Annotated in this window: 48 protein-coding genes, 4 tRNA genes and 1 riboswitch (2 of these 53 cut by a window edge); of the genes, 22 read left to right on the top strand and 30 right to left on the bottom strand. The window is 59.4% G+C overall.

Annotation, left to right across the window (positions count from 1 at the left end; genetic code table 11):
* Positions 1-19, top strand: the final stretch of a protein-coding gene (locus BN1118_RS17905; protein ID WP_043557346.1) for a multidrug effflux MFS transporter. Its footprint begins 1,109 nt before the window's first position; the window shows 19 of its 1,128 coding nt (coding positions 1,110-1,128); the start codon falls outside the window, past its left edge; it ends in the stop codon at positions 17-19.
* A 96-nt stretch (positions 20-115) separates the two neighbouring features.
* Here the strand turns inward: BN1118_RS17905 and BN1118_RS17910 are convergent, their stop codons facing one another.
* The 10 genes from BN1118_RS17910 to BN1118_RS17955 form a co-directional block, all read right to left on the bottom strand.
* Positions 116-799 (bottom strand): response regulator, encoded by a 684-nt coding sequence (locus BN1118_RS17910; protein ID WP_043557347.1) that lies wholly within the window; start codon positions 797-799, stop codon positions 116-118.
* Between the two features lie 83 nt (positions 800-882).
* A complete protein-coding gene (locus BN1118_RS17915; RefSeq protein ID WP_043557349.1) occupies positions 883-3,471 on the bottom strand; it encodes a sensor histidine kinase in 2,589 nt (862 codons plus the stop codon).
* Positions 3,472-3,648: 177 nt separating this feature from the next.
* Positions 3,649-4,170 (bottom strand): potassium-transporting ATPase subunit C, encoded by a 522-nt coding sequence (locus tag BN1118_RS17920; RefSeq protein WP_043557350.1) that lies wholly within the window; start codon positions 4,168-4,170, stop codon positions 3,649-3,651.
* A 161-nt stretch (positions 4,171-4,331) separates the two neighbouring features.
* Entirely contained in the window at positions 4,332-6,389 is a 2,058-nt protein-coding gene (kdpB, locus tag BN1118_RS17925; RefSeq protein WP_043557351.1) for a potassium-transporting ATPase subunit KdpB, read from the bottom strand.
* Entirely contained in the window at positions 6,389-8,071 is a 1,683-nt protein-coding gene (kdpA, locus tag BN1118_RS17930) for a potassium-transporting ATPase subunit KdpA (protein WP_043557352.1), read from the bottom strand. Before kdpA ends, kdpB begins: the two co-directional genes overlap by 1 nt.
* A gap of 443 nt (positions 8,072-8,514) precedes the next feature.
* Positions 8,515-9,864 carry a glutathione-disulfide reductase gene (gorA, locus tag BN1118_RS17935; RefSeq protein ID WP_043141665.1) on the bottom strand — a complete coding sequence of 450 codons (1,350 nt, stop codon included), beginning with the start codon at positions 9,862-9,864 and terminating at the stop codon, positions 8,515-8,517.
* Between the two features lie 76 nt (positions 9,865-9,940).
* Entirely contained in the window at positions 9,941-11,908 is a 1,968-nt protein-coding gene (locus BN1118_RS17940) for an ATP-binding protein (protein WP_205619636.1), read from the bottom strand.
* Positions 11,909-12,029: 121 nt separating this feature from the next.
* Positions 12,030-15,110: a multidrug efflux RND transporter permease subunit gene (locus tag BN1118_RS17945; RefSeq protein WP_043557354.1), complete on the bottom strand. Its 3,081-nt coding sequence runs from the start codon at positions 15,108-15,110 to the stop codon at positions 12,030-12,032.
* Between the two features lie 15 nt (positions 15,111-15,125).
* Positions 15,126-16,232: an efflux RND transporter periplasmic adaptor subunit gene (locus BN1118_RS17950; RefSeq protein WP_043141672.1), complete on the bottom strand. Its 1,107-nt coding sequence runs from the start codon at positions 16,230-16,232 to the stop codon at positions 15,126-15,128.
* Positions 16,229-16,819 carry a TetR/AcrR family transcriptional regulator gene (locus BN1118_RS17955; protein ID WP_043141674.1) on the bottom strand — a complete coding sequence of 197 codons (591 nt, stop codon included), beginning with the start codon at positions 16,817-16,819 and terminating at the stop codon, positions 16,229-16,231. The genes BN1118_RS17950 and BN1118_RS17955 overlap by 4 nt, the downstream gene beginning before the upstream one ends.
* A gap of 257 nt (positions 16,820-17,076) precedes the next feature.
* Between BN1118_RS17955 and BN1118_RS17960 the strand changes: the two genes are divergently transcribed.
* The 5 genes from BN1118_RS17960 to BN1118_RS17980 all read left to right on the top strand — a co-directional run bounded on the left by BN1118_RS17960 (position 17,077) and on the right by BN1118_RS17980 (position 18,236).
* A tRNA-Arg gene (locus BN1118_RS17960) sits at positions 17,077-17,153 on the top strand.
* Positions 17,154-17,204: 51 nt separating this feature from the next.
* Positions 17,205-17,280: transfer RNA gene (locus BN1118_RS17965), tRNA-His, on the top strand.
* Between the two features lie 20 nt (positions 17,281-17,300).
* Positions 17,301-17,386 (top strand) — tRNA-Leu (locus tag BN1118_RS17970).
* 74 nt (positions 17,387-17,460) lie between these two features.
* Positions 17,461-17,537, top strand: a tRNA-Pro gene (locus BN1118_RS17975).
* Positions 17,538-17,723: 186 nt separating this feature from the next.
* On the top strand, positions 17,724-18,236 hold the full coding sequence (locus tag BN1118_RS17980) for an RICIN domain-containing protein (protein ID WP_043557356.1): 513 nt from the start codon (positions 17,724-17,726) through the stop codon (positions 18,234-18,236).
* 119 nt (positions 18,237-18,355) lie between these two features.
* Here the strand turns inward: BN1118_RS17980 and BN1118_RS17985 are convergent, their stop codons facing one another.
* The 7 genes from BN1118_RS17985 to BN1118_RS18015 all read right to left on the bottom strand — a co-directional run bounded on the left by BN1118_RS17985 (position 18,356) and on the right by BN1118_RS18015 (position 25,780).
* Positions 18,356-19,168, bottom strand: coding sequence for a Cof-type HAD-IIB family hydrolase (locus tag BN1118_RS17985; protein WP_043140359.1), 813 nt, complete (start codon positions 19,166-19,168; stop codon positions 18,356-18,358).
* A gap of 90 nt (positions 19,169-19,258) precedes the next feature.
* Positions 19,259-20,299: an alpha/beta fold hydrolase gene (locus BN1118_RS17990; protein ID WP_043557357.1), complete on the bottom strand. Its 1,041-nt coding sequence runs from the start codon at positions 20,297-20,299 to the stop codon at positions 19,259-19,261.
* Positions 20,289-21,032: a tRNA (guanosine(18)-2'-O)-methyltransferase TrmH gene (gene trmH, locus BN1118_RS17995; RefSeq protein ID WP_043557358.1), complete on the bottom strand. Its 744-nt coding sequence runs from the start codon at positions 21,030-21,032 to the stop codon at positions 20,289-20,291. Before trmH ends, BN1118_RS17990 begins: the two co-directional genes overlap by 11 nt.
* 147 nt (positions 21,033-21,179) lie before the next feature.
* A complete protein-coding gene (gene spoT, locus BN1118_RS18000; protein WP_043557359.1) occupies positions 21,180-23,297 on the bottom strand; it encodes a bifunctional GTP diphosphokinase/guanosine-3',5'-bis pyrophosphate 3'-pyrophosphohydrolase in 2,118 nt (705 codons plus the stop codon).
* Between the two features lie 134 nt (positions 23,298-23,431).
* Positions 23,432-23,707: a DNA-directed RNA polymerase subunit omega gene (gene rpoZ / locus BN1118_RS18005; protein ID WP_005307060.1), complete on the bottom strand. Its 276-nt coding sequence runs from the start codon at positions 23,705-23,707 to the stop codon at positions 23,432-23,434.
* A gap of 79 nt (positions 23,708-23,786) precedes the next feature.
* Positions 23,787-24,413 (bottom strand): guanylate kinase, encoded by a 627-nt coding sequence (gene gmk, locus BN1118_RS18010; protein WP_043557360.1) that lies wholly within the window; start codon positions 24,411-24,413, stop codon positions 23,787-23,789.
* Positions 24,414-24,712: 299 nt separating this feature from the next.
* Positions 24,713-25,780, bottom strand: coding sequence for a glycosyltransferase family 9 protein (locus BN1118_RS18015; protein ID WP_209428889.1), 1,068 nt, complete (start codon positions 25,778-25,780; stop codon positions 24,713-24,715).
* A gap of 173 nt (positions 25,781-25,953) precedes the next feature.
* On the opposite strand from BN1118_RS18015, the gene BN1118_RS18020 reads away from it, so the two are divergent.
* The gene (locus BN1118_RS18020; protein WP_043557361.1) at positions 25,954-26,667 is read left to right on the top strand and encodes a 3-deoxy-D-manno-octulosonic acid kinase; all 714 of its coding nucleotides are present in this window, start codon (positions 25,954-25,956) and stop codon (positions 26,665-26,667) included.
* A 70-nt stretch (positions 26,668-26,737) separates the two neighbouring features.
* The gene (locus BN1118_RS18025; protein WP_043557363.1) at positions 26,738-27,601 is read left to right on the top strand and encodes a GGDEF domain-containing protein; all 864 of its coding nucleotides are present in this window, start codon (positions 26,738-26,740) and stop codon (positions 27,599-27,601) included.
* Here the strand turns inward: BN1118_RS18025 and BN1118_RS18030 are convergent.
* The gene (locus tag BN1118_RS18030; protein ID WP_043557364.1) at positions 27,598-28,452 is read right to left on the bottom strand and encodes a carboxylate/amino acid/amine transporter; all 855 of its coding nucleotides are present in this window, start codon (positions 28,450-28,452) and stop codon (positions 27,598-27,600) included. The two genes, BN1118_RS18025 and BN1118_RS18030, sit on opposite strands and share 4 nt — an antisense overlap.
* Before the next feature lie 42 nt (positions 28,453-28,494).
* Here BN1118_RS18030 and BN1118_RS18035 point away from each other — a divergent pair, with 42 nt between their 5' ends.
* Positions 28,495-28,953 carry a DUF6314 family protein gene (locus tag BN1118_RS18035; RefSeq protein ID WP_043557388.1) on the top strand — a complete coding sequence of 153 codons (459 nt, stop codon included), beginning with the start codon at positions 28,495-28,497 and terminating at the stop codon, positions 28,951-28,953.
* Positions 28,954-29,107: 154 nt separating this feature from the next.
* Here the strand turns inward: BN1118_RS18035 and BN1118_RS21915 are convergent, their stop codons facing one another.
* Both BN1118_RS21915 and BN1118_RS18040 read right to left on the bottom strand, forming a co-directional pair.
* Entirely contained in the window at positions 29,108-29,269 is a 162-nt protein-coding gene (locus tag BN1118_RS21915; protein WP_098981153.1) for a hypothetical protein, read from the bottom strand.
* On the bottom strand, positions 29,254-30,153 hold the full coding sequence (locus BN1118_RS18040) for a DMT family transporter (protein WP_043140296.1): 900 nt from the start codon (positions 30,151-30,153) through the stop codon (positions 29,254-29,256). The genes BN1118_RS21915 and BN1118_RS18040 overlap by 16 nt, the downstream gene beginning before the upstream one ends.
* Positions 30,154-30,244: 91 nt before the next feature.
* Between BN1118_RS18040 and BN1118_RS18045 the strand changes: the two genes are divergently transcribed.
* Positions 30,245-31,219, top strand: coding sequence for a LysR family transcriptional regulator (locus BN1118_RS18045; protein WP_043557365.1), 975 nt, complete (start codon positions 30,245-30,247; stop codon positions 31,217-31,219).
* Here BN1118_RS18045 and trpS read toward each other — a convergent pair.
* Positions 31,198-32,211, bottom strand: a complete 1,014-nt coding sequence (gene trpS / locus BN1118_RS18050; protein WP_043557366.1) for a tryptophan--tRNA ligase — start codon at positions 32,209-32,211, stop codon at positions 31,198-31,200. The genes BN1118_RS18045 and trpS overlap by 22 nt on opposite strands.
* 192 nt (positions 32,212-32,403) lie before the next feature.
* Complete coding sequence (locus BN1118_RS18055; protein WP_042873586.1) at positions 32,404-32,838, bottom strand: universal stress protein; 435 nt, start codon at positions 32,836-32,838, stop codon at positions 32,404-32,406.
* A gap of 377 nt (positions 32,839-33,215) precedes the next feature.
* On the opposite strand from BN1118_RS18055, the gene fabV reads away from it, so the two are divergent.
* Positions 33,216-34,403, top strand: coding sequence for an enoyl-ACP reductase FabV (fabV, locus tag BN1118_RS18060; protein ID WP_043557367.1), 1,188 nt, complete (start codon positions 33,216-33,218; stop codon positions 34,401-34,403).
* A 61-nt stretch (positions 34,404-34,464) separates the two neighbouring features.
* Here fabV and BN1118_RS18065 read toward each other — a convergent pair whose 3' ends face one another.
* Positions 34,465-36,246 carry a diguanylate cyclase domain-containing protein gene (locus BN1118_RS18065; RefSeq protein ID WP_043557369.1) on the bottom strand — a complete coding sequence of 594 codons (1,782 nt, stop codon included), beginning with the start codon at positions 36,244-36,246 and terminating at the stop codon, positions 34,465-34,467.
* A gap of 209 nt (positions 36,247-36,455) precedes the next feature.
* Between BN1118_RS18065 and ftnA the strand changes: the two genes are divergently transcribed.
* Positions 36,456-36,980, top strand: a complete 525-nt coding sequence (gene ftnA, locus BN1118_RS18070; protein WP_043140307.1) for a non-heme ferritin — start codon at positions 36,456-36,458, stop codon at positions 36,978-36,980.
* A 161-nt stretch (positions 36,981-37,141) separates the two neighbouring features.
* On the top strand, positions 37,142-38,326 hold the full coding sequence (locus tag BN1118_RS18075) for a BaiN/RdsA family NAD(P)/FAD-dependent oxidoreductase (protein ID WP_084214194.1): 1,185 nt from the start codon (positions 37,142-37,144) through the stop codon (positions 38,324-38,326).
* A gap of 79 nt (positions 38,327-38,405) precedes the next feature.
* Here the strand turns inward: BN1118_RS18075 and BN1118_RS18080 are convergent, their stop codons facing one another.
* Positions 38,406-39,626, bottom strand: coding sequence for an MFS transporter (locus tag BN1118_RS18080; protein ID WP_043557372.1), 1,221 nt, complete (start codon positions 39,624-39,626; stop codon positions 38,406-38,408).
* Between the two features lie 289 nt (positions 39,627-39,915).
* Between BN1118_RS18080 and leuE the strand changes: the two genes are divergently transcribed.
* On the top strand, positions 39,916-40,554 hold the full coding sequence (gene leuE, locus BN1118_RS18085; protein ID WP_043557373.1) for a leucine efflux protein LeuE: 639 nt from the start codon (positions 39,916-39,918) through the stop codon (positions 40,552-40,554).
* Between the two features lie 127 nt (positions 40,555-40,681).
* Positions 40,682-41,290: a LysM peptidoglycan-binding domain-containing protein gene (locus BN1118_RS18090; RefSeq protein WP_043557374.1), complete on the top strand. Its 609-nt coding sequence runs from the start codon at positions 40,682-40,684 to the stop codon at positions 41,288-41,290.
* 51 nt (positions 41,291-41,341) lie between these two features.
* On the opposite strand, the gene BN1118_RS18095 is transcribed toward BN1118_RS18090, so the two are convergent.
* From BN1118_RS18095 to BN1118_RS18105, 3 genes are read right to left on the bottom strand one after another with little or no spacing between them, the layout of a single operon-like run.
* Positions 41,342-42,016, bottom strand: coding sequence for a fimbria/pilus periplasmic chaperone (locus tag BN1118_RS18095; RefSeq protein ID WP_043557375.1), 675 nt, complete (start codon positions 42,014-42,016; stop codon positions 41,342-41,344).
* Between the two features lie 15 nt (positions 42,017-42,031).
* Positions 42,032-43,630, bottom strand: coding sequence for a hypothetical protein (locus BN1118_RS18100; RefSeq protein ID WP_156995107.1), 1,599 nt, complete (start codon positions 43,628-43,630; stop codon positions 42,032-42,034).
* A 23-nt stretch (positions 43,631-43,653) separates the two neighbouring features.
* A complete protein-coding gene (locus BN1118_RS18105; RefSeq protein WP_339373203.1) occupies positions 43,654-46,062 on the bottom strand; it encodes a fimbrial biogenesis outer membrane usher protein in 2,409 nt (802 codons plus the stop codon).
* Between BN1118_RS18105 and BN1118_RS22330 the strand changes: the two genes are divergently transcribed.
* Positions 45,971-46,210, top strand: coding sequence for a hypothetical protein (locus BN1118_RS22330; protein WP_244463642.1), 240 nt, complete (start codon positions 45,971-45,973; stop codon positions 46,208-46,210). The genes BN1118_RS18105 and BN1118_RS22330 overlap by 92 nt on opposite strands.
* Here BN1118_RS22330 and BN1118_RS18110 read toward each other — a convergent pair.
* Together BN1118_RS18110 and ecpA are read right to left on the bottom strand one after the other, a co-directional pair.
* Entirely contained in the window at positions 46,186-46,848 is a 663-nt protein-coding gene (locus BN1118_RS18110; protein ID WP_043140329.1) for an EcpB family pilus assembly chaperone, read from the bottom strand. The two genes, BN1118_RS22330 and BN1118_RS18110, sit on opposite strands and share 25 nt — an antisense overlap.
* Before the next feature lie 59 nt (positions 46,849-46,907).
* Positions 46,908-47,471, bottom strand: coding sequence for a common pilus major fimbrillin subunit EcpA (ecpA, locus tag BN1118_RS18115; protein WP_043140333.1), 564 nt, complete (start codon positions 47,469-47,471; stop codon positions 46,908-46,910).
* A gap of 581 nt (positions 47,472-48,052) precedes the next feature.
* Between ecpA and BN1118_RS18120 the strand changes: the two genes are divergently transcribed.
* Both BN1118_RS18120 and BN1118_RS18125 read left to right on the top strand, forming a co-directional pair.
* Positions 48,053-48,676, top strand: coding sequence for a response regulator transcription factor (locus BN1118_RS18120; RefSeq protein WP_043140336.1), 624 nt, complete (start codon positions 48,053-48,055; stop codon positions 48,674-48,676).
* 5 nt (positions 48,677-48,681) lie between these two features.
* Entirely contained in the window at positions 48,682-52,263 is a 3,582-nt protein-coding gene (locus tag BN1118_RS18125) for an ATP-binding protein (RefSeq protein WP_043557380.1), read from the top strand.
* Between the two features lie 35 nt (positions 52,264-52,298).
* Here the strand turns inward: BN1118_RS18125 and BN1118_RS18130 are convergent, their stop codons facing one another.
* Positions 52,299-52,739, bottom strand: a complete 441-nt coding sequence (locus BN1118_RS18130; RefSeq protein ID WP_043557381.1) for a hypothetical protein — start codon at positions 52,737-52,739, stop codon at positions 52,299-52,301.
* A 173-nt stretch (positions 52,740-52,912) separates the two neighbouring features.
* Here BN1118_RS18130 and BN1118_RS18135 point away from each other — a divergent pair, with 173 nt between their 5' ends.
* The 4 genes from BN1118_RS18135 to BN1118_RS18150 all read left to right on the top strand — a co-directional run.
* On the top strand, positions 52,913-54,586 hold the full coding sequence (locus BN1118_RS18135; RefSeq protein ID WP_043557382.1) for a sensor histidine kinase: 1,674 nt from the start codon (positions 52,913-52,915) through the stop codon (positions 54,584-54,586).
* A gap of 76 nt (positions 54,587-54,662) precedes the next feature.
* The gene (locus BN1118_RS18140) at positions 54,663-55,406 is read left to right on the top strand and encodes a LytR/AlgR family response regulator transcription factor (protein WP_043557383.1); all 744 of its coding nucleotides are present in this window, start codon (positions 54,663-54,665) and stop codon (positions 55,404-55,406) included.
* Positions 55,407-55,515: 109 nt separating this feature from the next.
* Entirely contained in the window at positions 55,516-56,706 is a 1,191-nt protein-coding gene (locus BN1118_RS18145) for an L-lactate MFS transporter (RefSeq protein WP_043557384.1), read from the top strand.
* A gap of 112 nt (positions 56,707-56,818) precedes the next feature.
* Positions 56,819-56,996: riboswitch (cobalamin riboswitch) on the top strand.
* Positions 56,997-57,048: 52 nt separating this feature from the next.
* On the top strand, positions 57,049-57,671 hold the 5' portion of the coding sequence (locus tag BN1118_RS18150) for a TonB-dependent receptor domain-containing protein (protein ID WP_043557385.1). The gene runs 1,213 nt beyond the window's last position; only the first 623 of its 1,836 coding nucleotides appear in the window; the start codon lies at positions 57,049-57,051; the stop codon falls past the right edge of the window.

A 57,671-nucleotide genomic window follows, 5' to 3' on the forward strand; every position in this document is an offset into this window, starting at 1 on the left:
CGGCCGGCGTTCCACGTGAAACATCAGCTGTCGATAAAACGGTAGCCGATGCCGGATTCGGTTCCGATCAGGCTGGGTTGCTGGGAATGTTGCCGCCCAGCTTCTTGCTGCAACATCAGCTGCCGATAAAACGGTAGCCGATGCCAGATTCGGTTTCGATCAGACTGGGTTGCTGGGGGTTATCTCCCAACTTCTTGCGCAGGCTGGCGATGACGATGCGCAGGTAGTGGGTATCTTCCTTGTGGCTCGGTCCCCAGATGTCGTTGAGCAGCTGGGTCTGCATCACCAGCTTGCCGGGGTGGCACACCAGGGCCTGCAGCAGGGCGAACTCCTTGCGAGACAGGGGGATCTCTTCCTCCTTCATGGTCACCTTGTGGCTGCTGGCGTCCAGAGTCAGGCCGCATTGCGGAAAGTGGCGGCATTCGCCGCTGCTGACCCCGGCTCGCTGGCGCAGCAAGACGCGGATGCGGGCCATCATCTCCCCAATGCCGAACGGCTTGCTCATGTAGTCGTTGGCGCCCGCGTCCAGCAACCGCACCTTCTCCTGCTCCGAATCCCGCGCCGACAGCACCAGTACCGGATGTTGATGGTGCTCACGAATCGTCTGCAGTATCTGGATGCCGTCTCCGTCCGGCAGGCCGAGATCCAGGATCACCAGATCGGGATTGAGGTGGCGATACTGCTCCAATCCCTCATTGACGCCCACCGCCTCGCTGACCTGATGGCCCTCGGCGATCAGGCTGATCCGCAGAAAGCGGCGGATCGCCGCTTCATCATCAATGACCAGGATATGAGCCATCTAGCCTCCAGCGGCGAATGTTGGGGAGGGAACTGGCGATGGCAGCATGCACTCTCTGCCGCCATGACAAAGGATGGGATCCATCATACCTCCGGTGAGTTGAGGGTGAGCGGCAGTGAGATGCGCATGCAGGTGCCGTTGCCGTTGGGGCCGGAAAATGCCCAGATGCGGCCGCCATGGGCCTCTATCATAGCGCGGGAAATGGCGAGGCCAAGCCCGGTGCCGCGACTGCCGCAATCACCGACCGGCTGGGTGTAGAACAGATTGAAGATCTTGTCCCGATCCGACTCGGCGATGCCGACCCCGATGTCGATGATGTCGATGATGAGATCCGGATCCGCCAGCATCACCTTGAACTCTATGGGGGTGCCGGCCGGCGAGTAGCGGGAGGCGTTGTCGAGGATATTGACCAGCACCTGCTCGATCAGGGCGCCGTGCACGTAGAGCTGGGGGATCTGCTGATCGAAGTGCACCAGCAGCTTGTGCTGGCGCCAGGAGGACTCCAGCCGCTTGCGGGCGCTCTCCACCAGATCCGCCAGGTCGACCCAGTCCCGTTTCAACTGGAAGTCCGGTGAACCTATGCGAGTCATGTCCAGCAGGTTCTGCACGTAGCTGTGCAGGCGGCGCGCCTCGTCCTGCACCGAATGTAGCAGTTCGTTGCGATCCTCTGCACTTATCCGATCACCGTATTCCAGCAAGGTGCTGCCGGCCCCCATTATGGTCGCCAGCGGCGTCTTCAGATCGTGGGAAACCGACGAGAGCAGGGCGGCGCGCATCCGATCCGTCTCCGCCTGCAGCTGGCTGTCGGCCAGCCGCTCGTTGAGATCGATCCGGGCCAGGGCGGCGCGTATGTCGGTGAGCAGGGCCTGCAGCTGATGTTCGGCCGAGGAGGCGAGCGGGTTGGACAATCGAATGCCGAGCACCAGATCATCGGTGAGATGGTGATATTGCGCCTCGGCGGCATTGAGGGTGGCCGTGTGGGCGCCGGCGCTCTGCTTCTGGGCCAGGCACCAGTCGATGGCCGCCTTGTCGGTCTGCCCGGGTCTGTGCTGAGCCGATCCCGCCCTGTGCTGATAATCCTGATCGAGGGCAAAGACGGGCTGGGTCAGGGCCAGCGAGATGGCCTGGGTGCCTTGCCTGAGCACCTCTTCCGGGCTGCTGGCGGTGGCCAGCCCCTGGCTCAGCGACAGCAGGGCATTGCCGAGCTGCTGGGTCTCGCGCAGGCCGATCAGCTGTTGCCGCTGGCGGGAGGCGAGTCGTCCCGCCGTCATGCCGACGATGAGCAGCACGAACAGGGTGAGCAGGTCGCTGTGGCTGGCCACGTTCAGGGAGAAGTAGGGAGCGGTGAACAGCAGATTGTGAGCGACGAAGCCCAGCACGGCTGCCAGTATGGCGGGCACCAGACTGGTGGTGAGCGCCGTGGCCAGCACCCCCAGCACGAACAGCAGTGGCAGGGAGGCGGGCGGCAGCCAGTGGGAGAGTCCCCAGGCGGTCGCCGAGGTCACCGCCATTATGGTGATGGCCAGCAGGCTCTGGCGAATATCCTTGGGGTGGAGTGGTTGCAGCCCCAGGCCTGGCTTGCGTTTCTCCGTGTCCACCAGCGTGATTTCGAGCCCCTGTGCCTGCTTGAGCAGGTGCTGCACCAGGGAGCGGCGCCAGGGGGCCTTGTGGGGTTTGCCGAGCAGCAGCTGGGAGACCTGTTGCTGTTCGGCGGTTTCCAGCAAGGTGCTGGCCACCGCCGGGCTGGAGAGGGTCAGCACCTTGGCACCTAGGTGAGAGGCCAGCGCCAGCGCCTGCTCCAGCTCGGCGGAGCGTTGCCCCTTGCTGTCGATGTGCACCACCAGCCAGGGCAGCTGGCGGCGCTGGGCGAAGCGGTGGCCATAGCGCACCAGCGCCGAGCCGTGCTGATCGCCGAGGCAGACCATCAGCTTGCCCCGCAGCGGCAGCGTGGCCTTGCCCGCAGCCTGCCACTGCAGTTGCAGATCCCCCTCCACGTGGCTGGCGGCGGTCTGCATCGCCAGCTCGCGCAGGGCGGTCAGGTTGTTGAGGGAGAAGAAGGATTGCAGGGCGGCCTTGGCCTGATGGGGCACATAGACCTTGCCCTCCTTGAGCCGGCCGAGCAGCTCCTTGGGGGGCAGGTCTATCAGTATGATGCTGTCCGCTTCCAGCAGCACCTGATCCGGCAGTGTCTCCTTGACCCTGACCCCGGTAAGTTGCCACACCAGATCGTTGAGGCTCTCTAGGTGCTGTACGTTGAGGGTGGAGTAGACGTCGATGCCGGCACCGAGCAGCTCCTCCACATCCTGCCAGCGCTTCTCGTGACGGCTGCCCGGGGCGTTGCTGTGGGCCAGCTCATCCACCACCACTATGGCGGGTTTGCGTTCGAGCAGCGCATCCAGATCCATCTCCTCCAGCCGTTGCTGGCGGTGGAGATGGATCTGGCGCGGCTGGATGGCGAGCTTGTCGAGCAGGGCCAGGGTCTCCTGACGGCCATGGGTTTCCACCACGCCGATCAGGATGTCGATCCCTTCCCGTGCCTGTTCCCGCACAGCTTGCAGCATGGCGTAGGTCTTGCCTACGCCGGGGGCGGCGCCGAGAAAGACCTTCAGCTTGCCCTTGTGTTCCTGCTCCAGGCTCGCCAACAAGGCATCGGCCCGCACCTCATCACGCATTCCCGTACTCCTGCTCCAAGCTTGCCAGCAAGGTGCCAGCCGTTACCTCATCACGCATTCCCGTACTCCTGCTTCAGGCTTGCCAGCAAGGCGCCAGCCGTTACCTCGTCACGCATTGTTATCCTTATCGAGCAACCGCTGGCTCAGTTCGAAAATGTGGGATACCGGTCCTCTCTATCAAGCGCCCTTGTCGAGCTGCAGGTTCAGCTGGAGTATGTTGACCACTTGCGGGCCAAGGATACCAGCTTGTGCACTGGACTTGACCTGCTCCGTCAGCAAGGCGGGATCCAGCCCTCGCTGTTTGGCCACTCTTTCCACCTGAGCCAGCACGGCATCCACCGGCAGATGGGGGTCCAGGCCGGAGGCGGATCGGGTCAGCATGGCGGGTGATGCGTCACCGGTTGGCGCCTGGGCCTCGGTGTTGGCAAACTGGGCCCGCAGCGGTGAGCTCATGCCCAGATTGGATGCACCACCGCCTATGGTGGCGAAGTCGCTGGCGGAGGGGCGGGAGTGGAAGTACTCGGCCCGCTCGAATTTCTGCGCCAGCAGGGCACTGCCGATCAGCTGCTGTTTGCCGTTGGTTAGCTGGCTGCCGTTGGCCTGCCAGGGGAACATCAGCTGGGCCAGCCCGGTCACCGCCAGCGGGTAGCCGACACCCAGCAGCAGGGTCAGGGTCAGCAGGGTTCTGATTGCTATCATGATTCTCTTGCTCCAAACAGATTGATGGGGTGCAGGCCAGGCTTGCACCCCGCTATGTCGTCGTTACACCAGACCCAGGCCTGTGATGACCAGATCGATCAGCTTGATGCCCATGTATGGGGGCACGATCTGGCCGTGGATACCATCGTGCGGCGTTTTCATCACACCAACCCCAGGCCGGTGATGACCAGGTCGATCAGCTTGATTCCAATGAAGGGCACTATCAGGCCACCGACGCCGTAGATCAGCAGGTTGCGGCGCAGCAGGCTGGCGGCGGATCCCTTCAGGCTGACACCGCGCAGGGCCAGCGGTACCAGCGCCACTATGATGAGGGCGTTGAAGATGATGGCCGACAGAATGGCGCTCTGCGGGCTGCCCAGTTGCATCAGGTTCAGTGCCCCCAGCTGCGGATAGGCGGCGATGAACAGGGCCGGCAGTATGGCGAAGTACTTGGCCACGTCATTGGCGATGGAGAAGGTGGTCAGGGCGCCGCGGGTCACCAGCAGCTGTTTGCCGACCAGCACCACGTCCAGCAGCTTGGTGGGATTGGAATCCAGATCCACCAGATTGCCCGCCTCCTTGGCGGCCTGAGTGCCTTCGTTCATGGCCAGACCCACGTCGGCCTGGGCCAGCGCCGGGGCGTCGTTGGCACCGTCACCGCACATGGCGACCAGGCGGCCATCGGCCTGCTCCTGGCGGATATAGGCCAGTTTCTTCTCGGGGGTGGCTTCGGCGATGAAGTCATCCACCCCGGCTTCGGCGGCGATGGCGGCGGCGGTCAGCGGGTTGTCCCCTGTGATCATCACTGTCCGTATCCCCATGTGACGCAGGATCTGGAAGCGGGCCTTGATGCCGGGCTTGATGATGTCCTTGAGGAACACTACCCCCAGCAACTTCTCGTGGGTACAGACCAGCAGCGGGGTGCCGCCCTGGCGGGCTATGTTGTCGACCGACTTGAGGATCAGCTCGGGCACCGCCTTGCGCTCGAGGGAGAGGTAGTTGAGCACAGCATCCACAGCCCCCTTGCGATATTGATGACCGTTGCGATCCAGTCCGCTCAACCGGGTCTCGGCGCTGAACGGGATCAGCTTGTCACTCTCCAGCTGGCTCGGCTTGGCCATGCTCTTGCCTGCCAGAGTCAGGATGGACTTGCCTTCCGGCGTATTGTCGCCGAGGGAGGCCAGCATGGCTGCCTGGGCCAGCAGGGAGGGATCCACGCCGGGGGCCGGGATCAGCTCGTCGGCCATGCGGTTGCCGAAGGTGATGGTGCCCGTCTTGTCCAGCAGCAGGGTGCGCACGTCACCGGCGGCCTCCACGGCGCGGCCCGACTTGGCAATCACGTTCAGCTTCACCAGCCGATCCATGCCGGCGATGCCGATGGCGGAGAGCAGGCCGCCTATGGTGGTCGGGATCAGGGTGATGAAGAGGGCGAGCAGGTAGAGCCTGGGCACCTGGGTGCCGTTGTAGTTGAGGAACCAGGGCAGGGTAGCCACCACCAGCAGGAAGATCAGGGTCAGACCCACCAGCAGGGCATCGAGTGCCATCTCGTTCGGGGTCTTCTGGCGCTTGGCTCCTTCCACCAGCGAGATCATCCGGTCCAGCGTGCTCTCACCCGGATTGTTGCTGACCCGTACCCAGATCTCGTCCGAAACCACAGTGGTGTTGCCGGTCACGCCGCTGCGGTCGGTGCCGGATTCGCGGATGACGGGGGCGGATTCACCCGTGATGGCCGCCTCGTTGACCGAGGCGATGCCGGCCACCACTTCACCATCGGCCGGGATCATCTCGCCGCTGCGCACCAGCACCAGATCGCCTTTCAGCAGGCTGGTGGCGGGCACCCATTCACCCTGTCCATCCTTGGCATCCGTGACCCGGCGCGCCTTGAGCTGGCTCATGCCGGCCTTCAGGCTGTCGGCTCTCGCCTTGCCGCGTCCTTCGGCCAGGGTCTCGGCGAAGTTGGCAAACCAGAGGGTCAGCCAGAGCCAGGCGGTGAGCTGCCAGGCCAGGCTGGGAGCCACGCCCGACAAGGGTTGGCCCAGCAGGGATTCCACTGTCGCCATCACGGCGGCCAGCCAGAGGGTGAACAGTATGGGGCTGCCAAACAGTGCCTTGGGGTTGAAGCGATAGAGGGCTTCGACCATGGCTTGCACAATTTGCGAGCTCTGTTTCTTGGCCTTCACCTTCTCGGTGCGGGCCGTCATTGAGATGGACTTGCTCATTAGAAAGCTCCCTGTATCAGGCTCAGATGTTCGGCCACGGGTCCCAGTGCCAGCAGTGGCAGGAAGGAGAGGCCGCCAATCAGCAGTACTGTGATGATCAGCAAGGTAATAAACAGTGGCCCCCGGATCGGGAAGTCACCTTCACCCGTCTCCTGGCGCGGAGCGCGGGCGAGCTGGCCGGCAATGGCCAGCACGGGGATGATGTAACCGAAGCGGCCGAGCAGCATGGCCAGCGCGATGGCGATGCACTGCCAGCTATCGGCGGCGGCAAAGCCCGCGAAGGCGGAACCGTTGTTGCCGGCAGCCGAGGCGTAGGCATAGATCAGCCGTGACAGGCCGTGCGGGCCTTCATGACCTATGACGGTGGCGGCATTCGGCATCAGCAGGGTCACGCCACCGATCACCAATACCCCGACCGGCATCACCAGCATGCTGGCGACCACCCACTTCATCTCCGTGATGCCGAGGCGTTTACCCAGATAGGTCGGGGTGCGACCCACCATGAGGCCACACAGGAACACGGTCAGCAGCACGAACAGCATCATGCCGTAGATGCCGGCACCCACGCCGCCGAACACCACTTCACCCAGCAGCATGTTGATCATGGCGACCATACCGGCGAGGGGGGCAAAGCTGTCGTGCATGGCGTTGACCGAGCCGTTGGAGGCGGCCGTGGTCGCCACTTCCCAGATGCTGGAGAGCACTGGGCCGAAGCGGCTCTCCTTGCCTTCCCAGTTGCCCATCTGAGTGGTGAGGTGAGCGAGGTTGGGATCCGGCTTCATCTCCTGGGAGAGGGAGAGGCAGAGCCCCAGCACCAGCATGATGGTCATGGCGACGAGGATGGCGCGACTGTGGGCCACATCCTTCACGTAGCGGCCCAGGGTGCAGACCATGGCGGCGGCTATGGTGAGCAGGGCGACCATCTCCAGCCAGTTGGAGAGGGCGGTCGGGTTCTCGAACGGGTGGGCCGAGTTGATGCCGAAGAAGCCACCGCCGTTGGAGCCGAGCTGCTTGATGGCGATCTGGGACGCGGCAGGGCCGAGCGGCAGCAGCTGTTCCTGACCTTCCAGGCTGTGGAACGGCAGATAGGCCGACAGCGTCTGGGGCACGCCCTGCCATACCAGCAGCAGCGCCATGATCAGCGCCATCGGCAGCAGCACGTAGAGGCAGAAACGCACCAGATCCTGCCAGAAGTTGCCGATGTGGGTAGTTTGCTGGCGGGCTATGCCGCGGAACAGGGCGATGGCGACGGCTGCGCCCGTCCCGGCGGAGACGAAGTTCTGGGTGGTGAGCCCCACCATCTGACTGAAGTAGGAGAGGCTGGCCTCACCGGAATAGGCTTGCCAGTTGGTGTTGGTCATGAAGCTGACCGCCGTGTTGAAGGCCATTTGCCAGCTCAGGCCGGGCAGTTGCTGCGGGTTGAGGGGCAGCAGGCCTTGCGCCATCAGGATCAGGAACAGCAGGCCGAAACCGGCGCCGTTGAATGCCAGCAGGCTGAGGGCGTAGGACTTCCAGTCCTGCTCCCGTCCGTCCGTGCCACAGCAGGCCAGGGTGGCGCGCTCTATGGGCGACAGCCAGCGACTTTGCCCCTCGAATACCCGATACAGGTAGCCGCCAAGCAGGGGGGCCGGCAGCAGGATCAGCAGCACAAAGGCCACCGGATAGATCACTTCTTGCCACATAGTCAGTTCCTCACTCGTGGCTGCGCGTTAACGCACGCAACAGATAGCCCATAAGGGCGAGGACCAGCAGCAGATATAGCCAATTCATATCGACTCCATTGAGATAATTAGCTGCGAGAGTCGACGTAAAATCCTATCGACTCCGTTGGTGTCATTGACGTTGAAAGGGTATGTAAAACCGGCGTAAAGGCGCCATAAAGCGGCATCGAGGGGGCGTAAAATCGGCGTAAAAAGCGCAGGTTTGTCGGGGTTGTCGAAGGGCAGATATGAAAAAACCGGGCCTGGACCGGGTTTGGTAGCAAGTTGCTGAAGCTAGCCTGATGGTGATGAGGCCAGCTTCAAACGTGCTTATCGCATTGTCACAAACTATTCCGCGCTGGTGGGATGGGGAGGGGGAACGCAGTGGTCGAGACAGACCTCGAGTTTCCCTCCTCACACGGCCATCAGCGCATGGTCACAAACTCTTCTGCACTGGTCGGATGAATGGCCACGCAGTTGTCGAAGTCGGCCTTGGTGGCGCCCATCTTCATGGCGACGCCGAAGCCCTGCAGTATCTCGTCCATGGCGAAGCCGATGCCGTGCAGGCCGACCACCTTCTCTTCCGGCCCGACGCAGACCAGTTTCATCCGGGTGGGCTGGCGATGCTGGGTCAGGGCCGAATACATGGCGGTGAACTGGCTGCGGTAGACCTTGACCTGGCTCTCGCCATACTCGGCGATGGCTTCCGGTTCAGTCAGCCCTATGGTGCCGATGGGCGGGTGGCTGAACACCACGGTCGGCACCAGATCGTAGTTGAGGTGCTCGTTCGGCTTGTTGTTGAACAGCCGCTCGGAGAGACGACGGCCCGCCGCGACGGCCACCGGAGTGAGCTGGATGCGGCCCGTGTTGTCACCGACGGCATAGAGGTTGGCGACGGTCGTGTTCTGGAACTTGTCGGTCGGGATGAAGCCCTTCTCGTCCAGCTCGACACCTGTGGCGGCCAGGTTGAGGTTGTCGGTGGCCGGCACGCGGCCTATGGCCCAGATCAGGCAATCGACGGTGAGGTGGCGACCATCTTCCAGCTGCAGGGTCAGGCTCTCATCGGCGTTCTTGAGCACAGCCTTGGGGATGGCGTGGGTGTGCAGTTTGGGCCCTTCCTGCGCCATGATCTCAACCAGAGTTTCGTGGATCATGGGGTCGAAGTTGCGCAGCGGCGCGTGCTTGCGCACCACCAGGTGGGTCTCGGAGCCAAGCGCCTGCATCACGCCGGCGATCTCCACGGCTATGTAGCCGGCGCCGACCACGGCAACCCGCTTGGGCTGCGCCTGCAGATCGAAGAAACCATCGGAATCTATACCCAGCTCTGCACCGGGAATGGCGGGTACTTCGGGACGGCCACCTGTGGCGATCAGTATGTGATCGGCGCTGTACTGCTCGCCGTTGACCTCGATCGTGTTGCTATTGACGAAGCGGGCGAAGCCCTTGACGACAGTGATCTGATTCTTGCCCAGTACGTTCTGATAGGACTGGTGAATGCGGCCAATATAGGCCTGGCGGGACTCGACCAGCTTGGCCCAGCTGAAGTGGTTGAGTGTGGTATCGAAGCCGTAGTCGGCGCCATATTTCAGGGCATCGGCGATCTGGCCCGCATACCACATGGCCTTCTTCGGCACGCAGCCGACGTTGACGCAGGTTCCACCCAACTCTTTGGCTTCAATCAGGGCGACTTTCTTGCCGTACATGGCAGCCCGGTTGGCCGAGGCGATGCCGCCGCTGCCGCCACCGATGGCGATATAGTCAAAATGCTGTGCCATTGCGAGGTTCTCCGCTCATTAAGAATGCAATCACAGCATGATGGGGATAAAGCGGCTGGCTCACAAGAGCCAGCGCTCAGTTATGTTGGATCGGCAGGCGAATATGGAACTGGGCGCCGTTGCCCGGTTCACTGACGCAGTTGATGCGGCCACGCAGCAGCTGTACCACCAGGTTGTAGATGATGTGGGTGCCGAGCCCGCTGCCGCCCTGGCCCCGCTTGGAGGTGACGAAGGGGTCGAAGATGCGTGGCAGTATCTCGGGCGGGATACCGCGGCCGTTGTCGCTGTAGTCGATCATCAGCTCCTCACCCTGCTGCTCCACCTTGATGGTGATCTTCTTCGGCTTGTCCCAGTTGTCGAAGCCATGGTTGATGGAGTTGAGGATCAGGTTGGAATAGATCTGGGTGAAGCTGCCGGGGAAGGAGAAGATCGACAGCTTGGGATCGCACTGGATATCCACCTCGCACTGGGCCTTCTTCAGCTTGTGGCCGAGGGAGACCACCACCTGATGCAGGTTGTCGGCGAGGCTGAAGTTGTAACGTGCCTCGGACGACTGATCGACCGCCACCTGCTTGAAGCTGGCGATCAGCTCCGAGGCGCGTCTCAGGTTGCCCTGCAGCAGTTGCATGGACTCGTCTAGGTTGACGGTGAACTCGTTGAGATAGGAGCGGGAGAGCTGCTTGGAGTCGATGTGCAGCTTGAAGTCGGCCACCCGCTCCTGCAGATAGGAGGAGGCGGTCACGCTGATGCCGATGGGGGTGTTGATCTCGTGCGCCACCCCGGCCACCAGAGAGCCGAGGGAGGCCATCTTCTCCGATTCCACCAGGGTCTGCTGCGCCTGCTTCAGGTCGTCGTAGGCCTTGCCCAGCTGATCGTTGGCGTCGCTCAGGCTGCGGGTTCGCTCCACCACCTTGCCTTCCAGCTGTTCGTTGAGGGAGATGATCTCCCGCTCCACCTTCTTGAGGCGGGTGATGTCATAGCCGAACCCGATGAGATACTTGAGGTTGAGGCCCTCGTAGAAGGGGGCAAAGGTCCACTGCAGCACCAGCTCATGGCCCTGCTGGTCATGCATGATGACCTCTTTGTCCTCGATGGAGCCGTGATCGGCCAGGATCAGCGCCAGCTCTTCACGCTGTTCCTGGCTGACGAACAGATCCAGCCAGCTGTGCTGCAAGATCTCCTGCTGGTGGTAGCCGGTCAGCAGTATGGCGGCCGGGTTGATGCTGGCGATGGTGAGGTTGGGTTCCATGCAGCAGATGAGCATGTTGGCCGAGTTGATCAGGGTGGCGGAGAAGTCCCGCTCCTGTTGCAGCTGTTCTGCCGCCTGATGGCGCGCCGCAAACTCGTCGTTCAGCCGTGTTCGCATCTGGTTGAGGGTGGCGACCAGGGTATCCAGCTCATCGGGTTTCTTGCGGGGCAGGGGGCGCCCCTCCAGCGTCAGCTCTATGGCCAGCCTATCCAGATTGAATTTCTGGGCATAGTTGGCGATGCGGTTGAGGTGACGGACCACCAGATAGTAAATGATGATCAGGATGCAGAACGAGACAACCAGGGTCTTGATGGTCTGGCTGACCATGATGAGCACGGATTTTTCAATCAGGCGCTGGTAGATCTGTTCGAGGGAGGCGGCGACGAACAGCTTGCCGACCACTTCACCCTGATAGGTGAGATTGAACTCGCGGGAGATGTCGTAGCTTTCACGCTCCACCCCCTGGGTCAGCAGCGGCACTTCCGAGTTGCCGAGCATCTCCTTGACCATCACGAACTGCATGTTGGGCAGGTTCATGATGCCTTCGATCTGTACCTTGACCTGCTCCTCATCCAGGTTCCACAGGCTGGCGGCGATGGGCTGCAGGAAGGAGGCCTCGATCTGGCCGATGCTGTCCTCGATGACGGCGACATCCTTGCGGTAATCCCAGGCAAGCTGCAACACCGTAATGATCATCGCCAATACGGTACTGCACACCAGAATGTAGGAGAGCAGGCGGTATGAGAGCCCGTTACGGCCAACGGCCCTCGCGGTCTTGGAGAAGAGTCCTGACATGGCGTCCTTGCGGTCTGGATATATTGCCATTTAGTTTAACTGCTTCATGCACTTATGTCGTGTTTCGTTAGCGGGATAAAAAAAGGCCCCGAATCGGGGCCTTTTGCATTCAAATTGGTGATCAATGACTCCCTTTCGCCTTGGGCGGGATGGATTCATCAAACACGGGCAAGGGTTTGTGTTCGGAGGCCAGGTAGGTGTAAATCACCGGCAGCACGAACAGGGTGAAGATGGTACCGATCGCCAGACCGGCCACTATCACTATGCCTATGCTGAAGCGCTGGGCCGCACCGGCACCGGCCGCGTACAGCAGCGGGATCAGACCCGCGATCATGGCCGCCGTGGTCATCAGGATGGGGCGCAACCGCACCTTGGCCGCCTGCATCACAGCCTGGGTCCGGTTCAGACCGTGCAGCAGCTGCTCCTCCTTCGCCACCTCGCAGATCAGGATCCCGTGCTTGGTAATCAAGCCGACGAGCGTGATCAGGCCCACCTGGGAGTAGATGTTCATGGTGGCCATGCCCCACGCCAGTGCAATCAAGGCACCACTGATGGCGAGCGGGACCGATACCATGATCACCAGCGGGTCACGTACCGATTCGAACTGGATGGCCAGCACCAGGAAGATGATGGCCAGCGCCAGTGCGAAGGTGGCATAGAGGGCGTTGCCTTCGGTCACGAACTGGCGAGCCTCACCCATGAAGTCGTAGCGATAGCCTTGCGGCAGCTTCTCTTCGGCTGTGGTCTTGAACCAGTTGATCGCGTCCCCCATGGCCACACCCGGTGCCGGTACTGCGCCTATGGTGGCGGAGTTCAGCTGGTTGAAGTGGGGCAGGGCACGGGGCTCGCCCACGACTTCGATGTTGATCAGGCTGCCCAGCGGGATGGATTTGCCGTCGGCCGCACGCACGTAGTAACCCTTCATGGATTCCGGGTTCATACGGTATTTGCGCTCGACCTGGGGGATCACCTCGTAGGAGCGGCCATCCAGGTCGATGCGGTTGACGTAACCGTCCGCCATCATGGTGCCCATGGTGATGCCTATGTCCTGCATGGTGATGCCGTAGGCACCCGCCTTGTCCTTGTCGATCTTGATCTTCATGGTGGCGGAGTCGTAGTTCAGATCGAGATCCGAATAGACGAACTGGCCATTGGCCTGGGTGGCCGTCAGCATCTCGCTGGCGATCAGGAACAGGCTCTCGAAGCTGTTCGGGGTGGTGATGACGAACTGGATCGGCAAGCCGCTCGATGCACCCGGCAGTTCAGGGAACTGGAAGGTGGTGATGGCCATCCCTGGGATGTCCTTCACCAGTCCGGCGACCCGATCCAGCACCTCTTTCTGGCTCGCTTCACGCTGGCTCCAGGGCACCATGGAGGCGATACCAAACGCCTGATTGGCGTTGAATACCCCGGAGAAGACCTGGGAGTAGGCGATTTCCGGCTGCTCATCCAGGATCTTGTTCACGTCCGCCATGGTGTTTTCGATGTAGTCCAGGTTGGCGTTGGAGGGCGCCGTACCCAGCACCGCCATGACGCCCTTGTCTTCCGACGGCGCCAGCTCGCTCGGGATGAACTTGAACAGCAGCGGCAGGCTGCCGAATACGATGACGGCGAATACCACGACCACGATGCGCTTCTGCATTACGGCGTGCAGCATGCTGTCGTAGCGTTCCGTCATCCTATCCAGCAGGTGGTGTACCGTGCTCTCGAACTTGCCCGGCTGCTCGTTGGCCTTGAGCATCTTGGCGCACATCATGGGTGACAGGGTCAGCGCTATGATGCCGGAGACGAATACCGCCCCCGCCAGGGTCAGCGCGAACTCCTTGAACAGGGAGCCGGTGATGCCCCCCATCAAAGCGATCGGCGCATACACGGCGGCCAGGGTGACCGTCATGGCGATAACCGGCACGGCTATCTCGCGGGTCCCTATGATGGCGGCCCGGAAGGGCTCCTCCCCCTGCTTGATGTGCCGGTCGACGTTCTCCAGCACCACTATGGCGTCATCCACCACCAAACCGATCGCCAGCACCATGGCCAGCAGTGTCATCAGGTTTATCGAGAAGCCGAACAGATCCATCATCATCACTACACCGATCAGGCTGAGCGGAATCGTGATGATGGGGATGATGACCGCGCGGAACGAGCCGAGGAACAGGGTGATCACCACCAGTACGATGGCGGCCGCCTCCAGTATGGTCTTGATGACCTCGTGGATGGACTCGTTGATGGCGATGGTTGAGTCATACAGCACGTTGGCCTGCATAGTGCTCGGCATGTTGCTCTTCAGGCTCGGCAGCAACTCCAGCACGTCGTGGGCAATGTTGATGGGGTTGGCTGTCGGGGCTGCGTTGACCGCCATGACCACGGCTTCGCGGCCGTTGGCACTGGCCCGATAGATGTCGTGGCTCTTCTCCAGCGTCACCTTGGCGATGTCGGAGAGGCGGATCACCTTGCCGTCACGGGTGGCCACCACCAGTCGCTTGAGCTCCTCTGTGTTGCTGACCTGAGTCTCGGCATTGCCGTTGAACAGGGTGAAGTAACCCGTCGCCTGACCTGTGGCCGACTGATAGTTGTTGCTGTTGAGCACAGTCATCACGTCGCTTGAGGTCAGGTTGAAGGCCGCCATCTTGGCCGGATCCAGCCATACCCGCAGGGCAAACTCGACACCGCCGTAGAGATCAACCTTGGACACGCCGCCCACGGTAAACAGCTGCGGCTTGATGACCCGCTCCAGATAGTCGGTGATCTGGCTGGAGTTCAGCTCCGGGCTGGTGAAGCCGAGGTAGAGCACCGCCGTGGTGGAGCCGGTGGAGGAGGTGACCGAGGGGTCTTCCGCCTCTTTCGGCAACTGGGAGCGCACCGAGTTGACCTTGGCCAGTATGTCAGACAGCGCGGCGTTCGGGTCGGTGTTCAGCTTCATGAAGGCCGTGACGGTGGAGCTGCCCAGCTGGCTGGAGGAGGTCATGAAGTCGATGTTGTCGGCTTGCGCCACCGCCTGTTCCAGCGGCTGGGTGATAAAGCCCTGGATCAGGTCGGCACTGGCACCGTAGTAGCTGGTGCTGACCGTGATCACCGTATTGGTGACCTCGGGGTATTCCCGCACCTGCATCTTGAAGATGGCCTGAAAGCCCAGCAGGGCGATCAGGAAGCTGAGCGAGATCGCCAGCACAGGCCGTTTTATGAATATGTCAGTAAATCGCATTGCAGATCTCCGCGCTTACAGCATCGGGGTTTGTGCCGGAACGGCCAGTGCATCGTTTTCGACCACGCGCACCTTGGTGTCGTTGCTCAGGCGAACCTGGCCCGACAGCACTATCTCGTCCCCGGCCTTGATACCGGACAGCACATGTACGTCATTGCCGCGACGTTCACCCGCCTTGACTACCACCTGCTTGGCCCGCTTCATGCCGTCCACCTCGTGGATGACATAGACGTTTTCGCCATACAGGGTGAAGGAGATGGCCGATTGCGGGATCACCATCTGCTCTTTCACCGTGGGCAGTATGATGCTGGCGCGGGCAAACATGCCGGAACGAAGCTGACCCTCGTTGTTCGGGATGTCAGCCTGTACCTGGATCAGGCCGCTCTGGTAGTTGACGGCCGGTTCGATGGCGGTGATGTGCCCGTCAAACTGGGTCTGGGGATAGGCATCCACGTTGATCTTGATGGTCTGGCCCAGGGTGATTTTCGAGATGTCGGTCTGGGGCACGGTGAAGCGCAGGCGCATCACGCTGGTGTCTTCCAGCCGCACTATGTCGGTACCCGGTTGCAGGTACTGGCCGAGGAAGACGTTGCGCAGGCCGACCACACCGCCGAAGGGGGCGCGGACTTCACGACGGGCTATGGTCGCCTTCAGGCTCTCGATGTCGGCCTCCAGCGAGCGGTAGCTGGCTTCGGCATCATCCAGCTGATCCTTGGAGATGGAGCTCTTCTTGAAGAGGTTCTGGAAGCGCTCGTACTTGGCGCGCGCCGCCGGCAGCTTGGCTTGGGACGCTCGCAGATTGGCTCGCTCCACACTGGAGTCCAGGCTCAGCAGCAGCTGCTCCGCCTTGACCGGCTTGCCGGATTCGAAGGTGATGGCATCGATGGTGCCCGCCAGTTCGGTGGACAGCGTCACCCCCTGGTTCGGTTCGATGAAGCCGATCGCTTCTATGGTCGGTACCCAGTCCTGCGCCTTGGTCACCATGGCGGTCACCGGGAACTCGGGTTCAGGCCGGTTGGCCATGAACTCTGCAATCTTCTTCTGCTTGAACATATTGAAGCCGATGACGCTGCCAAACAGGGCAAGCGCTATCAGCAACATGATGGCCATCCACTTTTTCATGAACAGGCTCCTGAGGTGGAAAAATTGGGGTTTAAAATGGCATTCCAGCTGGCCCGGATCACGGCTTCCAGCTGTTCTTGCGTCAGTTCAAAGTGGTGAACCTGGCGTTGCAACGCCAGACTTCCCACGCAATCCAGGCTCAGCACCTGCAGTGCCCGGACTGGTAGATCGATAAACAGACCTTGTTCACGTCCCCGTTCGAAGAAGCGATCCAGAGGTGCCCAGGCGGCCATGATGACCGGGTCTTTCTCCAGCTCGGCTCCCAGCGGAGAGCTCTCATACTGCAACTTGCATTTGAGCGCGTTGGGCTCGTCGGCAAAAATGGCGTGGATGTTGAGCCACAAGCGCCGAAATTGCTGAAACGACACCTCCTCTATCTGCACCCCTTCCATGACCAGGGGATGACACTGGAGTATGGTGTGCTGATAGAGCTGGCGGATCAGATCATCTTTGTCGCTGAAGTAGCGATAGATGGTGCCCGCCGCGACCTTGGCTCTCTTGGCCACCACGGCAATGGATAGCCCGTGGAAACCCTGCTCGCCGAGTACTTCATGCGCCGCATTGAAAATGCGTTCTTTCTTGTTCATGACTCGATTATCACAACGGCTGAATGAACGTTCATTCATTTTAGGGGGGCCTTGAGGCAAGTCAAGTTCTGCTGCGCGCTTGACCACCATAGTGGGGGGACAAAGTAACGGGGGAGGACTGGATCCAGCCTGAATGAAGGGAAAATGGCATAGAACAGCCATAAACGATGGAAAAACAAGCGGTTGATTCAGTGCTGGCAAAAAAGTGTAGACAAGCATGCTCCCATCATCAATAATGCGCCCCGTTCGACAGCGTAGCGCCCGTAGCTCAGCTGGATAGAGCGCTGCCCTCCGGAGGCAGAGGTCACAGGTTCGAATCCTGTCGGGCGCACCATAAAACGTGCGCCAGTTAAACGGGCGTTGTTGTGGAACGAAAACAGCTGTGGTGGCTGTAGCTCAGTTGGTAGAGTCCCGGATTGTGATTCCGGTTGTCGTGGGTTCGAGCCCCATCAGCCACCCCATTTTACAGCTTGTCAGGTATGCGAAGGTGGCGGAATTGGTAGACGCGCTAGCTTCAGGTGTTAGTGCCCCCCGGGTGTGAGGGTTCGAGTCCCTCTCTTCGCACCATACTTGCTGTATGACGAGGATGATCACAAGTGGTCGTCTTTGTGCTTTAGAGTACTTAGTAAAGAAAATTGTCTCGGTGATTAGCGCAGCCCGGTAGCGCATCTGGTTTGGGACCAGAGGGTCAAAGGTTCGAATCCTTTATCACCGACCATATTCAGAAAAACCTCGCTTCGGCGGGGTTTTTCGCTTTCTGGCGTTTGCCATCTCTCCTGTCGTCACACCTTGTCACGTCTGTTTACACTTCTGTTGGCACTTTCTCGCCACCGCTTCGGGTATGCTGGGCCACAGACCCACAGCAAGTGGGCATCATTGAACACATTTCAGGCCAACATGTCATATGCACCCTAATATCGTTCGCGTCAGCACGCTGGCGCTTGTTGTCGTGGCCCTCAGCGGCTGCTCGTTCAAACCCAAGCCGGATGAGATCCTGATGGGGGCCGCGCCCAGGCAGGCCGCTGATACCCCCTCCACCCTGGTGACCAGCGGTGGTTTCTGCGTGGCATTGAATGCCCAGGATCAGCTGATCACCCAGCCTTGCGACCAGACAGCCCGTCAGCAGTTCAGCTGGGATGCCGGTGCCTTGCAGCTCCAGCAGCGTTGTCTGGTGGCAAAGGGGGGGAGTGAGCTCGCCATGACGGAGTGCCAGGACGAGAGTCGTCAATGGCAGTGGCAGGCGGATCGCCTGTTCAACCGCAAGGTCGAGCTATGCCTGGATGTCGCCGGGCGCCGTCACAAACCCGGCACCCCGCTGCGGCTGGCGGATTGCTACGGTGGCGCCAACCAGAGCTTCGAGTGGAAGAGTGAAACGAGCATGCTGGACCAGCTGAACCTGAAAAGCCTCATCTGGTAAGGCTTTGGAGATGGGCGGCGATCGTAGTTGGGATGCGCAGTGTCGCCCGTGTCTCGGTTTGAGATGTCGACCGGAGCGTCATGGATACCACGCACGGGCGGTATCCATGACGGCAGGGATCAGGCTGCGCCGGCGGTGCTGATGGCGAACAGCTGTTCCAGATAGACGGCGACGCCATCTTCATCCGAGCTCAGAGTCTGTTCGTGGTCTGCCAGGGCCAGCTTGAGGCGATCGTGGGCATTGCCCATCACCACGCCGCGACCCACCATGTTCAGCATCTCGAAGTCATTCATGCCATCCCCGAAGGCAACGGCCTGGGACATCTCCAGCCCGTGCTGCTCCAGCACGGCGCGCACGGCATTGCCCTTGTGCACCCCGGCGTGCATCACCTCGAGACAGTCCGGCAGGGAGAAGGTGACGTTGAGTCGATCACCATAATGCTGGTTGAGCTGGGCCTCGATCTGCAGCAGCTTCTCGTGGTCACCGATGTAAAACACCTTGTTGACCTTGTCCATCGGATGGGTGGCGAGGTCGGTCAGGCGGTAGGTGAATCCGGATTCGTCATGGAATTGCAGCAACCAGGGCAGTTCCTCTTCCACCAGCCACTCGTCGCCATAGTAGACGTTGAGGTGAATGGAGGGGTCGCGCTCCAGCGCGATCAGCTCGGCGGCCACGGCGGCTGGCAGCGCCTGATTGAAGATGAGTTGATCCTGCTTGTCGTGCACCACGGCACCGTTGGAGGTGATGAGGTAGATGTCCAGCCCGAGCGTGTCGCGAATGCTGCGCACGTCCACATGGTGCCGGCCTGTGGCCACCACGAACTTGATCCCCTGTTCCACCAGACGGTGCAGGGTGTCACGGGTGCGGGGGGAGATCTGGTGCTGCTTGTTGAGCAGGGTGCCATCGAGATCGGATACAACTACCTTGAACATCATTACCTCGGCATCAATTGAACGCCGGGGCAGTGTACCCCAGCGTTTTGCGTCACCCCATTTATTTAGGGATCCAAAAAATAACCAGTGTCAGAAGCGATCGAAGAAGGCCAGGGTGGCATTCAGCGCCACCTGACGCTGGGGATCGGCTTCCATGAACAGCTCGTGCCAGGCTCCCTCTACCCGCAACGGCTTGCCCCCTTCACACCGAGCCCGGGCGCAGAAGGCATCCTGCGCGGCATTGTCCACCACACTGTCTTCCCCCGCCTGCAGCAGCAGCAGCGGTGTCTTGATCCGATCGGCGGCGGCGATGGCGCTGTCTCCGGCGGCTATCCCCTCGCGGATCCAGTGGGCCGTCACCCCGCCCAGCTTGATCTGCGGACGCTGTTCGTAGAGCTCGCGAAACACCTGATAGCGTGGCTCGCTGTGGCTCAGGCCATTCTCGGCAAATTCGTGGGACTGGTAGCTGCCCTGACCCGGGCCATAGGGCGGTTCGCCCAGCCAGCTGCCGACCGTGTCTATGCTGGCCGCCAGCCCCTGTGCCAGCCACTTGGGCAGGCCGCCAAGGTTGATGCCCATCATGGGGGAGGAGAGCACGGCGGCCTTGATGTCATCCGGCCAGCGCTCCAGATAGAGCGCCGAGATGGCGCCGCCCATGGAGTGGGCCAGCAGGAACAGCTTGGCGGGCTTGTCCGCCACTATGACCTGGTCGTGAAACTGCTTCAGATCCAGCACATAATCGTCGAACTGGTCGACATATCCTTTCTCCTGGTCGTCCAGTAGACGCTCGGACAGGCCCTGACCTCGGTGATCGATGAGATAGAGGCTGTAGCCCTGACGCCACAGATCCCAGGCCAGCTCCTGATACTTGAGATAGCTCTCGACCCGGCCGTTGACGATGAGAATGGCGCGATCCACCCTGGCCTGGCGCAGGGCGGCGTAGCGGATGGTGACGCCGTCCTTGCCCTTGAATTCCCCCGGGGCTGCGTGCTCGCGCCAGAAGTCGGGCAGGGTCTGCTGATGGAGGGTGGCAACCTCGGCTTCGGATGTCAGCGGATAGGGATTGGTCACGGCAAGGGCTCCGGCAGAAAACAGGGTCAGGGCCAGCAGGGGCAAATAGTTAGGCTTCATCAATGTACTCTTCCGAGGTGTCGTCCGACTGCTGTGCGGCCCAGCCCTTGCGGGTCAGTTGCATCTGTTGCCACCAGACCTCGTCCGCCAGGATTTCACCGGCCGGACCGAGCTGGGGATAGGGCATCTCTTTTTCTTTGCAGAGCTGGGCATAGATGGGGTAACCCCCCTCGAACAATATGCTGTTCTGCTCCTCCAGGTCGAGCGGGCAGCCGCGCTGATAGCAGCCGGCCAGCTCGCGCTGGCGCTGGGCCTCATACAGGATGGCGGCGGCGGCCACAGAGACGTTGAGGGACTGCACCATGCCCACCATGGGGATGACGATATGGTGATCGGCCAGGGCCAGTGCCTCTTCGCCTATACCGTGCTTCTCTTGGCCCACCAGGATGGCGGTGGGCTTGGTGTAGTCTATGGCGCGAAAATCCACCGAACTGTCGGAGAGGTGGGTCGCCAGGATCTGCATGCCGGCGGCTTTCAATTCGGCCACTGCGCTGCCGATGTCCGGGTGCAGCTTCACGTCCACCCAGTTCTGGCTGCCGCGGGCTGTGCCCTTGCGCTTGTGGATCCAGCTCTTGGGCCAGACGGCATGCACCCTGTGGATGCCGATGGCATCGGCGGTACGCACTATGGCGGCCAGATTGTGAGGCTTGTGGACCTCTTCCATACAGACGGTCAAGTCGAGCTGGCGCTGGGCCAGCATGTCAGAAATCCGTTTAAAGCGTTCAGGAGTCATATCAGTTTCTATCGGGTGAGGCGGGTGTGCCGGGCAAGCGGGTTGAGTCGGGCTGACGCCGGGTCAGTATGGTGCGGATTTGCTCGAGGCGTTCGGGGCTCATGGCGTGTCTCTATAAAAGCAGCAGGCGGCTTGCGCCGCCTGTATTCAGTTCTTTTGTCGGCTCACCTTGAGCACATTGGGCATCACGCGGATCTTGCGCATTATGTTGGCCAGGTGGATACGGCTCTTGGTGGTGATGAGCAGGGTGACCAGATAGACACGGCCATCCTTCTCTTCGGTGCTGATGGCGTGAATGTTGGCGCCGGTGGCGGCAATCACGTTGGCCAGCTCGGCCAGCGCACCCTGATGGTTGACTATCTCTATGCTGATGCCGGTGCGGAATTCCTGCTCCTGATCCTTGTCCACCTCCCACTGTACCGGCAGGTATTTGTCCGGTTCGCGGCTGTAGCCCTTGATGTTGCGGCAGGCTTCCTGGTGGATCACCAGCCCCTTGCCCGGGCTGATGTGGGCAATGATGGCATCCCCCGGGATGGGGCGGCAGCAGTTGGCGAAGGTGACCAGCATGCCGTCGGCACCCTTGATCGGCATCTTCTTGCTGCTGGACTTGGGCTGCTCTTCCGGCGGCAGTTCATCCCCCAGCATGCGGCGTGCCACCATGACGCTCATGGCGTTGCCCAGACCCACGTCGGCCAGCAGGCCCTGCAGGTTCTCGTGTTTGGTGTCGGCCAGCACCTGCTTGATGCGCGGCTCCGGAATGTCTTCAATATTCTTGGCGCCGAGCGCATGGTTGAGCAGGCGACGACCCAGCACCACAGACTCTTCGGTACGCAGGTTCTTGAGGAACTGGCGGATCTTGGAGCGGGCCTTGGTGGTCACCACAAAATTGAGCCAGGCCGCGTTGGGGCGGGCGCCCGGTGCCGTGATGATCTCCACCGTTTGACCCGAATGCAGCGGGCTGCTCAGCGGATAGGGGTGGCGATCGACCCGTGAGCCGACGCAGGCGTGGCCTATGTCGGTGTGCACCGTGTAGGCGAAGTCCACCGGCGTGGCGCCCGTGGGCAGCTCCATGATGCGGCCTTCCGGGGTGAAGACGTAGATCTCGTCCGGGAACAGGTCGGTCTTGACCCCCTCGATGAATTCAAACGAGCTGCCGGCGCTCTGTTGCAGCTCCAGCAGGCTCTGCATCCAGCGCTGGGCGCGGATCTGGGCCGTGGTGCCCGAGCTGTCGCCATCCTGCTTGTAGGCCCAATGGGCGGCAACCCCCTTGTCGGCCATCTGATCCATGAACTCGGTGCGGATCTGCACCTCGACCGGTACCCCGTGCGGCCCCACCAGCGAGGTGTGCAGCGACTGGTAGCCGTTGGTCTTGGGGATGGCGATGTAATCCTTGAAGCGGCCGGGGCGCGGCTTGTAGAGGCTGTGCATCTGCCCCAGCACCCGGTAACAGGTATCTATGTCCTTCACCCTGACGCGAAAGGCGTAGATATCCATTACCTCATGAAATTGCAGCTCTTTTTTCTCCATCTTGTTGTAGATGGAGAAGAGGTTCTTCTCGCGGCCGCTCACCTGGGAGTCGATGCCGGCATCCCGCAATCGGCCCTCGATCTCGCTCTGGATGGAGTCGATGATTTCGCGGCGGTTGCCACGGGCACGGCGCACCGACTCTCGCAACACGCGGGAGCGCATGGGGTAGAGCGCCTCGAAGCCCAGCTCTTCCAGCTCGTTCTTCATGGTATGAATACCGAGGCGGTTGGCGATGGGGGCGAAGATCTCGAGGGTCTCACGGGCGATGCGGCGGCGCTTGTCCGGCCGTAATGAGCCTAGCGTGCGCATGTTGTGGGTGCGGTCGGCCAGCTTGATAAGGATGACCCGGATATCCTGGGTCATGGCCATCACCATCTTGCGGAAGTTTTCGGCCTGGGCCTCTTTGCGATCGCGGAATTTCAGTTTGTCGAGTTTGGAGACGCCCGCTACCAGCTCGGCGACGGCATCGCCAAACAGTTCGGCCAGATCGGCCTTGGTGACCGGGGTATCTTCGATGACGTCGTGCAGCACGGCGGCCATCAGAGTTTCGTGATCGAGTCGCATGTCGCCGAGAATGCGGGCAACGGCAACCGGGTGGGTGATATAGGGCTCGCCACTGGAACGCATCTGTCCCTGGTGGGCATCACGGGCCACCACATAGGCTTGCCTGAGCTTCTCAACCTGCTCTGGTGGCAGGTAGGAACTGGCTATTTCTTTAAGATTTTCAAATAAATACAAGACAGTCCCCGCAGCGGTGAAACGGCAATCCGTGGAATTGAGGAATAGTCCTGAGTTTGCGAGGTTTTCGAGCGGTTGTAAATGGGAAGAACAGTCGGCACCCGGGCGGGCGCCGACTATGAGAAATAACTGACTTAACCGCGGCCTTCGGCGATGGCAGCAACGGCAGCCAGCTCGGCGGCTTCCTGTTCTTGCTGCTCGTAGCGGTCCTGGGTGTCCATCACCTGGTTGTTCACCAGACCCAGCTCGATCTCGCGCAGGGCGATCACGGTCGGCTTGTCGTTCTCTTCGTCAACCAGGGGATCTTTGCCTTGAACCGCGATTTGGCGGGCGCGGCGGGCGGCGACCAGCACCAGGTCAAAACGGTTACCTACCTGTTTTACAGCATCTTCTACAGTAACGCGTGCCATGCAGGACTCCAGTGTTTGGGCTTTCTGTGTTTAGAAAAGCGGTGTTTAAAAATGACGCAAAAGTTTACTTGTTTTTGGCCTATTCTGCCAGTAGCTGTTGCAGCAAGTTTTGTTGTGCCTGCTGTTGCTGATGCATTTCCAGCCGTTGGCACTCAATAATGGCCCTGAGCTGGAACAGCGCCAGCTCAAAGTCTTCGTTGATAATGACATAGTCATACTCGTCATAGTGCACCATTTCGGCAATGGCTTTCGCCATCCGGCCGGCGATCACCTCGCTGCTGTCCTGACCGCGCCCGATCAGGCGTTGTTCCAGCTCGGCACGGCTGGGAGGCAGGATGAAGATGGACTTGGTCGGCATCTGCTCGCGGATCTGGCGGGCGCCCTGCCAGTCGATGTCGAGGAAGACGTCGATCCCCTTGGCCAGGCAGGCTTCGATGGCGGCGCGTGAGGTGCCGTAGTAATTGCCGAACACTTCGGCCCACTCCAGAAAATCACCGCGGGCGATCAACGCCTTGAATGTCTCCACCGGCACGAAGTGGTAATGCACCCCGTGCTCTTCGCCCGGGCGCATGGCTCGAGTCGTGTGGGAGACCGACAGTTGCATCTTGCCTGCTGCGTTGTGTTTGGTCAGCAAGGCATTGAGCAGGCTGGATTTACCCGCCCCGCTCGGGGAGGAGATGATATAGAGAGTGCCTTGTTGCGCCATGTCATTACCTTTAATCGAAACCCGTGTTTTGGTTGTAGCAGAGGCCGCCGTCTTGTGCCCGAAAGGGAGACAGCCAAACGCAAAACGCGGAAAATTCTTGGATCAGGGGGATGTAAAGGCGGCGAATTTTAACAGAAGGCGGCGGATAAAAAAACGGCCGGAATCATATTCCAGCCGATCAAAGTATTCGTAGCTTGCTGCGGGAGCGTAACCCACATCGGCCGCTATTCTGCACGGTGGGCGGGGCAGGGGCCAGCAGGTTATCCCTGCCTCAGGGCTCGGAATTTCCGAGTTGCCTCTCAGCCTGGCAGATGGCGATCGGCGCAGAGCCTGTCAAAGGTGGCGATGACACGTTCACTCGTGATCTTGCTCATGGCATCCGGGTCCTTGAGGCGGGTGCGCCAGCTCAGCTCGGCCAGCGGCTTGCCGGTCTCCTGTTCGATCAGTTCCTGATAGACGCTGACCGCATAGTCGCGGCACAGATAGGGACCGGTACGGGCCGGATTGTGATGGGCGTAGAGGCCGATCACCGGTGTGCCGACCAAGGTTGCCATGTGGGTAGGGCCCGTATCCGGGGCCAGCACCAGGCTGGCCTCGGCGATCAGCGCCAGCAGCTGTTTGAGGTTGGTCTGGCCCACCAGATCCATCGGCTTGCTGTGGCTGAGCCGCGCAATCTCTGCCGCCAGATCCCGCTCCAGCTTGGCCGGGCCGCCACAGAGGTAAACCTGAAAGCCCTTGCCGGCGGCGTGATCCGCGAGGGCGGCATAGCCTTTGGCGGTCCAGTTCTTGAACGCCTTGCTGGCTGCGGCGCAGATGAGCAGGGTCGGTTTGCCGCCAATCTTCTCCCGGGCCCAGGCCTGATGCTCGGCGCTGATGGGCAGTTGCCAGTCCGGGGTCAGATCCTGGATGCCCAGCTCTTTGGCGAAGGCGAGAAAGCCATCCAGCACATGAGGGGATGAGGGGGACGGCACCCTGTGGTTGGTGAACAGCCACTGACCGTCGTTGGCGCGCGCCTTGTCGAAGCCGAGTTTGATGTGCGCCCGGATGCCTAGGGTGGCAATGCTGGCGCGCATGGCCGCCTGCAGATGGAGCAGGGCATCGAACCTGCGTCCCTTGAGGGTCTGCCAGAGGTCACGATAGCCGCGCCAGCCCTTGCTCTTGTCAAAGGCGATGACCTCGACCCCGGGGAGATCGGCGAAAAGTGTCGCCTCTATCTTGCCGGTGATCCAGGTGATGCGAGTCTCTGGCCACTCCCGCTGGATGACGCGCACCAGCGCCAGCGCGTGGCAGCAATCCCCGATGGCGGAGAGCCGCAGGATGCAGATGGAAGAGGGCGGCGTTTGGAACAGCGGCATGATGTGGCGCAATGGTGGCAAAATGGATGGATGGCATTATGCAAACTCCCCTGTGGATTGTAAAATTGCGCGCAACTGGCAGCCGGTACTGGCCCTGATCCTCACAAGGAGCTCGGGTCCATGCCGACAGGCCGCCTTATCGTGAATCGAACCATTGCGATTACTGACCGACCGGAATCACCAAGATGCGAATTCAGACCGAACACAACCAGATCTGCTGGTACGCCGAAGGGATTTTTCATGACCCTTCCCCCGAGCTGTTTGATCCGGCCTGGTGGCAGACCCATCGCCAGGTGGTGGGTTCCTCCATAGGTCGCGGGGTGACCTGGTTCGTGAAGGATGAATCCCGCCATCTGGTGCTGCGCCATTACTATCGCGGGGGCATGGTGGGCAAGGTGGTGCGGGATCGCTTCTGGTTCGAGGGGGTGGAGAGCAGCCGGGCCATGGCTGAGTACAGCCTGCTGGCCAAGCTGAGCGAGCAGGGCCTGCCGGTGCCGCGCCCGTTTGCGGCCCGCATGGCCAAGCAGGGCCCCTTCTATCGGGCCGATATCCTGATCGAGCGCATTCGCGGCGCCAAGGATCTGGTGGCGCTGCTCAAGCAGGGGCCGATCGCCGGCGAGGTGTGGCACAAGGTCGGCCAGACGGTGCGTCAGCTGCACGATGCCGGTGTCTATCATGCGGATCTCAACAGCCACAACCTGCTGCTCGACAAGGAGGGCAAGGTGTGGGTGATCGACTTCGACAAGGGGGCAATCCGTTCCCCAGGCAGCTGGCAGCAGGCCAACCTGGAGCGGTTGCTGCGCTCCTTCACCAAAGAGTCCCAATTGCATACCAGTTTCCACTTCGTGCCGGACAACTGGCAGGCCTTGATGCAGGGTTATCAAGGAAAAGCGGGCTGACCCTGTTGCTCACCGCGAGAGCCAATGTTACTTATTGGGCAGGTATTCAGATTCGGTTTCGAGGCGCTTGATGGACATGCTCAAGGCTCCCCTGAGGGAAGCAATCACCCGGTTTGATCTGGCGCTGATGGCGGATGCCATGGCTCTGCTGGCGGCGGGACTCTGGAGCTGGAGCCCGCAGCAGGGGGTGCAGCGAGATCTCTCCTGCCTGCGCCTGCTGGGATTGGATGAGACTGGGCTGGACGATCTCGGCTGGCTTGAACGGGTACATCCCGACGATGTGGCCGCATTGCAGGATGCGCTCGGTGCCTGCCAGAGCGGACGAGTGGCCCAGATCCGGCTCGAATACCGCATCTTGCATCACGATGGTCACTATGTGCGGCTGGAAGAGCGGGCCCGGCGCGATGTGCACGGCCAGGTGCTGGGGGTGGTACGCCAGCTCGACCCGCTGGCCGTGATAGTGGAAGAGCGCCACGGCATGGATCCCCTCACCGGGCTGGAGAGTCGCGGCCACTTCGAACAACTGCTCGACGAGCGGCTGGCGACCGAGAGCGGCCGCTTCAGCCTGCTGCAGTTCACCGTGGACCACAGTGCCAAGATACTGCAGCTGTTTGGCGAGGCGGCCTGCGATGCCATGCTGGCCAAGCTGGCGCGCATAGTGCGCCACGAACTGCGGCGGGAAGATCCCTTCGCCCGCTGGGACCAGGATGGCTTCATCCTGATGCTCTCCCAGACCGATCGGCTGAGCGGCCTGGAGATTGCCGAGCGGCTGCGCCTGGAGATCGCCGATGCCAGCCTGCTGCCGCAGCGGCCGGTGACCGTCAGCATAGGGCTGGTGCAGAGCCAGAGCGGCGAACATATCGATCACCTGCTGGCCCGTCTGGCCACCTGTCACGGTCAGGCCAGACGGGAGCACAATACCGTCGTTGGTTAATACTTGCTCACGTTGGCGCGCTGGCAAATCCAGAGGGAGGCCAGCATCAACAGGCCGCCAAGCGCGAGGCGGAGCAGGTCGGTTTCCCGTCCCCATAGCAGCAGGTTGACCAGCAACCCCGCCGGGATCAGGGCGTTGTTCATGATGGCCAGCACACCGCTGCTGACCTTGGTGGCGCCCTTGTTCCACAGGAAGTAACCCAGTCCGGAAGCGCCTATCCCCAGCCACAGCAGAATGCCCCATTGCAAACCGCTGGTGGGGTATTGTGGCTTGCCCAGCAGCCACCAGGCGGGCAGGGCGACAGCCAGGGCCCCCAGATAGAAGCAGCCGAACACCGCGAGCTGGGGGGGCTGTTCCTTCTCCCGTGCCAGCAACACCTTGTAGCCGACCTGGCCGATGGCGAAGCAAATGTTGGCCCCCTGCACCACCAGGAATCCCAGCACATAGCTCTCGGTCAGCCCATCGAAGCGGATGACGGCCGCTCCCAGCACCGCCAGCAGGGCGCCCCACAGGTAGACGGGTTTGAAGCGCCGCTCCAGCAGATCGTGGATCAGGGTGACGTAGATGGGGGTGAAGATGGTGAACACCAGCACTTCCGGCACCGTCAGCAGCAGGAAGGACTGGTAGTAGAACAGATACATGATGCCGAGCTGGATGGCACCCAGACTCATCAGCTTGAGCACCAGATCGGGCCGCAGCCAGCGGCGTCGGAGGAAGGGCAGGAACACCAGGCTGGCGAGGACGATGCGGGTCAGCACGGAGAAGTAGGCATCTACCTGGCCGGCGAGATAAACCCCGATCAGGCTGAAGGAGAATGACCAGAGCAGGGTTACCCCTATCAAGTAGTTCATGTGATTGAATTGTCGTCAGTTGTCAATTTGGAGGGCGCTATGATGGCCGAGTTGGAAAGCGCGATCCAGCGTTTATGGGAGCAGTTGCCACAGATCGGAGCATTTGCCTTCGAGGCGAGCAACGGGGAAGGGTCCGCGACCGACTGGTGTGGTCGTGGTGAGGGAGAGGTGCTGGTGACCGATCATCAGGGGGGCTGGCTGTTCGCCGAGACAGGCCGTTACACCACGCCCCATGGCAGGGTGCTCACCATGCACAACCGTTTCTGGTGGCGGCGCGGCGCGCGGGGGATCCTGCTTTCACACCTGCGTTACGAGCAGCCGGTCGAGTTGTTCGAATTGCTGCCTCAGGCGGATGGCCGCTGGCTCACCGCCGAGCCCCACCTGTGTGGCCAGGATCACTACAGTGCCGAGCTGGCGCAGACCACGGGCGGCTTTCTGCTCGGCTGGCAGATCACGGGGCCGCGCAAGAACGAGCGGCTCAGCTATCGCTACCGGGAGTGATGTGCAAGGTGGCTTGGCGTCTGTGCTGGCAGGGAAAGGCCGGTATAAAAAAACCGGCGCAGTGCGCCGGTAGAGGGGACAAATCGGAGGTTTTTTAAAAAACGGTCCCAAAAACAGGAGAGATACACTCTCGTCACACATTCAGAGATGGACTTCAGGCACTCAACGCATAGCTCAGCATGGCTTGCAGCTTGCTGTCGAAGAACCAGGGCAGCAGCACCATCAGCAGGCCGAGCACGCCGGCCAGCCGCTGGCGGTATTGCCAGCCGGCAATCAGCACCAGGCCGCCACACAGGGTGGTCAGGATGCCTGACATAGGGTGGCCTCCCGCTGGGCGCGGCGTTGCTGTGCCCACTGGTTCAGGGCGACCGAACCCAGGATCAGGGCCAGCGCCACACCCGTGGTAGACTGGATCTGTTCGCCGAGGAACAGGGCACCCAGCATGACGCCAAACAGCGGCACCAGGTAGTTGCTGAAGGAGGCAAAGGTCGGGCCCGCCTTCTGGATCAGCGCCATGTAGAGGAAGTAGACCAGACCGGTACAGAAGACACCCAGTACTGCCACTGCGCCTATGACCTGCTGGCTCGGCAGGGTGAGGGCGCTCAGATCGGTGACGAAGGGGGCGGCCAGCATCAGCTGGATGGCGGACGAGATCAGTATGTTGCGCGCCACCACCACAGGGTGGTCCTTGGCGAAGCGCTTGATCATCAGCAGGCCGATGGCAAAGCAGCTGGCGCCGAACAGGATCGCCATGGCACCGAGCAGACCGGCGTTCATGCCGCTGGCCAGTTTCGGCCAGAACAGCACCAGCACGCCGACGAAACCTATGATCACCGAGATCAACCCGCCCTTGGTGATTCTTTCACCAGAAATAAACAGGGGTGCAGCCAGAATGGTCACAAAGGGGATACAACCCATTACCACGGCGGCGATGGCGCTATCCACATACTGTTGACCCCAGGCCACCATGATGAAGGGCAGGGTGGCATCGAGCAGGGCGATCAGCATGTAGGTACGCCAGGGGGTGTGCTCGCTCTTGAGGCGCATGAACAGGCAGAGCAGACCCAGGGTCAGGCTGCCACACAAGGCACGACCGGCTGCCACCATGATGGGGGGCAATTCGGTCACGGCCTGATGCATGAAAATGAACTGGGATCCCCACAACAGGCCAATCGCCAGCAACAACAGATAGCTACGCATTTTAATCTCCGATGTAATTCACCAGCGCATTCTATGCAATCTGCTACTATGCCAAAAATGAATTGTCGTCATTCAACTATGGCCATTATCGATGGAACTCCCGCTTTCCCGCCTCGACCTCAACCTGCTGACCGTGTTCGACATGCTGATGCAGGAGCGCAACGTCACCCGCGCCGCCGAGCGGTTGCACCTCTCCCAGTCCACCGTCAGCCATGCGCTGGGGCGGTTGCGCCAGGCGCTGGATGATCCCTTGTTCGTCATGAGCCGGCGCGAGATGATGCCGACCGAGCGGGCCAAGGCGCTGGCCGGGCCGGTGCGCCAGGCGCTGGCCATGCTGGAGCAGGGGCTGCGTCAGGCGAAGGGATTCGATCCATCCAGCGCACGGCGGATCTTTCGCATCGCCACCCCGGGCTCGGTGGAACATGGCCTGGTGCCTGTGCTGGTGGAGCGGCTGCACCGGCAGGCGCCCCACTGTCGGCTGGAGGTGTGCGAGCTGGCGGACAGCGACTATGAGCGGGAGCTGGAGAAAGGAGAGCTGGATCTGGTGATCGGGTTCGCCGATGCCAACCACCTCTCGCCCCGGCTGTGGCGCGAGCCCTGGTTCAACAACCCGCTGGTCTGTTTGTCACCGCTCGGCAGCGAGCTGCCGGACGTGCTGGGGCCGGCCGAGCTGGTCAGCCGCCCCCACATTCATACCTCCAGCTGGGGCCACAGCCAGGCCATGGTGGATCTCTGGCTGGCCCGTTTCGGGGTCGAGCGTGAGCTGGGGGTGCGGCTGCCAAGCTTTATGGCGGTGCCGCCCCTGATGGCGACCGGCCGCTATCTGGTGGTGGTGCCCGAGATGATAGGGCGCCACTTCTGCCGCTACTATCCGCTGCGGCTGCACCAGCTGGACCCCGACATTCCCATCGTCTACCTGATGGCGGGCCACCCGCTCACCGCCCATGACGAGGCCATCGGCTGGTTCAAGGGACTCTTGCACCGGCTCGCCTTCGAACGTTATGGCGCGGATGCGCTGGGCAGCCCGGCGCAGCGCGGGGCGGATCAGGTCAGTGTGGCGAAGTAATCCAGTCCCATGGCGCTTTTTACCTCCGCCAGCACCTCGTCGGTGAGCGCACGGGCCTGCAGCGTGCCTTGCTGCAACAGCTGCAGCAGCTGACGCTTGTCGGCAATCGCTGCCTGGCGCCGCTCCCGCATGGGGGCGAGCAGGGTCTGCAGGCAGTCATTCAACACCTGTTTGCAACGCATGTCGCCCAGCCCGCCGCGCTGGTAATGGGCCTTCATCTCGGCCACCAGCGCCTTGTCCGGGTGGAAGGCATCCAGATAGGCGAACACAGTATTGCCCTCCACCTGACCCGGATCGCTCACCTTGAGGTGATTGGGATCCGTGTACATGGCGAACACCGCCTGTTTCACCTCATCGCTCGACATGCCGAGTTCTATGGTGTTGCCGAGGGACTTGGACATCTTGGCCTTGCCGTCTATACCGGGCAGGCGGCCGGTGTCGCTCAAGATCGGCTGGCACTCGGTCAGCACTTCCTTGCCCACCAGGGCGTTGAAGCGGCGCACTATCTCGTTGGTCTGCTCCAGCATGGGCAGCTGATCCTCGCCCACCGGCACATGGGTGGCACGAAAGGCGGTGATGTCGGCAGCCTGGCTGACCGGGTAGACCAGAAAGCCTGCCGGCAGGCTGCGCTCGAACCCTTTCTGCTGGATCTCCGCCTTGACGGTAGGGTTGCGCTCCAGTCGGGCGACGCTGACCAGATTGAGGTAATAGGTGGTGAGCTCGGCGAGGGCGGGCAGGGCGCTCTGCAGGCAGAAGGTGGTCTTGGCCGGGTCGAGACCGACCGCCAGATAGTCGGCCATTACCTCCAGCACGTTGTCGGTCACCTTGGCCGGGTTGTGGCCGTTGTCGGTCAGCGCCTGCAGATCGGCGATCATCACGAATTGGCGGTAATGGTGCTGGGCCTCGACGCGCTGGCGCAGTGAACCGACGTAGTGGCCTATGTGCAGTTTGCCGGTGGGACGGTCGCCGGTCAGTATGATGGGGTTGTGCATGTCACTCTCTCCAGTTGGGGTGGGCCGGGAGGCGACAAAGGGATAAAAACAATGACCGCCTCTCGGCGGTCACGGTGTTTTCTTTGGAAAATTTTACATAGAAAAGCAGTGCCGCCTGTTTATAAGCAGCACCACCAGTAGTTGTGATTGAAGATGGTCATATTCATGGCAAATCAAGCTACGCCTGTTTGATCACTTCTGCAAGGGCACCACCAGCAGATCGCAGGGCACTGTATTCATCAGCTGGCGGGCGCTGGAGGTAAGCAGGCTCCAGAAGCTCTGGCGATGACCGCACACCAGCAGATCGATCTGGTAATCCTTGACCGCCTGGTTGACCCGTTCGCTCAGATCGCCGCAGATCACCAGCTTCTTCTCGATGGGGTAGTCCACCGAGGCCAGGAAGGTCTCCAGCTTCTCTTTCGCTTCGGCGATCACCTGATCCTGCACGTTGTCGATGTCGATATCGATCATCTCGGTGTAGAGATCCTTGAGGTCCACGTCCACATGGATCACCGACAGCTTGGCGCCGTTGGAGCGGGCCCGGTCGACCGCCTTCTCGATCACCTTGCGGTTGTCCTCCGACAGGTCGATCGCGGCCAGTATGTGTTTGTAATAGGTTCCATTCATGGGAGTTCTCCTCACTGATCCTGAGTCCACTATACCAATGTCTGATGAAACTAAAATGGTGTATCCGGCACAGTTTTGGGATTTAAACGAGTTTCTTATGGGGCTCTCTTTCGGCCGCAGGCAAAAAATCGGCTATAAATTGAACAGGAGTTTGAAGCCGGTCACACCCGCCGGCTTGCCCGCAAGGGGTGACGGGCATAGGATGTGCCCGTGCTTCGCAATGAACACAAAACAACAAAAAGCATCTGAATACCGCTTTGGGGAGCCTAGTGCTCCCTCTTGTTTTTCTGCCCCCTGACTGCCGATATCCCGCCCGACATCAAGGTAATCCGCGACTTCTTGGTTATGCTGTAGCCAGTTCCTTTGGAGAGCCCTTCATGATCATTCACCCGCAGATCCAGGGTTGCGTCGCCCGCAACTGTCACCCCATCGGCTGCCGCGCCGCCGTGTTGCAACAGATCGCCAGCGTCAGGGCCGCGGGCCCGTTCGACGGGCCCAAGCGGGTGCTGGTATTGGGGGCCTCCTCCGGATTCGGGCTGGCGTCGCGCATCGCGCTCACCTTTGGCGCCGGTGCCGATACAGTCGGCGTCTCGTTCGAGCGGGGCCCTTCCGACAAGGGGCTCGGCAGTGCGGGCTGGTACAACAACATCTGGTTTCGCAAGGCGGCGGAGCAGGAGGGGCGCATCGCCGTCAACCTGATCGGCGATGCCTTCTCGGATCTCATGCGCCAGCAGGCCATCGATAGCATACGCCAGCAGCTGGGTCAGGTGGATCTGGTGATCTACTCGCTGGCGAGCGGCATTCGGGTGCTGCCGGACGGCACTCAGGTGCGCTCGGTGCTCAAGACCACGGGCCAGCCGTTCAGTGGCTGGGGGCTGGATCTGGAGCATGACGCCCTGGTGCAGCAATCGCTGGCGCCCGCTACCCCGGAGGAGATCCGCGATACCGTCACAGTGATGGGCGGCGAGGATTGGCAGCTCTGGCTGCAGGCGCTGCAGCAGGCCGATTGTCTGGCGCCCGGCGCCCGGACCGTGGCCTACTCCTACATAGGCCCAGAATCCACCTATCCCCTCTACCGGGACGGCACCATCGGTTATGCCAAGGAGCATCTGCACGCCACCGCCGAGACCATCAACCTGCAGCTGGCCGACATCGGCGGCCACGCCTGGGTGTCGGTCTGCAAGGCGCTGGTGACCAAGGCGAGCGCCTATATCCCCGTGCTGCCGGTCTACCTGGGCTTGCTGATGGGGGTGATGAAGGAGCGCGGCGTGCACGAAGGCTGCATCGAGCAGATGCAGCGGTTGTTTGCCGCCAAGATGTACGGGCCCCATGGGGTGGTGGCCGACGGCAACCGGCTGATCCGGATGGATGACCACGAGCTGGATCCGGCCGTTCAGGCTGCGGTCTCAACCCTCTGGTCCAAGGTGACACCGGACAACTTCCATGCCCTGGGGGATTTCGCCGGGCTGCGGCAGGATTTCATGCAGCTCAACGGTTTCGAGCTGCCTGGCGTGGATTATGGGGCGCCTGTGGATCTGGCCTCGCTGACCGAGCTGCTGCCCTGAGCCAGATTGGGCTGCAGCTCTATTCTTCCCATTTATTCAGAGCCTGTGGCTGGGCTGATCATCAGGCCACGCTGCTGGCCAGTTCATCCTGCGCCGAAGGGGTCGTCGCCAATATGGTCTGGTTGCGGCCCTGGCGCTTGGCTTGATACATGGCCATGTCGGCCCGGTGAATGAGCTGGCCCAGCCCCTCGTCGACCGGTGAGCGCCCGGCAACCCCTATGCTGATGGTCATGCGGGGGTTGTCCAGCTGGGCAATCCGCTGGCGCAGTCGCTCGGCCAGATGCCAGCAATCCTCCGCCGGCAGCGGCACCGCCACCAGAAACTCCTCGCCTCCCCAGCGTCCGACCAGTTGCAGGTCGGGCGCCCAGGATCTCAGCTCCCGCGCCAGCCGCTGGATCGCCCTGTCCCCCGCCTGATGACCATGGCGGTCGTTGATCTGCTTGAAGTGATCTATGTCGATGATGAGCAGGGTGAGCGGGCCCTCCTGCTGCCACTGGGTGGCCAGCCGTTCCAGCAGGGCGCGGCGGTTTGGCAGCTCGGTCAGCTGATCGAAGGTGGCGAGCTTGTAGAGGTGGCGTGAACTGCGATGCAGCCTGTGGGTGGTGATCCCCAGCAGCAGCAGGGCGCCGGCCAGCAGGCCGACCAGCACCAGCTGGTAGTTGCGGGCACTCTGTTGATGCAGCAACTGCTGACGCTTGCGCTCGTTCTCCTGTTGCAGCGCCCGGTTGCTGGCCTCGCTGCGGGCCAGATCCATCTCGGCCTGGAAGGCGGTGGCATGCTGGCTCAGGGTCTGGTTGAAGTGCTGCTTGTAGTCGCTCATGTAGTCGGTCAGCGCCTGATAGGCCTCGGGATAGCGGCCCTGATCGGCCAGCAGGCTGGCTTGCAGCGCCTTGCTGCTGACACTGACTTGCCCCTGGGAAGTCAGCAGCTGCAGCGCGAGCTGCTTCTCGCCGCGGCCTTGCAGCGCCCTGGCCCGGGTCTCCAGCAGACGCACCCCCGCCTCCGGGTAACCCAGTTGCTGATAGAGTGCCTGTGCCTCGTCCAGACTGCGCAGAGCACCCGCCCAGTCGCGCTCTGCATTGAACGCCATGGCCTGATAGCCGAGCATGATGGCGCGGTAATCCGGCGCCAGATCCGGGGTGGCCAGCAGGCCGTCGAGCAGTTGCCGGGCCTGGACGGGACGATCCGTATCTATGTAGAGCCGCGCCATGTTGGCCCGGATGATGGTCTGGCTGTTGGGCTCGTCCAGTTTCACCATCAGCTGCAAGGCTTCCTGGTAATAGGTTTCAGCCTCCCGCGCCAGATTGAGGTCGGCATAGAGGTTGCCGAGGGTCATCAGCAGGCGGGCGCACTGCAGGCTGGAGATGGGGTTGTCCGGGGTGGCTCGCTTGAGCTGGAAGGCGGTCTTGAGTTCGGCGATCGCCTCTTTCAACTGCTGGGTGCGATAGAGGGCGAGCCCGTTCAGGGCGTGCCACTCGGATTCCTGCATAGGGTGGTCGGCGACGGCTGGCCTGAGCTGGGCCAGCAGGGCGAGGGCCTGATCCGGCGCTTCCGTATCCAGGGTGAGGGCTATCTGCTGCAACCTGAAGTCGAGCAGGCGCTGGGTCTCCTGCTGGGCGCTGGCCAGCCCGCGTGCCCGGGCGTTGTCGAGCAGGGCTTGTGGATAGCGCCCCAGCGCGGCCTGGGCCAGGGCTCTGGCATGAAACAGCTCCATATCCTGCTGCGGGTGGGCATCGAGGCGCCGCAGATAGCCGACGGGATCGCGCGCCGCCTGCAATTCAGCCTCTTCCAGCAAGGAGGGAGCAGCCTGCAACTGGGTTATCCAGAGCAGTGCCAGTGCCATAATGAATCTCATTGAATCCTTTCCCCGACCACTGGCGCCATCATAATGGCTGAATCCACCTACACCATGTTTCTTTGCTTCTCTATAACCGTATGGGGGATAGGATGAGGTGAAAAGCTGTCACAACTGAGAGCTCGGGCCTCCGTATCTGGTTGATTCGTGATGAAACAGTGGCGACAATCGTGACCAAATCACAGTGGAGAATCAGCATGTTGGCCAAAGCCATGATCGAGAAGTTGAACGAGCAGATTAATCTTGAATTCTATTCCTCCAATCTCTACCTGCAGATGAGCGCCTGGTGCGAGGACAAGGGCTTCGAAGGGGCCGCCAATTTCCTGCGCCAGCACGCAGTCGAGGAGCGCCAGCACATGGAGCGCCTGTTCACCTATGTGAGCGAGACCGGCGCCATGCCGATGCTGGGTGCCATAGATGCGCCTCCCCACGAGTTCAACTCCCTGGGTGACATCTTCCGCACCACCCTGGAGCACGAGTACCACATCACCAAGTGCATCAACGGCCTGGCTCATGTGGCATTCACCACTCAGGACTACTCCACCTTCAACTTCCTGCAGTGGTACGTGGCCGAGCAGCATGAAGAGGAGAAGCTGTTCAAGAGCATCGTCGACCGTCTGTCGCTGGTGGGCGAGGATGGCAAGGGTCTCTACTTCATCGACAAGGAGCTGGCCGAGCTGGCCAAGGGCGCCCCTGCCAGCGTCATGGATGGCAACGCCTGATAGTCGTGGACACTTAGTGTTCAGCCAGTACAATAACGGCCCCTCGTATAGGGGCCGTTTTCTATTGCAGACGCCATAGAAACCGCTGTGGTGGTTTCTGCTGGGTACAATGACGGTCTTTCGCATAAAGGGGCCGTTTTTCTTTGGATGAGTGAGTGATGATGAAGCAGGTTGATGTGGTGGTGATCGGGGCCGGTGCGGCCGGTTTGATGTGTGCCCAGCAGGCGGGCTATCGGGGCCGATCCGTGTTGTTGCTCGACAACGCCAAGAAGCCGGGCCGCAAGATCCTCATCAGCGGCGGCGGTCGTTGCAACTTCACCAACCATCAGACCGGGCCCCACGCCTTTCTCTCTGGCAATCCCCACTTCTGCAAGTCGGCGCTGGCGCGCTACACCCAGCAGGACTTCATCGATCTGGTGGACCGGCACGGGGTCAACTACCACGAGAAGACCCTGGGCCAGCTGTTCTGTGACGAGAGTGCGAAAGACATAGTCGACGTGCTGCTGACCGAGTGTGACTGGGCCGGCGTCACCCTGCAGTTCCAGACCGAGATCCTGAGCGTCAGCAAGACGGAAGAGGGCTTCGTGCTGACCACCAGCCAGGGGGAGATCAGCTGCCACTCGCTGGTGGTGGCCACCGGCGGCCTCTCCATGCCCAAGCTTGGCGCCACCCCCTACGGCTTCAAGCTGGCGGAGCAGTTCGGCCTTGCTGTGCTGCCCACCCGCGCCGGTCTGGTGCCCTTCACCCTGCATCAGGCCGACAAGGAGGCCTTCGCCGATCTGGCGGGAGTCAGCCTGCCGGTGGCCGTGACCGCCGAGGATGGCACCCGCTTCAAGGAGGCCATGCTGTTCACCCACCGTGGCCTCTCGGGCCCCGCCATACTGCAGATCTCTTCGTTTTGGCTGGCGGGGGAGAAGATCCACCTCAACCTGCTGCCCGAGCTGGATATTCCGGCGGCCCTCAAGGCATGGGCGCAGGCCCATCCCGCCCAGGAGCTGAAAACCGTGCTGGGACGCGAGCTGCCCAAGCGTTTCGTCGACAAGCTGGTGGAGCTGGGTCAGCTCATCAACAAGCCCATGCGTCAGTACAACGAGCGCGAGCTGGAGGCCATCGCCACCCTGCTGGGAGATTGGCAGATCCTGCCGAACGGTACCGAAGGCTATCGCACCGCCGAGGTGACCCTGGGGGGCGTGGATACCAACGAGCTCTCCTCCAAGACCATGGAGGCTCGCAAGGTGGCCGGTCTCTACTTCATCGGCGAGGTGGTGGACGTGACCGGCTGGCTCGGCGGCTACAACTTCCAGTGGGCCTGGTCATCGGGCTGGGTGGCGGGGCAGTACTGCTGACCTACCCTGTTCTCATCACCTTCAGACGCGGCCGCTCAGGCCGCGTTTTTTATGGATTGCCTTCCGAGTGGGGCATCTATTAATCCTTCCTGATGGTCGGCAAGAAAGCGGTCAACAAGCCGATCAGCGGCAGATAGGCACAGACCTGGTACACGGTCTCTATGCTGGTGGCATCGGCCAGCTGGCCCAGCAGAGCCGCCCCTATGCCCCCCATGCCGAAGGCGAAGCCGAAGAACAGGCCGGAGATGGTGCCGACCTTGCCGGGGACCAGCTCCTGGGCGTAGACCAGGATGGCGGAGAAGGCCGAGGCCAGGATCAGGCCTATGATGACCGAGAGTACCGAGGTCCAGAACAGGTCGACGTGGGGCAGCAGCAGGGTGAAGGGGGCGACACCGAGGATGGAGATCCAGATCACCCGCTTGCGGCCGATGCGGTCGCCGATCGGCCCGCCGAGCACGGTACCCGCCGCGACGGCAAACAGGAAGGCGAACAGATAGAGCTGGGCGCTCTCCAGCGACAGGCTGAACTTGTCCATCAGGTAGAAGGTGTAATAGCTGCTCAGGCTGGCCATGTAGAAGAACTTGGAGAACATCAGCAGGCCGAGGATGGCCAGCGACCAGCCGATCTGGCGGCGACTCAGACCGTGGCCGAGGTGAGCCTTCATCCGTTTATGGAAGTTGGCGACGTGGTGGCTGGACCAGCGCCCGACCAGGCTGAGCACTATGACGCCGACCAGTGCGAACAGCGAGAACCAGGCTGCGCTGCCCTGGCCCTGCGGCACTATGATGAGCGCGGCGAGCAGCGGGCCTATGGCCGACCCCAGGTTGCCGCCGATCTGGAACAGCGACTGCGCCAAGCCAGGCTGGTTGCCGGCCGCCATACGGGCGACCCGGGAAGATTCCGGGTGGAACACAGACGAGCCTATGCCGATCAGCATGGCCGACAGCAGCACGGCGCCGAAGCTGGCCGCCTGCGACAATGACAGCAAGCCGATCATCGTAAAGCCCATGCCGAACGGCAATGAATAGGGCATGGGCCTGCGGTCGGTGTAGAGGCCGATCAGCGGCTGCAACAAGGAACCCGTGAACTGGTAGGTGAGGGTGATGAGGCCGATCTGGGCGAACGACAGATTGAGGCCGAGCTTGAGCAGCGGATAGATGGCCAGCAACACAGACTGCATCATGTCGTTCAACAGGTGCGAGAAGCTGATGGCGGCGATCACCGGATAGGTGGTGCTATTCAGGGCGTCGTTCGCGGCAGAGGCGGCGAGTGGCTGATCGGTACTGAGGCTCTTTTCCATGAGGACGGGTTCTGTGAGTCTGGGTATGGCTTAACATGCCTGATCCCGGCGCGTCTGGACACCACAAAGTGGGGGTGATCGGGGTTGCCGGTTGCGGCGGTGAGAGGATGGGACGAGCGGATGATAGATCGGCACTTGTGCTCGGCGGGCGGCGGATTAGTATAGAAACCTCGTCGTCGCATTATGCGGGTCGCCACCCGCCGTGGAGGGATCATGTTTGAGAGCCTGGGAGTCATCAATTTCTGGACCTGCCTGAGCGGGCTCTTTTCCAAGTCCAGGGGGGCGCGCCATGTTTGAGAGCCTGGGGGTCATCAACGTCTGGACCTATCTGGTCGGGCTCTTCTTCATCATCATAGCGCCGGGGCCCAACTCGATTTATGTGCTGCGCACCGGGGCGAGCCGCGGCGTCGGCCCGGGCTACCAGGCGGCCCTCGGGGTCTTCGTCGGCGACGCCATCCTGATCTTCTGCGCCTACCTGGGCATCGCCTCCCTCATCCGCACCACCCCCCTGCTGTTTACCCTGGTGCGCTACCTGGGTGCCCTCTACCTGCTCTATCTGGGGGTGAAGATCCTCCACGCCAACTTCATCGCCAGGCGGGAAGGGCAGGCGCCCGTGGTCGAGCACGGCGAGCGTTACTTCTCCAAGGCGCTGACTCTGAGCCTCACCAATCCCAAGGCGATCCTGTTCTACGTCTCCTTCTTCGTGCAGTTCGTCGACTTCAACTATGCCCACACCTGGGTCTCCTACCTGGTGCTGGCGAGCATGCTGGAGGCCATGAGCTTCGTCTATCTCACCCTGTTGATCTTCGGCGGCACCCTGATGGCCCGCTTCTTTGCGCGCAAGGTACGCCTCGCCAAATTCGGCAATGGCCTCATCGGCCTCTTCTTTATGGGATTCGCCGCCCGTCTGGCGACTCTGTCGTCCTGAGTCTTTTGTGATGGCTTGAACTGGTGGTGCTGGAGTCACCCGCGTAAGGTCATTCTGAAACTGATTAGCAACACTTGTGAGGTTGCTGACGACCTGATCCAATAGGGTTTTTGGATCCGGTTTCGCCATGGTTCGTCAATCCTTACTGCTGCTGGCCATATTGACCGCGACGCCATTTGTGCAGAGCGCTGACACCTTCTCGTTTCAGAGTTACCAGCAAGGTGTACTGCGCATGACCCTGATAAGTCCGAGCCTGGAAGGGGAGGTGCAGCTGCGGCGCGGTGACAAACTGGCAGTGTTGACCGATGTGATGCTGGAAAAGCTGTTTACCTTGCGAGTCGTGATTCCCTGCCCGTGGATGGCGAGCGAAAGTGTGATCTACTGGTCTGTGCCGGGGCGGCCGCTACTCAGTGCAACCATTCCTGCCCAGTCATGTGTCACCAAACCTTCGGCGCCACCGCCACTCCCACCGGTTCTGGTATATGAAAAGCTGGGTAAATGTCTGATCGACACAGGTGGTAATACCTTGTGGCGAGTGGCAACCGAGCTTGCCAAACGCAATCGGGCCAGTATCTACCAGAACGTTTACGCCATTTTCGTCACCAACAAGCTGGCTTTTGCCGGTGAGGACATCCACCGCTTGCGCAGTCGCAGACTCTATTGCCCCGATCCCGCACTTGTTGACCATATAGAGCCAGAGCATGCGAGCAGGATGTTTAAAGAGACGGTCAGGTAGGCGTAGGAAAAGGAGTTCTTTTGACAGCAAGCGCTCTAATTGAGAGCTCGTTTATTCTGGCCAGCAGTCCTTGCCTACCGCTATAAAACGCGATTGATGCACGATCAGCTTCTGGTTGCCAGGCTGGCTTATCTTGGGATTACGATAGGTTTCGCCGGGCAGCAGGTATTTGTTGTCTGCCACGCTGTCAGGCTGATCACACCCTTGCTTCACCATGAATTCAAAGAAGCTGTTGCCGGTATTGGTGATGCTGCCCGCCGCCTGATCGAGACGGTATTCGAACCGTTCCTGCCGGGGACGAGCCACCAGAATGGATTGCAGCTCTATCTTAACATCCAGCTTGCTTTTACGGCCCTTATCTTCATGTCCACCGGTTTGGGCTGCTGGCGACTCGATGAAGGTCACCCGGTAGTAACGCTCCTGATCGTCGGCAACCCCCTTATAGTAGAATTTGACGTTTTGCTGCTGTTGTGAATGCAGTACGAAGCGCTTGGGTGCATAAAGCAGCTCGCCCGGAGGCATGGTCAGCAGTTGCCCACTGGCCGTAGGGTTGCTGATCTTGGCCGCGCGAACTTCATAGATTTTGGGCGTGGTGCCATTGTTGGTGACGGTACGAGCCATGAACTCGTTTGTGGATTCAAGTATGGCAGTCATGGGACCTATATCGATGGCGCTCACTGGCAACGCCAGTAAACACGTCAGTGTCAGCAGAGCTCTATAACACATCCTCAACTCCTCAACCTAACGCCAGATCCCATTGATGGTAATGGTACCGCTTTGCTGGACATTTCCTTCCCATATGTCGCCAGTCGTGGTGTGCTGTGTCATGGGATCCGTGAGATCGAATTCGAGTGCCAGTGTACGGAAACGGGTAATTCCTTTGTCGCCATTGGGATCAGTCCACACCAGAGGAGCTTGGCTATCCTGAATTCCCAGTGAGCGGATATCGACAGGGGTGCTGTCACAACGGATCGGGTGTTTATAATTCTTCCCTTTCTGGGCTGAGTCAAACACCAACCGGGTTGGTACTGGTACGGCTTTTCCTACTGTTATCTGATCGGTGGGGTAGAAGGTGCAGTGACCCTGGTAGGGACTACCGCTATCTTGCTTTACCGAGATATTAAGCGTATCGGCACTGGTTGGACCACTGTCCGAAATATTGTAGGGAAAGCTGAGAATATCTTTGCCAACTTCCCCCTCCCGGTAGGGATTCGTCACACCTTCGGAAGAGATAATTGACACGCTAAAGTCACGGGGCTTGATGACAATTTCTGTTGTGCCACTGAATTCGTAATAGCCGCTCTCCGGTGCATATCCGTTCTTCATGTTGAAGTTGATAAGATTGCGTGTCAGTTTATCCTGCAACCCCAACCGTACGACCTGTTTGAAGAAATTGCTTGATAAAAATAGATAGACGGAAGTGTGCCCCCGTAAATAGCTAACATTATAACGCCCCTCTTTATATGCCCAGTTTGTGAGGTTAGAGCTCATCTGCAGGTCGGCGGCACCGATGGCTGCATTGAGAGCACTATCCTTGATGTGCGTGTACATATAGGGTTCTGAATAACTCTGGCTTCCATCATCATTGAAGTTGTAATCCAGAAAACGGCACAAAATTCCGTCTTGTGTACCCAAATGATAGTTTTCACATCCTTGCGAACCGGGCAGGACATATGGACTACCATTGCTGTCTACGATCACTTCACTGATGGCGTTGGTTTGTACGAAGCGTAGATGCCCCGCCTTTTTGTGTTGCATCTTGCGTACGTACCAATAGCCGCTGGTTTGGTCCTTGCAGCGAGCGCCTCTCGTTGCGTCATATTTTATGGTACTGAGGCACAGATTCATTTCGCGGTTGAGGGTGGCACCAGTCGGCATGGTGCGCAGGTAATCAAAAAAGCTGGAGCTGAGTTTGCCATGTCCCCAACCGGCAGATGCACCGATCAGTCCATAGAAACCCTGATCATCTACCACGGCTGGTTTATTGACGGCTTCTGCTGTTTCAGGGTCACAGCGGGTATAGGTCATGATGCAGCGTTGGTTAATATAGGGGCGATGAATAGGCCCCGTCTCCCACATATCTACGTTCCAGTTATTAATGTCTGTGTTATAGCCATTGTCCACATATGCCAAACTCACTTGGCCATTGCCTTTGAGGGATGTCCAGGCATTGCTCCCTGTCAAGCGTGGGTCCAAACCGTCAGTCGGTGCTACAAACAGGTTGTTGTCCTCCTGATTTTCGATAAACAGGAAGTTCTTCAGTGGTGCATCAGGCCAGACTGTTTTGGATACAGCCGATTCACTGGTTTGACTCCAGCCCACTCCCAATAGCAAAAGCATGAGTGCCGCTTTGTTAGTATTCATCACTGATATCCTCTTGCCATTGCATAGGTTTGCAGACCACGGCAGATCACATCGCCCATCCAGACGGCGCCACTCTGCTGTGCCAGATCCAGTTCGGCTTCGCAGAATTCGTTGCCATGTTTGAAGCTCAGTACCGGATTGGCCTTGTCCACATCCAGCGAAAACTCACCGGCCTCATTGGTGACTGTGGTGCCGATATGGTTGTCGATCCTGGCGTTGGCGATCACGCTGCCATCTTCGGCGCGTATGACACCAAAGACGGTGACCATCTCCTTGACCGAGTGGGTGGCATCCAGTCTGGCCACGTTACCGGGAAACAGGGTGTAGCGCTGCTTGCCGGTACTGATGTCATAGCTGTCTTTGGTCGTCTTGCTGTTGAGCAGCTCCACTTCGTACTCCTGGAAGGGAGAGAGGGCGACAAAGGTCTTGCTGCCTTCGAGCGAGTGCTCCTGGCCATTGATCCTGGCGAGCATCTTGCCCTCCTTGCCCATGCCGGTGTCGATCAGCAAGCCTGAACCGGATCGGTTCTGGCTGGAGGCCAGGACCTCATCTCCTGTGGTGATAATCGAGCCGCGGGCCATCAGGTTGCCATTTACATCGCCACTCTGGCTGCGACCCAGGGTCAGGGTGCCACCCGTCATGCTGTTTTCAAAACCCAGGCTACCGGAGATGGATGGGTTACTGTTTCCCATGCCGTTGATGACTTTCGCACTGTTGAAGGACGCCGTATTGATGAAGCCTTCCATGCGTTTCTGATAACTGAGGTTGGCCGTAGTGTGGCCCTGCTCATTGCTGCTCATGCCCAGATTGAACAGGTTGTCGAATGGGATCGAATAGTCCAGCGTTATGCTCTTGTTGTTGAACCCGCTCAGGGTCGCGCTGTTGCTCTGCAGGCTGGTACGCAACCCCAACTGACCATAACGACCGGTGTAGAGGCTCTGATAATAGTCTATATAACTGCGGTCGCTCTCCTGCTCACGGTCATGCGTTGTGTTGAACGAGAGATTCCCGAGCTTGTCATTCCAGCCCCCCAGGTTGATGCTGATGCCGGCGGTATAGAGTTCCATGGTGGCTGTGGTCAGCTTGCTGCCCGTGTCGAGTTTCTCCTGACTGAGCCAGAGCGAGACGTTGTCATGGACCTGTGCCGTCACGCCGGACGAGATCCGCCAGGAGGCATCCGAGGCCAACATGCCCTGCAGCTGGGTACTGACCCTGTCGGTCAGCTGCCAGCTGGCCTGGCTCTCGCTGACCAGGGCATCCTTGAAGCCATAGCCGGTCAGGGTCAGGTTGGTGGTCTCGAAGGTACGTGCCAGCGACAACCCCAGCAGGGGTGAGCGGGAACCATCCTGGCTCGTTTCCATCAGCCCGCCCCAGGATTGCCAACCCCACTCCTGATCGAAGCCCAGGCTGTTGCCGAGCTTGGTGACGCGCTGGTTGCTGGATTCCGTCAGACGGCCATCGATATGGATCTCGACCGTGACGCTGTAGGAACCGTGAGGGAAGCGGCTGGTGTCGATGCGGTGGTTGCCTATCGAGAAGTTCTGCAGGCTGATCAGTTTGCCATCCCGATAGACTCTGACCTCGCCTGCAGAGGGCATGAAGACCTGGATCGGGGTCGTCGATTCGCTCTCATTGACGGTACGTGAGCGGGCCTGATTGCCGTAAGAAACCCCGTAGATACGGCCTGTATTCAGGGCGGAGATCCCTCCTAGCGTCTGGAGGTCCCAGGTTGATACCATGCCGGTCGCAAAGCGGCGATCCTCGATATCCCGCTCATACATGGCGCGATAAAGGGCGCCGCTCTGGTTCGTTTCCCCCAGATTGTAGAGAGAACCATCAAGGTCCAGATGGTGTTCACTGTACCCCACCAGAGTGTTCAGCTGGGCGAAGTTGGTACTGGTGCTGTCTGCCTGGCGACTGTTGGCAAAGGAGTATCCCAGGTTGTAGCGAGTGACGCTGGTCAATGCTTCAACGGAGGGAGTCAGACTAGCTTTTGTGGTGTTGGCTTGCTTCTCGCCAAAGGCAGCCTTGGTGACCTGTATGGTCAGCAGCATGGCGATCAGATCCAGCTGCATGGTGGCGCTGTCGTTGATGACCAGCCGCCCGTCGCTGGAGAAGGTGCGCAGCTGATTCTGTTGCAACAGATCCACCAGCTCCTTGCGCAGGGCCACATCGCTTTGGCCCTGATTGAAGTCCAGATTGAGCAGGTGCAGTGCGCCGTCCTGCAGGATCAGCGTGGCATTGCCGATGGATTCTTCGGTGGTGGTGTCGAGCGCCAGTGCCTGATCCTGATATTGCAGCCTGACTGGCACGGCAATGCCTTCTGCCAGTGCGTTGGCAAAGCTGGCAGGAATGATGACATTGGCGATTTTGAGTGGTGCCGAGGCGCTGGCCGAGGCTGACATCATGATCAGTAGTGCGGCTGGCAACAAGCAGGCTTTTTTCAACATATCACGCACCATGGTTCCAAATTTCGGCAAAACAACACCGCCACTCGACCAGGTGGTAGAGGCAGTAACAGAACAACAGCGTTATTTGACGACGACGAATTCCTGACCCAGCCAGAGACCTACGTGACTCCTGTCATGCTGGATGTTGACCTTTTTAAAGTGGCGTTTTTTGCCCGGCAGGTCGTAATAGGTTTCCTTGCATTGCTCCTGGCTTTGTTTCAGGCAAGTGCCATAAGCAATGGTTCTGTATGAGGCATTCCCTTTATTGGTCAGGATGCCATCTTGCAGGGTGTAATCGAATTGCTGCTGGCGGGGTGTAACCACCAGGATGGTGCCTATCTGGGCAGAGGTGGTGGCGACTGCCTGACGGCGCTCATTGCGCTGATCGTCCATCGACAAGGCGGTGTCCAGCCAGCGAATGCGGTAGTAACGCTCCTTGCCATCCTGCGGACCCTTGTAAAAGAAGCGCACGTTGTTCTTGGCATTGGCGGGGAGCATCAGCCGGCTCGGCGACAGCATGAGTTCACCGTCTACCTCCATCGGCATCTCCTGTCCGCCCTCTTCCGGTGAGGAAATGCGAGACACAGATATAGTGATCAGCCTTGCCTGATCGCTCTCATTCGCGATCTCCTTGGAAACGTCCTGGCTGCCTGTATCAATAAAAGTGGTAACCGAGCCGACGTTGATTGCCTGGCTTATTCCGGGAATAAACAGCATCCATGCCACTAGTATTTTCAGGTTCATGCGACCTCCAATGACTATAAGGGGCCCACCCGGGCCCCTGATTACCTGTGCCGAAGCAATTAGGACCAGTTGGCAACGAACTCAACGTTCACTTCACCGCTCCACAGACCGTCTGGCAGGGTGTCAAAGGCTGCATCTACACCGGCGCTGGTTGCACTTTCGATGATGAAGGTGAAGGCACCTTGTGCAGTCACATCCCCGGTGTAGCCTTGGGCGATGGGGGAGAGGTTGCCGCCGTTAATGCCGGCTGCCACATCGATCAGAGTCGAGTAGGCAGTGGTGGTGACAGGTACACCGGCCCACAGCACGCCTACATCGACGGTGGAGTCGCCACCCAGGTGATTCAGGGTGCCATTCAGCTTCTTGGCCTTCAGGGTAAAGTCGGTCGCACTGGCATCACCCTTGATGGCGACGTCGAACAGGCCATCGACGGTATTGAAACCCTGGATCCCTTCGGCGTATTGGAAGGAGAGGCTGGTGAGCGGGGTGACAACCAGTTCAGAGGTGGTATCTTTTTTCGCTGTGGCTTTCCAAGTCGCCACGGCTGAGGCTTCTACGGCAGCATAAGAGGCGGCAGTAAAGCCGAGGCCAACAACGGTCAGTGCAAGCAGAGTCTTTTTCATGTTGATGTATTCCATATGTATTTTAATGAAAGCGGCTTTAGACCACTTGTTTTATTACCTACACCGAGGTGTATTCATTTATCCCGCCCTCGAATCAGCTTTCGTCAAGGGAGGAGGCAGAACACCAGAATGAAATGCTCATCTGGCCTGCCTATCTTTTCGCCAACAAAGATAACTGCTTGACCTGTTTGAATCGATTTAATCATGCGTAGGAAAAATCCTAAAAGGTAGTTGTTACGTACAACTTCGAATAAATGAAACTTCAACGATTACCGATAGCATTATTTTAATTTAAACATTTGTTTTTTAAGTGTTTTGCTGCTTACCTTAGGAGGGTATTGGTACCGAGTTTGAGGGAGCTTGAGTGCGTGGCATGAAGGAAGGGTCTGGTCGGAAAGAAGATTTCTTAACTCATTGATAGTTATGTTTAATATTGGTTATTTACATAATGAATTTGGTGTGTAGATCTTGGGATATCATCAACTGATTAATCAGTTACTAACGTAGGGCCATCGTATGGTGATGTCGCGATTTTGTAGTTATCATACGCCAAATAAAAATTATTCAATGGTGGATAGAATATGGCAAGAGTATTAATAGTCGATGATCACCCTGCGATACGCATGGCAGTTAATATTCTACTGGGACAGGATGGCCATAATATTGTTGCTGAGGTAGATAATGGTGTTGATGCCATTGTTGCTGCTAAAAAATATCAACCAGACATTATTGTTCTGGATATTGGCATTCCAAAGCTGGATGGCATAGAAGTGATAAAAAGAATAAAATCCTTGAATGTTGGAATCAAGGTCGTAATTCTATCTGCACAGGCGACTCATCATGTCATGGTTCGTTGTTTGCAGGCTGATGCTGATGGATTCATGTCTAAACTTGATGATCTTTCACTATTGAAAAGCATGCTCAAGCACATAGAAAATGGCCAGACTTGTTTTCCTAGGGATGTCATTGCTGGTGCCAGAGATGCTTATATCCTTGATAAGGATAGTCTGCTGTCTTCCCTCTCAAATCGTGAGATGAGTGTACTAATGCGCATATGCCAAGGTCATACCAATAAAAAAATTGCGGAACACATGATGCTGAGTGAGAAAACGGTAAGTACTTACAAGACTCGCTTGATGCAGAAGCTCAACGTAACCAATATTATCGATCTGATCAGTCTTGCCAAGCGGAAAAAATTGATGTGAGCAAGATGAAACTACTGCAGGTATTACTTGTCAGCCTCTGTTCATTCTTTACTTCCGCTCACGAGCTGGGAGATGATTTGTTACATGTATATGCCCGAAACGACAGTGAGTCTCTCGGGCAACAGACACTTCCCTTGCATGCCGATGATTGGTTGTGGTTGCGGAATCGCGACCAGTTGATTCTTGGGGTTCCAAGGCCGGATGACCCCCCTTTGGATATCACCTTGCGCTCTGATGCTTATGAAGGCGTTACTGCTGACATGATAGGTATGCTAAGCCATCTATTGAATATCGATATAGTGGTGAAAACGCTTCCTTCACGGGCAGATGCCATCGATGCGCTCAAGCGGGGGGAAATAGATCTGTTGAGCTCCTCTAATTCCTATGAGGAGGAGCAGCAGTTATTGTTAACTGATAGATATATTGCTGACGATCCCGCAATATATAAAAGCATTCATGTCCTAGAGCAAGATATAAAAACGGTAGCCATCCCTAGGTATTATTTGCCGGCTCTTGCTGTGAAGCGCTACCTGCCAAATGTGAAAATAAAAACATATCCTTCTCGATACAGTGCTATATCAGCGGTAGCATATGGTCAGGTCGACGCTGTTATGGTGGATATGATTTCTGGTAACTTTATCGTCAATAAATTTTATCAAGACAGCATTCAGTTATTAAGGCCCTTATATGTGGATACCCATGGTTTCTCATTCTCGCTGGAGAAACAGAATTGGCGTCTCAAGAAAATAATCGATGTCGCTCTACGCAAAATTCTGGATGGCAAGCGCGACGAAATTGCCAAGCGCTGGAGCGGTGGGGGGCTTTCCATCGATGCCAAGAGGATCGGGCTGACCAGTAGTCAATGGGCATGGCTTGGTCAGCAGAGAACAATCCGGATCGCGGTTAACAGCGGTGTACCACCGCTGAGTTTCCTTGATGTCAATGGCACCTTGCATGGTGTGGTTGCCGATCTCATTCAGGTGTTGAGAGCAAAACTGGATGTCGAAATAGAAGCTGTACCGGTCAAGACGGCCAAACAAATGTTACAGCTACTGGATGATGGAAGCGTGGATGCTGCGGTAATGAGCCCATCTTCGGAACGTAAGCATCGCTATTTATTCAGCAGGGCCTTTGCGCTTGATCCCCTGTCTTATGTTGTTGGCGTGAAACATGAGATGACAGATCCAGAGAGTCTGATCAAGTTTGGGACTGTGGCCATCATCAAGGGGTTCATCTCGACACAGGCCATAGACAAGGCATATGGCAAAATGACAACTCATTCTTTTGATCGCATTGAAGATGCGCTGCGCTGTGTTGCGATGGAGGTTTGCGATGTAGTTGTATTGCCGCTGCGGGTTGCCAAGTATTACATCAATAGCAAATTTCCAGATAGCTTGCTTGTTACAGGCGAATTGTTTGAGTCAGTACCTATTGGTGCCTCATTCATGGTTTCTTATGAAAACCAAATGCTACGCAATATTCTGGACAAGGTGATAGCAACCATACCCCCGGATGAATTGGAAGGGCTCTCCAACCGCTGGCGTGTCAGCCCTCAGAAAGAGGCCATCACATGGCAGGAGTTTGTTCGGGAGTTTGGGATCTTTATCTCGCTTATCCTGCTGCTGACCATCTGGATCAGCCTGTGGGGCCTATCCCTGCGTAAACAGATACGTGAACGCCGACTCGCGGAGGAGGCGTTGAATGCTCAGCTCAAGTTCATTGAAGATCTGGTAGACGGGACACCCCATCCCATCTATGCCAGAGACCTGGGTGGGCGGCTTATTCTCTGCAACAGCAGCTATGCGGCCTTCTTTGGTGAACCGAAAGCAGACTTGTTGGGCTCAGACCTGGTAGCTGATGGTGAGCGTTGGCCTTTTCTCGCCCCCCTGTTTGCCGAGCTTGCCGCTGCCCGCGAGGAGCGGCAGGCGCAGGAGGGGGATCATCGTCTGGTGATGGCGAGAGAGGGAGTAGATGTTTATCACTGGGTGCAGCCCTACTACGATCGGGATGGCGAGGTACAGGGGGGAATTGGCGGCTGGATCGATGTGAGCGAGCGTTTGCGTCTACTTGACGAGCTGGCGGTGGCAAGCCAGGAGGCGCAAGAGGCCAATCGCGCCAAGTCGACGTTTCTGGCCACCATGAGCCACGAAATTCGTACTCCCATGAATGCCATCATAGGCCTGCTGGAGCTGACCCTGCGGCGAGATCGTCTACATGAGGAGGATAAGGCCTCGCTCTCTATCGCCCATGGTTCGGCAACGGATCTGCTGTCCTTGATCGGCGATATCCTGGATATCTCCAAGATAGAGTCGGGGCGGCTCGAGCTGGTACCTGAACCCCATGATGTGGCGGCCTTAACCGAGTCTGTCGTTACCGTGTTCAACGCCCTGGCCAGACAGAAGAGTCTGCAACTGGATCTGGTCATCGGAGCGACCCATTGGGTGCAAATAGACGGACTCTGCTACAAGCAGATCCTGTCCAACCTGATCAGCAATGCCATCAAGTACACGGATAAGGGATCGGTACGGGTGGAGTTATTGTCACGGGTTAGCGATGGCTGGTGCACCTTGCAGCTGGCGGTCAGAGATACCGGGATAGGAATAGACCCGATGGAGCAGGAAAAGTTGTTCCAGCCCTTCAGTCAGGCCAGTCAACCCAAGCATATTCAGCGATCTGGTACCGGCCTGGGGCTGATGATCAGCCGTTCCCTCTGTGAATTGATGGGTGGGTCACTGGCGCTTGAGAGCGAGCCGGGTTCTGGTACTCGTGTCTCGATAGAAATTAAACTCCCTCTGACTGCAGCCGTGGAGCAACCGCTATTGGTCGAACTGGGTAACACAACAAAAAGCGGTCGGCGGCTGCAGGTAATGGTTGTGGATGACCACCCTACCAATCGGCTGCTTATCAGTCAGCAACTGGCCTATTTGGGGCATAAAGCCAAGGCGGCAGAGTCAGGTGAGCAGGCATTGAGGCTCTCTGCTAAATACCCGTTTGATGTCATTATCACTGACTTCAACATGCCAGGTATGAACGGGTTCGAGCTGACTCGTCAGCATCGTGCGCGGGAACACCTCAATGGTACGCGACGTTGTGTGGTTTTAGGCTTGACGGCCGATGCGCGTCAGGAGCAGGTGAATGAAGGTTATGCGGCCGGCATGGATGATTGTCTGTTCAAGCCGGTAGGGCTGGAGGAACTCGGTCATTGCCTGTGTCGGCATATGCTGCGTGAGGAGCAAGCGGATATTGCAACTTGCATGCAGGAAATAAAACATTGCCTCGGACCCCTGACTGGCAATCAACCAGCACTGATAGTGCCTCTGCTGACAGCCTTTATCAGTGCCAGCGATGACGATCTGCTGGGATTAGAACAAGCAGCTGATGTGCAAGATGTGCCACAGTTTTTGGATTATGTTCATCGCTTGAAAGGTGGTGCCAGGATAATTGGGGCCTCACAATTGGTTAAGACCTGCGGTGAGGTTGAGTCCGATGAGCTGGATTCATTGGCTTTGTCCTTAGCGTTGGAATGTTTGCAACGAAGCTATGAGGTGGTCAGGCTGGCAATTGTGCAGCTTCAGGAGGCTGAGTGAGGATAAAAGGCATGACAGGCATGCCTTTACAATTTTCAACCATGCCAATACACCATCAATTCATAGGCGGCCTCACCGATCTGGTTTGGCCGGGCTGAGGCAGCCTTATAGCCAAGATAGTAGTGGGTGGCTTGTTCCAGTGTCAGTGTGTGATTGGCTGGTAACTGCTGACCATTGATTGTCAGCTGTATATCGGCACCGGCTTCTTGTGGCAGGCGGCCATATAGCTTACGGGCTTGCAGCTGATAGGTAGTGTTGAAATCTGTGTTACTGATATTGGCTGCCAAGGTATGGGTGGGGTGCCGCGTCTGATTTGAATTGACGGGTTGAAGGCCGGGATGGGTGAGTGCTATTTCCATCCTGGTATCTTTACTGGCAATGGCCGGCAAGTTGAGTTGACGGATCTGAGTATCGGCCTGAGCGGCTGAACCGCAGCACCCAAGCAGTAACGCCACCAGAATTCCTTTCTGAGACATATGATCCTCTCCTAGATATAGAAGTTACTCCCGTTGGCAGGAGTGTTTGTTTATCGGCCCTCCAACCGAGAAGCTTAGTATGGATCCAGTTATTCGAAATGAGCTGACACGGAATACGGGGTATGATCCCGCGCCTTGGTACATATCTTCTTCATTGATACGGGATCCCTGTCTTGCTCGAAAATCAGATGATGTTGTTGGCGGTATTCGAACGGGCGGCGCTGATGCTGATGACCCTGTTCTTCCTGACCCGCACCCGGCCGTTCCAGCGGCTGTTCCAGAAGCGGGATCACACCCCGGCCGAGCTGGTGCTGGTCGCCTCCATCTTCGGCCTGTTCGCCGTGTTCAGTACCTACACCGGCATTCCGGTGGAAGGGGCGCTGATCAACGTGCGGATCATCGCCATCATCTCGGGCGGCATCCTGTTCGGCCCCTGGGTCGGCATCCCGGCCGGGGTCATCTCGGGCCTGCACCGTTACCTCATCGACATGGATGGCCACACCTCGATACCCTGTCTCATCGCCAGCATCATCGCCGGTCTGCTCGCTACCTGGTTGCACCTGCGCTGCCGCAAGTCGCGACTCTGGCTCTACGGCATACTGGCGGGCATGTTGTGCGAGGGGCTGACCATGTTGCTGATCTGGCTGCTGACCGAACCCCATGAGGTAGGGGTGGAGATCGTCAGCCACATCGCCTATCCGATGATCGCCGGGGCGCTCTGCATCGGGCTCATCATCAAGCTGGTGCAGGATCTGGATGACGAGAAGGAGCTGATTGCCGCCAAGCAGGCCAAGCTGGCGCTGGATATCGCCAACAAGACGCTGCCCTTCTTCCAGAAGGTCGATCGCCACTCCCTCGGTCAGGTGTGCGCCGTGATCCGGCGCGAGATCGACGCCGATGCGGTGGCCATCACAGATACCCGGGACGTGCTGGCCTACGTGGGGGTGGGCAAGGATTACTACGAGCTGGACGAGCACCACGCCATCAGCGGCATGACCCAGCAGGCGGTGCTGCTCGACCAGATCATCATCAACAACGATCTGCGCCAGTATCACCTCTCCGATTTCCACTCTGTCATCATTATTCCGCTGCGGGAAAACGGCGCCGTCAGCGGCACTCTCAAGATCTACTACCGCCGCACCCACAGCATCACCAGCTCGCTGCGGGAGATGGCGGTGGGCCTCTCCCAGCTCATCTCCACCCAGATGGAGGTGTCGCGCATAGAGCAGCTCAAGGAGATGACCCGCAAGGCGGAGTTCACCGCGCTGCAGAGCAAGATCAACCCGCACTTCCTGTTCAATGCCCTCAACGCCATCTCGTCGCTGATCCGCATCCGGCCCCAGCAGGCGCGCCAGCTCATCGCCAATCTGGCGGACTATCTGCGCTACAACCTCAACAAGGGGGACGAGCTCATCGACATCCAGGAGGAGCTGCAGCAGGTGCGCGACTACGTGGCCATCGAGCAGGCCCGCTTCGGGGACAAGCTGGAGGTGGTGTTCGAGGTGGACGACGTCCACATCCAGGTGCCGAGCCTGCTGTTGCAGCCCCTGGTGGAAAACGCCATCCTGCACGGCATCCAGCCCCGCAGCGCGCCGGGCCGGGTCACTATCGAGGTGAAGCAGCTGGCGGGGGGGATTCGGGTGGCGGTGCGGGACACCGGTTACGGCATCAGCCAGGCGGTGATCGACGGGGTGGCCGCCGGCCGGGTGGAGAGCCGCAGCATCGGCCTGATGAACGTGCATCAGCGGGTCAAGCTGCTGTACGGGGACGGCCTGCACCTCAAGCGGCTGGAGCCGGGAACCGAAGTCTGCTTCTATCTGCCGGATCAGGAGGCGATGCCATGCTGAGAGACATCACTGTTGAGGACGAGCCTCTGACGCGAGAGGTGCTGGCCTGCTCTTCTTCCCAGCTAGGGGCAACGCAATGCTGAAAGCCATTATTGTCGAAGACGAATACCTGGCCCGTGAGGAACTCATCTATCTGGTGAGCCAGCACAGCCAGATCGAGATAGTGGCGAGCTTCGAGGACGGGCTCGAGGCCTTCAAATACCTGCAGGATCACGAGGTGGACGTGGTGTTTCTGGATATCCAGATCCCCTCCATCGATGGCCTGCTGCTGGCCAAGAACCTGCACAAGTCGAGCCATCCGCCTCACATCGTCTTCGTCACCGCCTACAAGGAGTTTGCGGTGGAGGCGTTCGAGCTGGAGGCGTTCGACTACATCCTCAAGCCCTACAACGAGCCGCGCATCATCAATCTGCTGCAAAAACTCGAGCACGCGGGCAAGTCGCAGCCAGCCGGCACGGGGGAGGCGAGCGGCGACGTGATCAGCCCGCAGAATCGCACCGTCAATCTGGTGAAGGGGGAGCGCATCATAGTCACCCCCTGCGAGCAGATCTACTACGCGGAAGCGGACGAGAAGCTGACCTATGTCTATACCCGCACCGATCGCTACGTGATGACCATGACCATCAGCGAGTTTGTCAGCCGGCTGCCGGCGGAGGGCTTCTTCCGCTGCCATCGCTCCTACTGCGTCAACATCAACAAGATCCGCGAGATAGTGCCCTGGTTCAACAGCACCTATCTCATCCGGCTCCATGACCTGCCGTTCGAGGTGCCGGTCAGCCGCAGCAACATCAAGGCGTTCCGTCAGCTGATGCGGCTCTGATTGTCATTCATTCCCGCCGATCTGCATTTCATGCCTTAATCGGTCGGCGCGAGCTGCGTCTTGCCTATAGTGGCCTTAATTTCCTTAAGGCCATCGACCGAGACGCATCATGACCAAAGAGATGAATCGCACCCGCTATCTGACCCTGATAGGTACCATCATCACCCAGTTTGCGCTGGGTTCCGTCTACACCTGGAGCCTGTTCAACGCCCAGCTCTCCGACAAGCTGGACGAGCCGGTCAGTCAGGTGGCGTTTGCCTTCGGCCTGCTCAGCTTGTCGCTGGCGGTGGCCTCTTCCATGGCGGGCAAGCTGCAGGAGCGCTTCGGGGTGCGCAATGTCACCCTGGGGGCCGGCGTGCTGCTTGGCATCGGCTTCTTCCTCACCGCCCACGCCAGCAACCTGGCCATGCTCTACCTCTGCGCCGGCATACTGGTGGGCTTCGCCGACGGGACCGGTTACCTGATGACCCTCTCCAACTGCGTGAAGTGGTTCCCGGAGCGCAAGGGGCTCATCTCCGCCTGCTCCATCGGTGCCTATGGCCTCGGCAGCCTCGGCTTCAAATACATCAACCTGCTGCTGCTCTCCAACAACGGTCTGGAAGCGACCTTCCAGCTGTGGGGGCTGATCGCCATGTCCATGGTGCTGGTGGGCGGCATGCTGATGAAGGATGCGCCCAAGCAGGCAGCCTCAGTGCAGCAGACCGAGAGCCGTGACTTCACCCTGGCCGAGGCGATGCGCAAGCCGCAGTACTGGATGCTGGCGCTGATGTTCCTCACCGCCTGCATGAGCGGCCTCTACGTCATCGGCGTGGCCAAGGACATAGGCGAGAATATGGTGGGTCTGTCGACTGCGGTTGCCGCCAATGCGGTCGCCATCATCGCCATGGCCAACCTGGGGGGTCGGCTGGTGCTGGGCATACTGTCTGACAAGATGTCCCGCATCCGGGTCATCACCATAGCCCAGCTGATCACCCTGTGTGGCATGGCGTTGCTGCTGTTCGTGCCGCTCAATGCCAACCTCTTCTTCGTGGCGGTAGCCTGCGTGGCCTTCAGCTTCGGTGGCACCATCACAGTCTATCCCTCGCTGGTGAGCGACTTCTTCGGTCTCAACAACCTGACCAAGAACTACGGCGTCATCTATCTGGGCTTTGGTCTGGGCAGCATCATAGGCTCCATAGTGGCCTCCCTGTTCGGCGGCTTCATGGCGACCTTCAACCTCATTCTGGTGCTGATGGTGGTGGCCCTGGTGCTCTCTCTCACCATACGTCTGCCGGCTCCCAAGCCGCTCTGCACCGATTGAGGGTTCGCTTCGCTCGATGACGACATGAAACCTGAGCCCGATGGGCTCAGGTTTTTCTTTCATCAAAAGACGTATAGATGGCTAAATATCTATACTCTTGTGCCGCCCTTTCCTATAATCCCCCCGCTTTGGCGCATCATGCTTAATAGGGAATCCGGTGAAAATCCGGAGCTGGCGCGCAGCGGTAAGGGGGAACGAAGCGACATCAGGGCACTGCCGTCAGGTGGGAAGCCGTCGCCGTAGGCCATCAGCCCCCCAGCCCGAAGACCTGCCAAAGTTCGTATTTCGGGCCGAGAGAAACCGGCCACGAAGTAGATGCTTACGCGAACTTAAGGATCTCTCATGTCCAAGAAATTATTGGTGGCTGCCCTGTTGCCAACGGCGGCCTTCGCCCAGACGACCATCCCCGTCAATCCTACCCTGGTGATCACCGCCAACCGGGTGGAACAACCCATCAGCACGGTTCTGGCACCTGTTGTGGTGATCGATCGCGCCGAGATCGAATCCCGTCAGGTGCAGAGCCTGCCAGCGCTGTTGAAGACGCTGCCGGGTGTGCAGATCACCACGCTGGGTGGGCGAGGGCACATGAGCAGCCTGTTCATCCGCGGTACCAACTCCAACCATTCGCTGGTGCTGATGAACGGGCGCCCCATCGCCGCCATGGTGGCCGGCACGCCAGACCTCAGCCAGATCCCGCTGGGCAATATCGAGCGCATCGAGTACATCCGGGGCCCGCGTGCTGCTGTCTATGGCGCGGATGCCATCGGCGGTGTCATCAACCTCATCACCAAGACCTCCGCCAAGAATGGCAGCGAGACCCACCTGAAGGGGGGCGTGGGCAGCAATGGTTACGGCCAGGGTCAGGTGCGTACCGTGCAGGCCCTTGGTCAACAAACCGACATGAATATGATGATTGGCTACGAGCGCACCGATGGTTTCGATGTGGTGGCCAATGCCCAGCAGCC

The organism is Aeromonas bestiarum (assembly GCF_000819745.1).
Classification (GTDB): domain Bacteria; phylum Pseudomonadota; class Gammaproteobacteria; order Enterobacterales; family Aeromonadaceae; genus Aeromonas; species Aeromonas bestiarum.

Excerpts from the sequence above, each read along its gene's own strand:
- BN1118_RS17910 (WP_043557347.1), bottom strand. The coding sequence starts at position 799 with ATGGCTCATATCCTGGTCATTGATGATGAAGCGGCGATCCGCCGCTTT.
- BN1118_RS17915 (WP_043557349.1), bottom strand. The coding sequence starts at position 3,471 with ATGCGTGATGAGGTGCGGGCCGATGCCTTGTTGGCGAGCCTGGAGCAG.
- BN1118_RS17920 (WP_043557350.1), bottom strand. The coding sequence starts at position 4,170 with ATGATAGCAATCAGAACCCTGCTGACCCTGACCCTGCTGCTGGGTGTC.
- kdpB (WP_043557351.1), bottom strand. The coding sequence starts at position 6,389 with ATGAGCAAGTCCATCTCAATGACGGCCCGCACCGAGAAGGTGAAGGCC.
- kdpA (WP_043557352.1), bottom strand. The coding sequence starts at position 8,071 with ATGTGGCAAGAAGTGATCTATCCGGTGGCCTTTGTGCTGCTGATCCTG.
- gorA (WP_043141665.1), bottom strand. The coding sequence starts at position 9,864 with ATGGCACAGCATTTTGACTATATCGCCATCGGTGGCGGCAGCGGCGGC.
- BN1118_RS17940 (WP_205619636.1), bottom strand. The coding sequence starts at position 11,908 with ATGTCAGGACTCTTCTCCAAGACCGCGAGGGCCGTTGGCCGTAACGGG.
- BN1118_RS17945 (WP_043557354.1), bottom strand. The coding sequence starts at position 15,110 with ATGCGATTTACTGACATATTCATAAAACGGCCTGTGCTGGCGATCTCG.
- BN1118_RS17950 (WP_043141672.1), bottom strand. The coding sequence starts at position 16,232 with ATGAAAAAGTGGATGGCCATCATGTTGCTGATAGCGCTTGCCCTGTTT.
- BN1118_RS17955 (WP_043141674.1), bottom strand. The coding sequence starts at position 16,819 with ATGAACAAGAAAGAACGCATTTTCAATGCGGCGCATGAAGTACTCGGC.
- BN1118_RS17980 (WP_043557356.1), top strand. The coding sequence starts at position 17,724 with ATGCACCCTAATATCGTTCGCGTCAGCACGCTGGCGCTTGTTGTCGTG.
- BN1118_RS17985 (WP_043140359.1), bottom strand. The coding sequence starts at position 19,168 with ATGTTCAAGGTAGTTGTATCCGATCTCGATGGCACCCTGCTCAACAAG.
- BN1118_RS17990 (WP_043557357.1), bottom strand. The coding sequence starts at position 20,299 with ATGAAGCCTAACTATTTGCCCCTGCTGGCCCTGACCCTGTTTTCTGCC.
- trmH (WP_043557358.1), bottom strand. The coding sequence starts at position 21,032 with ATGACTCCTGAACGCTTTAAACGGATTTCTGACATGCTGGCCCAGCGC.
- rpoZ (WP_005307060.1), bottom strand. The coding sequence starts at position 23,707 with ATGGCACGCGTTACTGTAGAAGATGCTGTAAAACAGGTAGGTAACCGT.
- gmk (WP_043557360.1), bottom strand. The coding sequence starts at position 24,413 with ATGGCGCAACAAGGCACTCTCTATATCATCTCCTCCCCGAGCGGGGCG.
- BN1118_RS18020 (WP_043557361.1), top strand. The coding sequence starts at position 25,954 with ATGCGAATTCAGACCGAACACAACCAGATCTGCTGGTACGCCGAAGGG.
- BN1118_RS18025 (WP_043557363.1), top strand. The coding sequence starts at position 26,738 with ATGGACATGCTCAAGGCTCCCCTGAGGGAAGCAATCACCCGGTTTGAT.
- BN1118_RS18030 (WP_043557364.1), bottom strand. The coding sequence starts at position 28,452 with ATGAACTACTTGATAGGGGTAACCCTGCTCTGGTCATTCTCCTTCAGC.
- BN1118_RS18035 (WP_043557388.1), top strand. The coding sequence starts at position 28,495 with ATGGCCGAGTTGGAAAGCGCGATCCAGCGTTTATGGGAGCAGTTGCCA.
- BN1118_RS21915 (WP_098981153.1), bottom strand. The coding sequence starts at position 29,269 with ATGTCAGGCATCCTGACCACCCTGTGTGGCGGCCTGGTGCTGATTGCC.
- BN1118_RS18040 (WP_043140296.1), bottom strand. The coding sequence starts at position 30,153 with ATGCGTAGCTATCTGTTGTTGCTGGCGATTGGCCTGTTGTGGGGATCC.
- BN1118_RS18045 (WP_043557365.1), top strand. The coding sequence starts at position 30,245 with ATGGAACTCCCGCTTTCCCGCCTCGACCTCAACCTGCTGACCGTGTTC.
- trpS (WP_043557366.1), bottom strand. The coding sequence starts at position 32,211 with ATGCACAACCCCATCATACTGACCGGCGACCGTCCCACCGGCAAACTG.
- BN1118_RS18055 (WP_042873586.1), bottom strand. The coding sequence starts at position 32,838 with ATGAATGGAACCTATTACAAACACATACTGGCCGCGATCGACCTGTCG.
- fabV (WP_043557367.1), top strand. The coding sequence starts at position 33,216 with ATGATCATTCACCCGCAGATCCAGGGTTGCGTCGCCCGCAACTGTCAC.
- BN1118_RS18065 (WP_043557369.1), bottom strand. The coding sequence starts at position 36,246 with ATGGCACTGGCACTGCTCTGGATAACCCAGTTGCAGGCTGCTCCCTCC.
- ftnA (WP_043140307.1), top strand. The coding sequence starts at position 36,456 with ATGTTGGCCAAAGCCATGATCGAGAAGTTGAACGAGCAGATTAATCTT.
- BN1118_RS18075 (WP_084214194.1), top strand. The coding sequence starts at position 37,142 with ATGAAGCAGGTTGATGTGGTGGTGATCGGGGCCGGTGCGGCCGGTTTG.
- BN1118_RS18080 (WP_043557372.1), bottom strand. The coding sequence starts at position 39,626 with ATGGAAAAGAGCCTCAGTACCGATCAGCCACTCGCCGCCTCTGCCGCG.
- leuE (WP_043557373.1), top strand. The coding sequence starts at position 39,916 with ATGTTTGAGAGCCTGGGGGTCATCAACGTCTGGACCTATCTGGTCGGG.
- BN1118_RS18090 (WP_043557374.1), top strand. The coding sequence starts at position 40,682 with ATGGTTCGTCAATCCTTACTGCTGCTGGCCATATTGACCGCGACGCCA.
- BN1118_RS18095 (WP_043557375.1), bottom strand. The coding sequence starts at position 42,016 with ATGTGTTATAGAGCTCTGCTGACACTGACGTGTTTACTGGCGTTGCCA.
- BN1118_RS18100 (WP_156995107.1), bottom strand. The coding sequence starts at position 43,630 with ATGCTTTTGCTATTGGGAGTGGGCTGGAGTCAAACCAGTGAATCGGCT.
- BN1118_RS22330 (WP_244463642.1), top strand. The coding sequence starts at position 45,971 with ATGCCTTCTGCCAGTGCGTTGGCAAAGCTGGCAGGAATGATGACATTG.
- BN1118_RS18105 (WP_339373203.1), bottom strand. The coding sequence starts at position 46,062 with ATGATGTCAGCCTCGGCCAGCGCCTCGGCACCACTCAAAATCGCCAAT.
- BN1118_RS18110 (WP_043140329.1), bottom strand. The coding sequence starts at position 46,848 with ATGAACCTGAAAATACTAGTGGCATGGATGCTGTTTATTCCCGGAATA.
- ecpA (WP_043140333.1), bottom strand. The coding sequence starts at position 47,471 with ATGAAAAAGACTCTGCTTGCACTGACCGTTGTTGGCCTCGGCTTTACT.
- BN1118_RS18120 (WP_043140336.1), top strand. The coding sequence starts at position 48,053 with ATGGCAAGAGTATTAATAGTCGATGATCACCCTGCGATACGCATGGCA.
- BN1118_RS18125 (WP_043557380.1), top strand. The coding sequence starts at position 48,682 with ATGAAACTACTGCAGGTATTACTTGTCAGCCTCTGTTCATTCTTTACT.
- BN1118_RS18130 (WP_043557381.1), bottom strand. The coding sequence starts at position 52,739 with ATGTCTCAGAAAGGAATTCTGGTGGCGTTACTGCTTGGGTGCTGCGGT.
- BN1118_RS18140 (WP_043557383.1), top strand. The coding sequence starts at position 54,663 with ATGCTGAAAGCCATTATTGTCGAAGACGAATACCTGGCCCGTGAGGAA.
- BN1118_RS18145 (WP_043557384.1), top strand. The coding sequence starts at position 55,516 with ATGACCAAAGAGATGAATCGCACCCGCTATCTGACCCTGATAGGTACC.